The 53,356-nt window shown below is 58.1% G+C and carries 69 protein-coding genes (1 of these 69 cut by a window edge); 40 read left to right on the plus strand and 29 right to left on the minus strand.

All coding sequences use genetic code 11. The annotated features are described in order from the left end of the window. Positions 1 to 312 precede the first annotated feature (312 nt). From FW800_RS16510 to FW800_RS16580, 15 genes are all read right to left on the minus strand, one after another. Entirely contained in the window at positions 313 to 696 is a 384-nt protein-coding gene (locus FW800_RS16510) for a Mor transcription activator family protein (protein WP_005789438.1), read from the minus strand. Next, positions 693 to 1,157 (minus strand): gp16 family protein, encoded by a 465-nt coding sequence (locus FW800_RS16515; RefSeq protein WP_005789436.1) that lies wholly within the window; start codon positions 1,155 to 1,157, stop codon positions 693 to 695. Before FW800_RS16515 ends, FW800_RS16510 begins: the two co-directional genes overlap by 4 nt. A 172-nt stretch (positions 1,158 to 1,329) precedes the next feature. Then, entirely contained in the window at positions 1,330 to 1,551 is a 222-nt protein-coding gene (locus FW800_RS16520) for a hypothetical protein (RefSeq protein ID WP_150073116.1), read from the minus strand. Position 1,552: 1 nt separating this feature from the next. After that, complete coding sequence (locus tag FW800_RS16525) at positions 1,553 to 2,242, minus strand: DUF2786 domain-containing protein (protein ID WP_005789431.1); 690 nt, start codon at positions 2,240 to 2,242, stop codon at positions 1,553 to 1,555. A 1-nt stretch (position 2,243) separates the two neighbouring features. Beyond that, positions 2,244 to 2,531, minus strand: a complete 288-nt coding sequence (locus tag FW800_RS16530; RefSeq protein ID WP_446438002.1) for a hypothetical protein — start codon at positions 2,529 to 2,531, stop codon at positions 2,244 to 2,246. Position 2,532: 1 nt separating this feature from the next. Next, positions 2,533 to 2,982: a hypothetical protein gene (locus tag FW800_RS16535; RefSeq protein WP_005789428.1), complete on the minus strand. Its 450-nt coding sequence runs from the start codon at positions 2,980 to 2,982 to the stop codon at positions 2,533 to 2,535. A gap of 1 nt (position 2,983) precedes the next feature. After that, entirely contained in the window at positions 2,984 to 3,601 is a 618-nt protein-coding gene (locus FW800_RS16540) for a DUF3164 family protein (RefSeq protein WP_005789425.1), read from the minus strand. Beyond that, positions 3,594 to 4,073, minus strand: a complete 480-nt coding sequence (locus FW800_RS16545; protein ID WP_446438003.1) for a hypothetical protein — start codon at positions 4,071 to 4,073, stop codon at positions 3,594 to 3,596. Before FW800_RS16545 ends, FW800_RS16540 begins: the two co-directional genes overlap by 8 nt. Then, entirely contained in the window at positions 4,070 to 4,387 is a 318-nt protein-coding gene (locus tag FW800_RS16550; RefSeq protein WP_446438004.1) for a hypothetical protein, read from the minus strand. The genes FW800_RS16545 and FW800_RS16550 overlap by 4 nt, the downstream gene beginning before the upstream one ends. A 1-nt stretch (position 4,388) precedes the next feature. Beyond that, a complete protein-coding gene (locus FW800_RS16555; RefSeq protein WP_446438005.1) occupies positions 4,389 to 5,570 on the minus strand; it encodes an ExeA family protein in 1,182 nt (393 codons plus the stop codon). Then, positions 5,570 to 7,345, minus strand: a complete 1,776-nt coding sequence (locus FW800_RS16560) for a DDE-type integrase/transposase/recombinase (RefSeq protein WP_005789418.1) — start codon at positions 7,343 to 7,345, stop codon at positions 5,570 to 5,572. Before FW800_RS16560 ends, FW800_RS16555 begins: the two co-directional genes overlap by 1 nt. Before the next feature lie 3 nt (positions 7,346 to 7,348). Continuing rightward, positions 7,349 to 8,278, minus strand: coding sequence for a hypothetical protein (locus tag FW800_RS16565; RefSeq protein ID WP_446438006.1), 930 nt, complete (start codon positions 8,276 to 8,278; stop codon positions 7,349 to 7,351). A gap of 10 nt (positions 8,279 to 8,288) precedes the next feature. Further along, on the minus strand, positions 8,289 to 8,591 hold the full coding sequence (locus FW800_RS16570) for a helix-turn-helix domain-containing protein (RefSeq protein ID WP_005789414.1): 303 nt from the start codon (positions 8,589 to 8,591) through the stop codon (positions 8,289 to 8,291). Continuing rightward, entirely contained in the window at positions 8,588 to 9,067 is a 480-nt protein-coding gene (locus tag FW800_RS16575) for a hypothetical protein (protein ID WP_169877813.1), read from the minus strand. The genes FW800_RS16570 and FW800_RS16575 overlap by 4 nt, the downstream gene beginning before the upstream one ends. A gap of 390 nt (positions 9,068 to 9,457) precedes the next feature. Continuing rightward, positions 9,458 to 9,670, minus strand: coding sequence for a DNA-binding protein (locus FW800_RS16580; RefSeq protein WP_005789410.1), 213 nt, complete (start codon positions 9,668 to 9,670; stop codon positions 9,458 to 9,460). A 68-nt stretch (positions 9,671 to 9,738) separates the two neighbouring features. Here FW800_RS16580 and FW800_RS16585 point away from each other — a divergent pair, with 68 nt between their 5' ends. The 22 genes from FW800_RS16585 to FW800_RS16690 all read left to right on the plus strand — a co-directional run bounded on the left by FW800_RS16585 (position 9,739) and on the right by FW800_RS16690 (position 24,949). Beyond that, the gene (locus FW800_RS16585) at positions 9,739 to 10,170 is read left to right on the plus strand and encodes a hypothetical protein (RefSeq protein WP_367243477.1); all 432 of its coding nucleotides are present in this window, start codon (positions 9,739 to 9,741) and stop codon (positions 10,168 to 10,170) included. Positions 10,171 to 10,673: 503 nt separating this feature from the next. Further along, positions 10,674 to 11,231, plus strand: a complete 558-nt coding sequence (locus FW800_RS16590; protein ID WP_446438007.1) for a hypothetical protein — start codon at positions 10,674 to 10,676, stop codon at positions 11,229 to 11,231. A gap of 32 nt (positions 11,232 to 11,263) precedes the next feature. Continuing rightward, positions 11,264 to 11,776, plus strand: coding sequence for a hypothetical protein (locus FW800_RS16595; RefSeq protein ID WP_367243480.1), 513 nt, complete (start codon positions 11,264 to 11,266; stop codon positions 11,774 to 11,776). A 108-nt stretch (positions 11,777 to 11,884) separates the two neighbouring features. Further along, positions 11,885 to 12,394 (plus strand): structural protein, encoded by a 510-nt coding sequence (locus tag FW800_RS16600; RefSeq protein ID WP_446438008.1) that lies wholly within the window; start codon positions 11,885 to 11,887, stop codon positions 12,392 to 12,394. After that, positions 12,391 to 12,618, plus strand: a complete 228-nt coding sequence (locus FW800_RS16605; RefSeq protein WP_446438009.1) for a DUF7940 domain-containing protein — start codon at positions 12,391 to 12,393, stop codon at positions 12,616 to 12,618. Before FW800_RS16600 ends, FW800_RS16605 begins: the two co-directional genes overlap by 4 nt. A gap of 195 nt (positions 12,619 to 12,813) precedes the next feature. Beyond that, positions 12,814 to 13,428 carry a lysis protein gene (locus FW800_RS16610; RefSeq protein WP_446438010.1) on the plus strand — a complete coding sequence of 205 codons (615 nt, stop codon included), beginning with the start codon at positions 12,814 to 12,816 and terminating at the stop codon, positions 13,426 to 13,428. A gap of 6 nt (positions 13,429 to 13,434) precedes the next feature. Further along, entirely contained in the window at positions 13,435 to 13,653 is a 219-nt protein-coding gene (locus FW800_RS16615) for a TraR/DksA C4-type zinc finger protein (RefSeq protein WP_446438011.1), read from the plus strand. After that, positions 13,650 to 13,955: a DUF2730 family protein gene (locus tag FW800_RS16620; protein WP_179446813.1), complete on the plus strand. Its 306-nt coding sequence runs from the start codon at positions 13,650 to 13,652 to the stop codon at positions 13,953 to 13,955. The genes FW800_RS16615 and FW800_RS16620 overlap by 4 nt, the downstream gene beginning before the upstream one ends. Then, positions 13,952 to 14,245, plus strand: coding sequence for a VpaChn25_0724 family phage protein (locus FW800_RS16625; RefSeq protein ID WP_446438012.1), 294 nt, complete (start codon positions 13,952 to 13,954; stop codon positions 14,243 to 14,245). Before FW800_RS16620 ends, FW800_RS16625 begins: the two co-directional genes overlap by 4 nt. Before the next feature lie 2 nt (positions 14,246 to 14,247). Further along, the gene (locus FW800_RS16630; protein WP_160049543.1) at positions 14,248 to 14,799 is read left to right on the plus strand and encodes a phage protein Gp27 family protein; all 552 of its coding nucleotides are present in this window, start codon (positions 14,248 to 14,250) and stop codon (positions 14,797 to 14,799) included. Further along, positions 14,796 to 16,400, plus strand: a complete 1,605-nt coding sequence (locus FW800_RS16635) for a hypothetical protein (RefSeq protein ID WP_446438013.1) — start codon at positions 14,796 to 14,798, stop codon at positions 16,398 to 16,400. The genes FW800_RS16630 and FW800_RS16635 overlap by 4 nt, the downstream gene beginning before the upstream one ends. Then, on the plus strand, positions 16,397 to 17,893 hold the full coding sequence (locus tag FW800_RS16640; RefSeq protein WP_446438014.1) for a DUF935 domain-containing protein: 1,497 nt from the start codon (positions 16,397 to 16,399) through the stop codon (positions 17,891 to 17,893). The genes FW800_RS16635 and FW800_RS16640 overlap by 4 nt, the downstream gene beginning before the upstream one ends. Position 17,894: 1 nt before the next feature. Beyond that, on the plus strand, positions 17,895 to 18,722 hold the full coding sequence (locus FW800_RS16645; protein WP_446438015.1) for a phage head morphogenesis protein: 828 nt from the start codon (positions 17,895 to 17,897) through the stop codon (positions 18,720 to 18,722). A 10-nt stretch (positions 18,723 to 18,732) separates the two neighbouring features. Then, positions 18,733 to 19,209: a phage virion morphogenesis protein gene (locus FW800_RS16650; protein WP_446438016.1), complete on the plus strand. Its 477-nt coding sequence runs from the start codon at positions 18,733 to 18,735 to the stop codon at positions 19,207 to 19,209. A 236-nt stretch (positions 19,210 to 19,445) separates the two neighbouring features. Next, positions 19,446 to 20,465, plus strand: a complete 1,020-nt coding sequence (locus FW800_RS16655) for a peptidase (protein WP_446438017.1) — start codon at positions 19,446 to 19,448, stop codon at positions 20,463 to 20,465. A gap of 8 nt (positions 20,466 to 20,473) precedes the next feature. Further along, a complete protein-coding gene (locus tag FW800_RS16660; RefSeq protein WP_446438018.1) occupies positions 20,474 to 20,842 on the plus strand; it encodes a head decoration protein in 369 nt (122 codons plus the stop codon). Between the two features lie 13 nt (positions 20,843 to 20,855). Further along, positions 20,856 to 21,836 carry a major capsid protein gene (locus FW800_RS16665; RefSeq protein ID WP_446438019.1) on the plus strand — a complete coding sequence of 327 codons (981 nt, stop codon included), beginning with the start codon at positions 20,856 to 20,858 and terminating at the stop codon, positions 21,834 to 21,836. A gap of 3 nt (positions 21,837 to 21,839) precedes the next feature. After that, positions 21,840 to 22,271 (plus strand): gp436 family protein, encoded by a 432-nt coding sequence (locus FW800_RS16670; protein ID WP_446438020.1) that lies wholly within the window; start codon positions 21,840 to 21,842, stop codon positions 22,269 to 22,271. Next, complete coding sequence (locus FW800_RS16675) at positions 22,271 to 22,759, plus strand: Gp37 family protein (RefSeq protein WP_446438021.1); 489 nt, start codon at positions 22,271 to 22,273, stop codon at positions 22,757 to 22,759. The genes FW800_RS16670 and FW800_RS16675 overlap by 1 nt, the downstream gene beginning before the upstream one ends. Continuing rightward, on the plus strand, positions 22,756 to 23,010 hold the full coding sequence (locus FW800_RS16680; protein ID WP_005789373.1) for a hypothetical protein: 255 nt from the start codon (positions 22,756 to 22,758) through the stop codon (positions 23,008 to 23,010). The genes FW800_RS16675 and FW800_RS16680 overlap by 4 nt, the downstream gene beginning before the upstream one ends. Further along, positions 23,000 to 24,424: a phage tail sheath subtilisin-like domain-containing protein gene (locus tag FW800_RS16685; RefSeq protein ID WP_446438022.1), complete on the plus strand. Its 1,425-nt coding sequence runs from the start codon at positions 23,000 to 23,002 to the stop codon at positions 24,422 to 24,424. The genes FW800_RS16680 and FW800_RS16685 overlap by 11 nt, the downstream gene beginning before the upstream one ends. Further along, a complete protein-coding gene (locus tag FW800_RS16690) occupies positions 24,425 to 24,949 on the plus strand; it encodes a phage major tail tube protein (protein WP_446438023.1) in 525 nt (174 codons plus the stop codon). 1 nt (position 24,950) lies between these two features. Here FW800_RS16690 and FW800_RS16695 read toward each other — a convergent pair whose 3' ends face one another. Continuing rightward, the gene (locus tag FW800_RS16695; protein ID WP_446438024.1) at positions 24,951 to 25,430 is read right to left on the minus strand and encodes a hypothetical protein; all 480 of its coding nucleotides are present in this window, start codon (positions 25,428 to 25,430) and stop codon (positions 24,951 to 24,953) included. Between the two features lie 333 nt (positions 25,431 to 25,763). Here FW800_RS16695 and FW800_RS16700 point away from each other — a divergent pair, with 333 nt between their 5' ends. Continuing rightward, positions 25,764 to 26,078 carry a phage tail assembly protein gene (locus FW800_RS16700; protein ID WP_446438025.1) on the plus strand — a complete coding sequence of 105 codons (315 nt, stop codon included), beginning with the start codon at positions 25,764 to 25,766 and terminating at the stop codon, positions 26,076 to 26,078. 59 nt (positions 26,079 to 26,137) lie between these two features. Here FW800_RS16700 and FW800_RS16705 read toward each other — a convergent pair whose 3' ends face one another. After that, entirely contained in the window at positions 26,138 to 26,398 is a 261-nt protein-coding gene (locus tag FW800_RS16705) for a hypothetical protein (RefSeq protein WP_446438026.1), read from the minus strand. A 19-nt stretch (positions 26,399 to 26,417) separates the two neighbouring features. Here FW800_RS16705 and FW800_RS16710 point away from each other — a divergent pair, with 19 nt between their 5' ends. Genes FW800_RS16710 through FW800_RS16730 form a run of 5 tightly spaced genes read left to right on the plus strand, consistent with a single transcriptional unit; the run spans position 26,418 to position 31,726 of the window. Beyond that, positions 26,418 to 29,009 carry a phage tail tape measure protein gene (locus FW800_RS16710; protein WP_446438027.1) on the plus strand — a complete coding sequence of 864 codons (2,592 nt, stop codon included), beginning with the start codon at positions 26,418 to 26,420 and terminating at the stop codon, positions 29,007 to 29,009. Continuing rightward, entirely contained in the window at positions 29,009 to 29,890 is an 882-nt protein-coding gene (locus tag FW800_RS16715) for a phage tail protein (protein WP_446438028.1), read from the plus strand. Before FW800_RS16710 ends, FW800_RS16715 begins: the two co-directional genes overlap by 1 nt. Further along, complete coding sequence (locus FW800_RS16720) at positions 29,890 to 30,096, plus strand: tail protein X (RefSeq protein ID WP_150073106.1); 207 nt, start codon at positions 29,890 to 29,892, stop codon at positions 30,094 to 30,096. Before FW800_RS16715 ends, FW800_RS16720 begins: the two co-directional genes overlap by 1 nt. After that, positions 30,084 to 31,193, plus strand: a complete 1,110-nt coding sequence (locus tag FW800_RS16725) for a phage late control D family protein (protein WP_446438029.1) — start codon at positions 30,084 to 30,086, stop codon at positions 31,191 to 31,193. Before FW800_RS16720 ends, FW800_RS16725 begins: the two co-directional genes overlap by 13 nt. Further along, positions 31,193 to 31,726 carry a phage baseplate assembly protein V gene (locus FW800_RS16730; protein ID WP_005789355.1) on the plus strand — a complete coding sequence of 178 codons (534 nt, stop codon included), beginning with the start codon at positions 31,193 to 31,195 and terminating at the stop codon, positions 31,724 to 31,726. Before FW800_RS16725 ends, FW800_RS16730 begins: the two co-directional genes overlap by 1 nt. Position 31,727: 1 nt before the next feature. On the opposite strand, the gene FW800_RS16735 is transcribed toward FW800_RS16730, so the two are convergent. After that, positions 31,728 to 32,489, minus strand: a complete 762-nt coding sequence (locus FW800_RS16735) for an HNH endonuclease (protein ID WP_446438030.1) — start codon at positions 32,487 to 32,489, stop codon at positions 31,728 to 31,730. Positions 32,490 to 32,570: 81 nt separating this feature from the next. Here FW800_RS16735 and FW800_RS16740 point away from each other — a divergent pair, with 81 nt between their 5' ends. The 7 genes from FW800_RS16740 (at position 32,571) to FW800_RS16770 (ending at position 37,835) form a co-directional block, all read left to right on the plus strand. After that, complete coding sequence (locus FW800_RS16740; RefSeq protein ID WP_446438031.1) at positions 32,571 to 32,948, plus strand: GPW/gp25 family protein; 378 nt, start codon at positions 32,571 to 32,573, stop codon at positions 32,946 to 32,948. Next, positions 32,932 to 34,053, plus strand: coding sequence for a baseplate assembly protein (locus tag FW800_RS16745; RefSeq protein WP_446438032.1), 1,122 nt, complete (start codon positions 32,932 to 32,934; stop codon positions 34,051 to 34,053). Before FW800_RS16740 ends, FW800_RS16745 begins: the two co-directional genes overlap by 17 nt. Further along, a complete protein-coding gene (locus tag FW800_RS16750) occupies positions 34,046 to 34,630 on the plus strand; it encodes a phage tail protein (protein WP_446438033.1) in 585 nt (194 codons plus the stop codon). The genes FW800_RS16745 and FW800_RS16750 overlap by 8 nt, the downstream gene beginning before the upstream one ends. Continuing rightward, positions 34,630 to 36,291, plus strand: coding sequence for a gp53-like domain-containing protein (locus FW800_RS16755; RefSeq protein ID WP_446438034.1), 1,662 nt, complete (start codon positions 34,630 to 34,632; stop codon positions 36,289 to 36,291). Before FW800_RS16750 ends, FW800_RS16755 begins: the two co-directional genes overlap by 1 nt. A gap of 12 nt (positions 36,292 to 36,303) precedes the next feature. Then, positions 36,304 to 36,741, plus strand: a complete 438-nt coding sequence (locus FW800_RS16760; protein ID WP_446438035.1) for a tail fiber assembly protein — start codon at positions 36,304 to 36,306, stop codon at positions 36,739 to 36,741. A 138-nt stretch (positions 36,742 to 36,879) separates the two neighbouring features. Then, complete coding sequence (locus FW800_RS16765; RefSeq protein ID WP_087945288.1) at positions 36,880 to 37,071, plus strand: Com family DNA-binding transcriptional regulator; 192 nt, start codon at positions 36,880 to 36,882, stop codon at positions 37,069 to 37,071. After that, positions 37,041 to 37,835: a DNA adenine methylase gene (locus FW800_RS16770; protein WP_446438036.1), complete on the plus strand. Its 795-nt coding sequence runs from the start codon at positions 37,041 to 37,043 to the stop codon at positions 37,833 to 37,835. Before FW800_RS16765 ends, FW800_RS16770 begins: the two co-directional genes overlap by 31 nt. Before the next feature lie 174 nt (positions 37,836 to 38,009). On the opposite strand, the gene FW800_RS16775 is transcribed toward FW800_RS16770, so the two are convergent. Then, positions 38,010 to 38,225, minus strand: a complete 216-nt coding sequence (locus FW800_RS16775; RefSeq protein ID WP_032880871.1) for a DUF6434 domain-containing protein — start codon at positions 38,223 to 38,225, stop codon at positions 38,010 to 38,012. Between the two features lie 152 nt (positions 38,226 to 38,377). Here FW800_RS16775 and FW800_RS16780 point away from each other — a divergent pair, with 152 nt between their 5' ends. Continuing rightward, positions 38,378 to 38,803: a nuclear transport factor 2 family protein gene (locus FW800_RS16780; protein ID WP_446438037.1), complete on the plus strand. Its 426-nt coding sequence runs from the start codon at positions 38,378 to 38,380 to the stop codon at positions 38,801 to 38,803. Positions 38,804 to 38,810: 7 nt separating this feature from the next. Here the strand turns inward: FW800_RS16780 and FW800_RS16785 are convergent, their stop codons facing one another. Then, positions 38,811 to 40,136 (minus strand): aminotransferase-like domain-containing protein, encoded by a 1,326-nt coding sequence (locus tag FW800_RS16785; protein WP_446438038.1) that lies wholly within the window; start codon positions 40,134 to 40,136, stop codon positions 38,811 to 38,813. Positions 40,137 to 40,223: 87 nt separating this feature from the next. Between FW800_RS16785 and FW800_RS16790 the strand changes: the two genes are divergently transcribed. From FW800_RS16790 to yghX, 3 genes are read left to right on the plus strand one after another with little or no spacing between them, the layout of a single operon-like run. Further along, entirely contained in the window at positions 40,224 to 41,114 is an 891-nt protein-coding gene (locus FW800_RS16790; protein WP_446438039.1) for a DMT family transporter, read from the plus strand. A gap of 51 nt (positions 41,115 to 41,165) precedes the next feature. Further along, positions 41,166 to 41,660, plus strand: a complete 495-nt coding sequence (locus tag FW800_RS16795; protein ID WP_122732266.1) for a PaaI family thioesterase — start codon at positions 41,166 to 41,168, stop codon at positions 41,658 to 41,660. 44 nt (positions 41,661 to 41,704) lie between these two features. After that, on the plus strand, positions 41,705 to 42,592 hold the full coding sequence (yghX, locus tag FW800_RS16800; RefSeq protein WP_446438040.1) for a YghX family hydrolase: 888 nt from the start codon (positions 41,705 to 41,707) through the stop codon (positions 42,590 to 42,592). Between the two features lie 17 nt (positions 42,593 to 42,609). On the opposite strand, the gene FW800_RS16805 is transcribed toward yghX, so the two are convergent. Beyond that, a complete protein-coding gene (locus FW800_RS16805; RefSeq protein ID WP_032880863.1) occupies positions 42,610 to 43,482 on the minus strand; it encodes a LysR family transcriptional regulator in 873 nt (290 codons plus the stop codon). 131 nt (positions 43,483 to 43,613) lie between these two features. Here FW800_RS16805 and ampC point away from each other — a divergent pair, with 131 nt between their 5' ends. Beyond that, positions 43,614 to 44,753, plus strand: a complete 1,140-nt coding sequence (gene ampC / locus FW800_RS16810; protein ID WP_446438041.1) for a class C beta-lactamase — start codon at positions 43,614 to 43,616, stop codon at positions 44,751 to 44,753. Positions 44,754 to 44,798: 45 nt separating this feature from the next. Here the strand turns inward: ampC and dctM are convergent, their stop codons facing one another. The 8 genes from dctM to FW800_RS16850 form a co-directional block, all read right to left on the minus strand. Continuing rightward, positions 44,799 to 46,079 carry a C4-dicarboxylate TRAP transporter large permease protein DctM gene (gene dctM / locus FW800_RS16815; RefSeq protein WP_032880861.1) on the minus strand — a complete coding sequence of 427 codons (1,281 nt, stop codon included), beginning with the start codon at positions 46,077 to 46,079 and terminating at the stop codon, positions 44,799 to 44,801. After that, on the minus strand, positions 46,079 to 46,711 hold the full coding sequence (locus tag FW800_RS16820) for a TRAP transporter small permease (RefSeq protein ID WP_032880859.1): 633 nt from the start codon (positions 46,709 to 46,711) through the stop codon (positions 46,079 to 46,081). Before FW800_RS16820 ends, dctM begins: the two co-directional genes overlap by 1 nt. 162 nt (positions 46,712 to 46,873) lie before the next feature. Next, entirely contained in the window at positions 46,874 to 47,857 is a 984-nt protein-coding gene (locus FW800_RS16825; RefSeq protein WP_122732261.1) for a TRAP transporter substrate-binding protein, read from the minus strand. Between the two features lie 146 nt (positions 47,858 to 48,003). Further along, on the minus strand, positions 48,004 to 48,819 hold the full coding sequence (locus FW800_RS16830) for an HpcH/HpaI aldolase/citrate lyase family protein (protein ID WP_446438042.1): 816 nt from the start codon (positions 48,817 to 48,819) through the stop codon (positions 48,004 to 48,006). 14 nt (positions 48,820 to 48,833) lie between these two features. Next, positions 48,834 to 50,027 carry a CaiB/BaiF CoA transferase family protein gene (locus FW800_RS16835; protein ID WP_446438043.1) on the minus strand — a complete coding sequence of 398 codons (1,194 nt, stop codon included), beginning with the start codon at positions 50,025 to 50,027 and terminating at the stop codon, positions 48,834 to 48,836. 10 nt (positions 50,028 to 50,037) lie between these two features. Then, a complete protein-coding gene (locus FW800_RS16840; RefSeq protein WP_446438044.1) occupies positions 50,038 to 51,387 on the minus strand; it encodes an MmgE/PrpD family protein in 1,350 nt (449 codons plus the stop codon). Positions 51,388 to 51,397: 10 nt separating this feature from the next. Then, positions 51,398 to 52,561, minus strand: a complete 1,164-nt coding sequence (locus tag FW800_RS16845; protein WP_446438045.1) for an acyl-CoA dehydrogenase family protein — start codon at positions 52,559 to 52,561, stop codon at positions 51,398 to 51,400. Between the two features lie 28 nt (positions 52,562 to 52,589). Further along, positions 52,590 to 53,356: the 3' portion of an FAS1-like dehydratase domain-containing protein gene (locus tag FW800_RS16850; RefSeq protein ID WP_446438046.1), read on the minus strand. Its footprint extends 52 nt past the window's final position; the window shows 767 of its 819 coding nt (coding positions 53-819); its start codon lies beyond the right edge, outside the window — the gene reads right to left on this strand; the stop codon is at positions 52,590 to 52,592.

The raw sequence follows: 53,356 nt of genomic DNA on the forward strand, positions 1-53,356 counted from the left end.
CGCCATGGATGGCGCGTGGCGGCGGCCCCCCAAATCACTGGCGGATTACGGGCACACCGAGCCTGAGCGAGGTGCCGAGTGGTGGGGCAAGAGCGTTTTGCTTACTTTTGCGCTGTTCAAAAGTGAGCCGCCGTAAGGGCGGAACCCATAGCGGCCGTTACCCCAATAACGGATATGTACTCAGTTGTATGGGAGTGAGATAAGTACAGGGGGGTGTGCGAGGTAATCCTGGGATACTCCGGGAGAAACCGGTCTACTCTGAACGAACTATGAAATAACCTTGCACACGCTGCAAATGAAATCAGCCACTGTTCAGCCATCGGGGGGCGAGGTACGGCCCTCCATATCATCAGCGAACAGATCCTTCTGTCGGCGGGCCAGCTCTTCCTTGCGCACCGCCTTCACGATCTTGTAAATCCACTGTAACGAAGCGCCGTATTTGGCTACCAGCTCTCGGTGATTGGAGCCGTTGAAGTCATCGTAGATCTGACGATCTCGGCGACTCAGCTTGATTGACTGGCCGATGGGAAAGTAGATGTTCTGCCCGCCCCAGTGCGCGGACATACGATCAGTAATTTCCCCGGCGACCTGCTGAGCGGTTCCGCTCTCCATCGAGGCCAGCTCTACGAGAGCTATTGCAATGTGGTCTGTAAGGTCAACCAGCAGCTCGGGGCCCTTGCTTCGGAAGTCGGTCATACGTCACTCCTGCCGCTATCCGCGCTTTCAACGCGCAGTAGCCACTGTTTCAGATTTTCAATTACCCGGCTGGCCTGAGCAGTGGTGAGCCACTGCAACGCAGCGACGCGGGTCATGCCCAGCACAAACTTGGCCAATGCAGCCTCAGAAGGATCACGGACGGCGCCCAGTTCATGCAGCGTCAGCCACAGAGAGCGGATCTTCTTCGACTGGACGTCGTCGGCTAAAGGCCGCTTAGGTTGATTGCTTGGACGAACCTTAAAGCCCCGCAGCTTGAGCTGTTCCAAAACCCTTAGCAGGTTTGGAACGCTCAAATCAGCGGTGGACGTAGCGCCATCCAATCCCGTCATGCCAGCCAACAGGAGGCGATAGGTATCGTCATCCATGCGCAACTCGCGTCGAGCAACGTGGATCAGCTTGATCAGACGCAGGCGGTTCGGGTTGGACGGCGCGGTTTTCACTAGTCACCTCCTTTCATCGAGCGTGTGTTGCCGTTCTGCTGGTTACGAGCGGCATGAATCCGTTGCCGGATCTTGCTGCATTTGGCGTGATTACCAGTGTTACGGGGGCGCTGGCATTGATCGCAGATCGCCAGGAACTCCAGTACACCGGCTGAGAGTTTCCCCGTGCTGTTCATGCCCATTTTTGTCGCCTCATCAGCTCAATAGCGGCCTGCTGCGGATCTTCAATGTCGCCATAAGACAATTCGCGGATGAAGTCCTCCATTTCGAGTTTGTCGTCCAGTGCATGACCCGAAGACCACGCGGCCACTCGCCCTTCGCCGATTGCCCGAGGCACTTCATTACCCAAGCCTTCAACTACTAGGGTGTCGTACTTCTTTTCTGCAGCGCTCATGTCAAACCCCCATGGTCAAGCGTGCGCGAGGCTGATGGTTCACCGCCTGGTGCAGTTGGGCGGACTTGCCCGCTTCATAGCCCGCGTCACCGGCGCCCTCATTGCGCGCTTTGACCTTGCGCCGCTTGAGTTCAACGCTTTTTACGTCTGGATGATGTTTTTTCATGAAGGCGTCAATCGCTTCGGCGATGTTGTCTTCTACGCCCGCAAACGCTTGGATTTTGCTGTGAACTGCATCCAGCCAGCCATTGGCGAAGGCATCCCCTCGGGCGGCCTTCGTAGAGCGCTTGCAACGCTTCTGTGTGTCCAAAAAGTCACGACGGGCCTTTTGTAGCTGACGAGCCAGCACTTGGTATGCGTAGCCGGACAGTTCCGGTGCGGCTGAGCAGCCAATAAAGATGAAGCGAGCAGCACTCCACTGAGGGTTGGAAATAAGGATCATGGTGCCGAACGCATCTGCACAGACTTGCGCAAGACGCACACGCCAGACAGGAGGCGAACCCTCCGAGCCCGCAAGGATCGTGTGTTCGCTCGCCATGCTGGCAAGCACGTCACCCACCTCCAGGTTGTACATCTCCATCAGTTTGTGCGCTTGGCGTAGCGCGGTTTCAGCTTCGTGCGGATTGCTGGTTTTGGACTTGGCCATCTCCAGGCACTTCTTGATTTTTTCCAGAGTGCGGTTGTTGTCCATGTCACTTTTCCTCCGAATCTGTGTCGCGGCTGACGTTCTTCGTCACCGTCAGTGGGAACTTGCAAAACAGATCAAGGGCTGTGGCGCAACCCGCCTTGAAGCCTTTGCGTTCGTCGCCCACAAGCAGGACTTGCTGTCCATTTGCGCCGCGTAATACCAACTCGGTATCGGCTGGCGCCTGCACAATCATCTGCAGTTTCTGGACATGATTGGAATGCCACTGCTGAAGCCATTTGAGGATCTCTACGACCTCTGGGTCGCGGGTGGTTACAGTCACTTGATCGGCCATGTCACATACCCTCCAGAGGGGTGATACGCCACTTGCTATGTAGGCGCCCAACAGGTGTGCATGGCAGGCGTTCAACGCCAGCGGACACGCCTGGAAAGAGCTTTTCAGCCAGGCGCTTCACTGGGTATTCATAGTCATGGGTGCAAGACACACGCTTGCCCCGCACAGTGCCGGTAACGTAACCATCACCGTCCTGTCGTACCGAAACCTCCACCGGTACCAGCGGTTGTATTGAGCGCACCGGGTATTTAATGCATTGGTCACGAGTATCCCCAGCGCGGAGAAACTCCACCAAACTGCCCACCTTAAGGCTTGCCAGGTTTACGACTCTTACTCCAGTCCATAGGCTGGAGTGGTAAGGCCAGCTTCCGGTGACGATGCCAGCCTCATCGACGGTCCACACCAGGAAGTCCTGGTGGTGGTCCTGAAATTCAATCAGTGTCTTGGTCATGTCACACCACCGCCAGGTCTAGAGGGATTGCCTTATAGTTGTCGGAGTCGCCGATCCGCTCATACACGCGGATGTAAACGGCACTGCCCGAGACCATGATGGAGTCCTTCACGGCCTTCATAGCGGCCTTCCAGTTATCGTCATCAATCTCTAGCCGCAACAAATCCAACACATCGGAGGTTTTGATCTGCCCATTACGGTTGGGGCTGAACACCCGGTCGACGATAGCCATCAAATGAGTGTCTGCCCCCTTGCTCCAAGCACGGATGCAGTCGTAGACCAGTACCTTTGCCACTTCCATTTCCTCGGTGAACGTCAGCCGGTCGGCATATGAACGCTGCACCTTGTACTGGCCGTCATACGTGGCGATGGTCACGTTGCCCTTCTTGCCACCCATCTGAACGCCGTAACGCTCACCGGCAATGCTGATCAAGTCGGCCACATCGCCGAGGGATTTTTTCTTGAAGTTTTTCAGCGCAAGGCTCAGAGCCTTGGCAGCATCTGCTAATTCGCGGGTCACCTGATCGCGCAGCTTGTCTTGGTCTCGCACCTGATCTTCAGGGACCAGGTGGCCCATGGCGTTACGCATATAGCCCTGAGGAATATTGCTATCAGACATGGTCGCTCTCCTTTGTGAGGGCCTGCAGATGCAAGGTGGCCCATTGGCACGTTTCATCGGCGTTCACGCCTTGGGCCTGGACAACAACCCGCTCAATCCCGCCAGTTTTGTCGTAAACGGTGACCATCCAATCAACGACTCGGTTGAAGCCGATCTCCAGCCATAGGTGAGGCCGCAGGCTCAGCGCGGCGTCAAAGGCTGTTACCAAACCGGCCAATTGGGTGACGTGTTCGCTGCACTCGGCGTGCAGGTGGCTGATGACCTGGTATAGATGTTGGATAGCGTCCGAGAAGCGATCTTCAGCAATGGCCGCATGAGCCGCCTCTAACGCCCGAGATGGATCGGGCACCCGCTCGGCATGATCCAGGAGCACCGCCACATGCTTCATGGTGTCCTGCCAAAACAACGTAGGGGTTTCGGAGGCAACAGCTGCTCTCAAGGCTTTAATCGAAACATTGAGGGCCTGGTTCATTGGTCCTGCTCCTTCACCAAGCTGTACCAAGCCACATCAACACCCCGTACCGTCACGGTGTTGCGCGTAAACCGACCTGCAGGCGAGTAACGCATCCCGCGCAATTCATGCCCAAACCGCCGTAGGAACAGCTCAATATCGCTGTGGTCGATAAAGATCTTGTTGTCCAGCAGCACCAGGTGCTTGATTCTGATACCCGCATCGCGGATATCGCGGGTCAGTTCGTTGTACGTCGACAGCTTCGTAGTGAAATCTTCAGCCAGAACGCTGGCCCGTTCCTCCACTTGCACACCTACTAGGTACAAAGCGGCCATCTCACACCCCCTTCACGATGTCCGCGGTTACGAGTGGCGCGCCCAAGTTCGCGGCCAGGTTCATCGCGGCGATGAGCAGATTGCCGATTGCCAGCGGGTACAACAGCGAGACCGCCGTATCTCGACTCCCATTACGACCAGGTAGCGAAAGGCGGGCTGCAATGGCCTGGATGCCCCCAGCGTCGATCACCTCGGCCAGCGCCTTGCCTGCGCGTTCAAAGCGGAATTTCAGAAACTCCTCCAGCAGTGCGCCTTCGATTGGCGGCAGCATGATCCGCTCGCACCGCTGCACCACTTCACGTACATCCGCGTTGCGCTCGCTCAGTTTCACGCTCAGCTCCGGCTGGCCGATCATGATGATGCTGACCAGCTTGGTGAAACCGGACTCCAGCTCCAGGATGCGCTTGAGGTGTTTGAGCGTTGGGATCGGCAGGCTATGGGCCTCCTCGATCACCAGGCAGTGGCGATAGCCTGCGGCGTGGGACTCTTTCAACACTTTGTGCAGCTGGGCAAAGCGTGCCTCGGGGCTGTTCTTGGGTTTGGTCAGGGGCGAGACCCTCGCCATCATTGCCTCGGCAATGTGAGTGCTTTTCAGCGATTTGCCTTTGGTGTCGTTATCTTCGGAAGCCAGTACATAGGGCTCAATGATCAACACCGGGTCATTGTTCTCAACGACTCGGTTCACCAGGTCGCGGCGCAAAGTGCTTTTGCCCGCACCTGATTCCCCCTGAACTGCCAGGAAGCCACCGTGCTTTGCGGTCTGGTACATAACCTCGCGAACGTAGCGGATATCCGGGCTGATCCACATGTCCTTGGCGCAGGAAAGTTCATCAAAGGGGTCGCGGAACAGACTGAATGCCTTACGAGTAGTTGGCAGCAGGGTTTGTTTTGGCAGTAACATAGGTTCGTCCTCCCCGGACGGCTCTTCTTTAAGGGCCGGATCTGTCGTGTTGGCGCACGGCAGGTCCACTTCTTCAAAGGCGTTAGCGATATCGGCATCGTTGGCGCCGGACTCGGTCAAGAACACACGAATGCGCCCCTGCAGGTCGGCGCTGTCCAGGCTGCGCGGCCATTGGCCGTGGTTCAGCAACTGAGCAATAGAGGCCTCGCTGAGCTTCAGCGATTCGGCCAAGGCCGATTGAGATCGGCCCACCCCCTGTAAAACGTGTTTAAGTTTCAACATCACTCACCTCCAACCGCCGCCCGAACCAGGCTGAGCGGGTTGCGCATGACCTCTACAGGCCGTTTCAGCTCAGCCTCAATGGCATCAAGCTGGTCTTGGGCAATGCCCTCCGGGTAGTGCTGCTGCAGCCAGCTGAAGCATTCGGCTGACCAAAGGTTTGCCATTCGTGGGCGCAGCAATTTCGCGGCCTCGACGTGCGACAGCAGCGCATGCTCGACAATCGGGGCGTTGACGTTCAGGGATGTACCACGGCGTGGCAGGTACGCCGGTAGCACGGTGTCGGTGACATGTTTGTGCGGGTCGATCAGCCCACCGAACGGCAGCGTTTTCGCCTTGCGGGCGGCTTCGGCATCGGCTTTGTTGGTGGTGCCGGTGGCGATCTGTTCCAGCAGATTGCGCGAGACTTGCGCCGGGGTTTCTGCGTGGCGCTTGTACTGCTCGCCGATGGTGGCCGAGGTCTGCGCGAAGCCGAACTGGTCCATGCCGATCCGCTCGACTACGTGGTAATGCTCGCGGCCATCGGCACCGGTCATAACGACAACCGCAGAATCTTTGTCGCGCCAGCAATTGCGGGTGATCAGCAGCTTTTCGCCAACCATAACTTCCGGTACCGAGCTGACGTCGAACTGGTCCCCGCGAAACGAAACGCGTAGCAGGTTGCTGACCTTGCGTTCCTCTGGCGTGCTGACCGCCAGTTCGCGGCAAACCTCAATGCCTGGAGCCAGGCGCAACTCGTCCTGCTTGATCAGTTGCCACACGCCGTAGCGGCTGCGGCGTGTCCTGGTATGAATGGAGGTTGCGTTGAAATAGCGCATCCACTCACCGGCCCAGCTATTGATCTGCTCAAGGCTGGTTGCTGCCTGGAACTTCAAGGCGCTTTCAAATTCGCGCTCAACGATGTTGTGGGCCTGCTCCACCTGCCCCTTGGCCCGTGCGTTGCCGACCTGGTTAATGATCAGTTCGATGGACATGGCGCGGCACAGGTTGCGGAAGATACCGCTGGTCATGGCCGCGCCAGGGTCGGTCATCAGCATCCAGGGCACGCCGTGGAATGGGTCAGATTCGTGGCGCTTCTGCATGGCGTTGATCAATACGGTGCAGAGGTTCTCAGCCGACTCCGCGCCCAGTACATACTCGACATACAGCGTGCCGCTGGTGTGGTCGGTGATCACGTAACGCCATAGGCGCTGGCGCTCAATTTTCTTGAGGTTGCCCGGCTTGCCATCGTAGAACTCGGCCTGCCTCATCACCCGAGCGCCATCGTCTGCCAAATAGAACTGTGTCGAGATAGAGGCGTCGACCTGCCAAACGTGGTTGGGGTGCTTGCTGGCAAGCGATACGGCGGGTGCGTCGTGCAGCAGCTGCTCAGGGTGTAGTTTGTAGGCACGCAGAGCGCGGCTGATGGCGCTGTTAGTCAGTGGACGAAACTCACCTGAGGCTTCATCTATGCGGCCAGCCAGAATCAGGTTGTTGCTTCGCAGGCGCTCAACAGCGCGCTCAATGGTAGACAGCTGCTTGTTGTTGGCCCGGATGGACTCCAGCAATACCGCCGAGATCATCCGCGCTTCATCCAAAGGTAAGGTGCTGTTACCGGCATCGCTGCGACGTTTACGAGGTTTGCTCACCGCTACCTCCTTCAGCTTACGCTGCAGGGTTTGAAGGGAAACACCCAGCTCGGCTGCACCGGCCTTGTAAATGGCGGTGCGTTGACCGTGCGGGGCATTGGCTGCCCGTTGGGCGATTTGCGCCAGTTGCTGGGTCTGTACGGGGTTCATCGGTTACGCCTCGGCCTGGGTCTGCCATACCGGCGTGTCGTCCTGGTGTTCGGGCAAGTGAAATTCGCTGCGAACAGTTGCCAGCGTGATTTCAAGCTGGTTGATCAAATCAGCCTGGTAGGCGCGGTGGTCCTGGCCGTGTTCGGCAGCGTGCTCAGCCATCTTGGCGAAGCCTTCGCGAAGCTCACCCAGGATCTTGGCTTCCACTTCAAAATGAAGAGCGACCACCTCGGTGCGCAGCTCTTTGATGACATCGTCTGGCGTTGCCGTCTGGATGCGCTTCTGAAGTTTTTTCAGCTCTTGCTTGGTGCTATCAAGCTCTTTGGCCTTGTTCGCCATGACTTCGCCTTGGGCTTCATAGTCGGCGTTGACTTCGTCCAAGCGCTGGGTCAGTTCGGTTTTTTCTTTGGAGTGTTTGGCGATGATCTCTTCGGCGAGGTCGACGAAAGCCTCTTTATCACCGGCCTTGGCGACTTCGATTAGAGCGGCTTGTGCGTCTTCAGGCAGTCGGCGGTATTGGCGCATTTCGCGGTAGCCGATGCCCATACGGGACATGGATTCCAGTGCGTCTTCACCGAATTGGCGTAGGTTGTTTATGTCTTCGTTCACCTTCGGGGCCGAAGTACCGAGCAGGCTGCAAAACTCCTCCCAAGTTCCGCTCAAAACGCGACCGTCGCGGTCATGCATTCCCGCTAATCCCCGGTACAACTTGTTTTCTTTCACATAAGCCATCTTGGAAACCGCGACCGTCGCGGTGAACTTGCCTATGGAGTCCGCCATTTGGGCTTGACCAAGCATCTGATTGACGATGTCCCGCTCTTCGCTATGCGAAGTCATCGCGGTGGCCATCGAATTCTGGGTAGCGGTCAGCATTTCGCCGTCCAGGACAGGCAATTCAATTGGGGCAGTAGGTTGGGCTTTAGTACGTGCCATGGTTTTCTCCTTAGTTGAGCGAGCCAGCGGCAATCCGCTGATTGATTTCTTGCATCCGCTGGGTCAGCCTCGCCATGTGTTCGGCATGGGCCTGGGCGATCTGTAGCATCGCCACCGAGTGAGCAAACCGACCGTTGTCCAGCTTTACTGCCAGCCCCTCTTCAATCAGGGTTTGCATAGCGCGGGTGATGTTGCTCGGGCTGTCCTTGGTTAGCTGGGCCAGCTCGGTGTTACTGAGGCCGGTGACGGTGTGCCCCTTTAAGGCTTTCAGCACGCCCAGCACGCGAGCGGCTCCTGAGGCGGTGCGGCTCATGGCTGCCCCTCCAGTTCCAGTTGTGGGTGTTGGGTCTGGCTGACGTTGCCTCGGTGCCAAGCGAGCCCTTCCATCGCGGCCTGAATTGAGGCCAGGGTCTCTTCGGCTTCACTGTTCTTGGCGTAAAACGCGAGCAGTTTCCCGGCTGCGGTTGTCAGCAGCTCCTGCAGGGCCTGTGTATCCTGGGCAGTGCAATTGCGCCCGGTGGGCATTTCTATAGTCAGGCGGCCTGCACTAGCAGCTATCCAGCGCGTGACGTAATCGCAGTTGCATACCCGCTCGTAAGGGCGGATCAAGTTGGCGGGCATGCGACCAGTTTGTAACCATTTATAAAGCGCCCAGTGATCAGGCAGTCCCATCTCGTCCGCGATGCGCTGCACACTTTTATTGTGAGCATCGATTGCAAAGTCCTTGCACAGCTCTAAAGCGTGGCGCAGCGACGTAGGACGGACGTTCTTCCAGCGGCGGCGATTCATTGGAAACCCTCCTGCAGACGGCCTTCCAAACAAATGGATTTTTTGCAGCTAGCCAAACGGGTTGCGCCAGCTGCAAAGTTTTGCGGTACATTCGCAAACTGAGACATGGCTATGACCGACCGTATTGAGGCACTTGAAGCGCAAGTGAATGCTTTGGCGCAGGGCTGGTTACGCCTTGCGGCAGTTCTTGAAGTTGAAGGTCTTGTAACGGCTGAATGCCTTGAACAGGCCCTAAGGCCGATTCGTTGGCCGGGCCAAGCAATCGAGGCTGAAGCCACGAAAACGCTGGGCTGGCTGTGCGATCAATTGGCTGAAGCCCGTGTGGCTCGCCAGTCGTCGGCACGACAAGCAGGAAGCCGAAGCGGTCGACGTCCATCTGCACGGCAGCCATTACGCTGCCAACGCCGATGAAGGTTTCAGTCCAAGCTTCACCGCAATATCGTGAGCCTTGCCGTAATGGGCTTTGGCTTGGCCATTGAGTACGCGGTACACCTCGTTACGGGTGTAGCCGTTCTCGGTAGCCCATTCAGTGATGGTTTTGCCAACCCGACGGAAGTTTTCTTTCACCTGGTCGGCGGATAGGGCTTTGGCATGGGTGGCCATGGTGGTGGCTCCTGTGATGCAAAGATGATTAGTGTTTGTGTGGATTATTTTGGTGGGATATATACACCGTGTCAACTGATTTGGTGGAATTAATACACGTTCGCCTGCGCGAAGAAATTGACCGTTGCGGCCTGAGTCTTGCCGCAGCGTCACGCGCAGCTAATGAATCAAGCCCTCAACGTCTGAAAGACGTGGTTGCTGGCCGACAGAAATGCTCGGCAGATTTGGTTGCGAAACTTATGGTCGTTGGCGTTGACGCGCTTTACGTCTTAGGGGGGGAGCGCGCTTCCGCCCATCCGAGCAAACTGGCGCCTGACGAAGAATTGCTGCTTGAGGGATACCGAGCGCTTGAGGTTCCCGAGAGAAAAAGACTGTTGGCTGCTGTCTTGGTTGGTAATGCCCCTGACGACATCGCGATGTCCAGTCAGACTTCGAACACGCAAACCGTTTATGGAACGGGCCACCGAGTAGCAGGGCGAGACTTCAATACAAAGGAGTGAGGTGGGTAAATGCACATAGACGGGCACAACAACAGAGTCGCCGGGCGTGATTACTACGAGAAGGCCACTTTAAAGCTGACACCTGAGCAGCTTGCAGAGTTATCCATAAAGCCTTGTCTAAGATGTGAATCTAGACTTGTGGCCAACGGGAGCGATACCTGTAACCACTGTCGACGTGAGGTTCTGGCGGAAGCGGAAAACACCAAATGGCGCGGCTACGTCATGGCAACGCTTTTTATTTGGGGAATATTGATTACCCACTCTCAGAAAAGCGGTACTCAAGTCGATTTCGAACACCTTCTCGGTCTGGGTATGCTCGCCGCTGTGATAACTGTAGTGTCTTCAGTTATGTGGTTTCTACTGCGCCAATGCTGGGCGGAGCATGGTGACGACATCTTGAAATCCCTGGAAGACTGGGTGGCTCGACGATTCAAATAGTACCCTCGGCTTGAGCTTGGCTCTAATCACGGAGCCCGTTGAACCTCGTAATACGGGATTACATAATGAAAATTTTCTATAGTTTTTTAACGTTGTTTTTGTCTTTTTCAGTGCATGCGGCAGTATTCACAGAAGCCACCTCCGAATCCTTTACTCAAGCTTCTTACCAAATGAGTGCTCTGAATAAAGCCATGAAAGATGGTGCTGACTTGCTAAAAAATGGTGATCTGGCAGCTATTAGCGCTCATAGCCAATACATCTCATCATTAGTTAAAAAGGGAGAAAGTCAGTTCGGTAGTACCGTATTTGAGCCACTTGGTAGCTGTTTCGCGGCAGGTCTTTTTTCTCGTAGCTGGTGGAACGCGCAGCTGGCGGCAACACATAACGGTGGTATAGAGAAACGTCCAGGCTCAATAGCAGACGCGCTGAGCGAATACACGACAAACCGCGACGAGTGTCTTAAAACTGCTGATCCCAAGGCGGCTGCTCAAGCCAAGACTGAAAACGATGCGCAACTGCAGGAGAAGCTAGGGGGCGGACGAGAGTGCTTAACGGTGTTCGATGTTGATCCTGAGAGCAAAGAAGTTTTCGCAAAGCCTAAGCCTGCTCACTGCAAAAGCTGATCATATAACCGGCGATATGGAGTATCGGAAACATGTTTGATGAGTTAATGACTGATAATTGTTTTGTGGTCGACGCGACCGAAAAAAGGTCGGGACCATACAAAACCGCCTTTACGAGCAAGAACCAAATCCATATTTTTGATCCGGCATTCGATGCGGAAATTGGGGATAGGCTTGTCCAGACCTTGCCCAATGGGAAGGAAGTATTTTTCAGTATCACAGATGTCAGTTATCAGTCTGGTTTGGACGATATTCCTGGGTGTTGGTTGGTGGCTTTCTTGAGGGGCGCTGCCAAACCGAAAGAGCCCCACGTTGTCAGTCCCGTTTACAATTTCCATGGTGCTAATAATGTTCAAATTGGTGACAACAACGTTCAAAACATCCGAAGTGCTGTAGAAACGTTGGTCCATGGCATTAATAATGCCCAATCTACCCCACAAGAAAAGGAAGAGGCCAAGGGGCTATTACGGCTATTTCTTGAAAACCCGACAACCTCTTCTGTAATCGGCGCCGCCGTTACCGGGATGATCTCTCTGCTCGGCTAACAATCTCTTTAAACCCGATTAAAAGCCTTCCTGACACACGCCGCCCATCATGGCGGCGTGTGTATTTCTGGCGCCTGAAACCTATGGCGCCATTACAGGAGGCGTCCCGTGCGACCCGAATTCCCTCGCGGCATCCGCAATTTTAACCCCGGCAATATCCGCCACGCCAAAGGTGTGCGCTGGCAAGGTATGGCCGACGCTCAAGGCGATAGTGAGTTCGTCCAATTCACGGCTCCACGTTGGGGCATCCGAGCCATTGCTCGAATCCTAATCACCTATCAAGACAAGCGTTTGGCCCCTGATGGCAGCCGCATCGACACCGTGCGCGAGATCATCGAACGCTGGGCGCCGCCATCCGAAAACAATACCAACGCCTACACCGCCAGCGTTGCCCGCGCCTTGGGGATCGGCCCGGATGTAGGCTTGGATGTCTACGACTTCGATGTCATGCGCACGCTGGTGCTGGCGATCATTCGCCACGAAAACGGCCCAGGCCCGCTGCCAAGTGGTAAATGGTACGGCGAGTCGATCATTGCCGATGGGTTGACGCTTGCAGGCATCGAGCGCGGGGCCAAACACGGCGCCAAGCAGGCCGATACCGACTGGAGGCCAGCATGAAGGGAGTCAAGCCCATCTGCGACTGGCGCTGCTGCTACCGGCTTTACAGCGTGCAGATCACCGTCCTAATCGCGTTCCTTGGCCTCGCTCAGTTGGAGTTGCTGCCGATGTGGCAGGGCCAGCTCTCGCCTCGCGCTTACGCGGCGCTGAACAGTGGTCTAGCAGTGGTTCTATTTTTTGCCCGCTTGATCAAGCAACCGCCTGACCAGGGGACGCAGCTATGAGACTCAACGTCTTCGGTCGGTTGTTTTCCGCGCTGCTGGCCGGGTTTACCTGGGGAAATCGTTGGGCATCTCCTTGTACCGCTGCCGGTACTTGGATCGGAGCAGCAGTGGTGCCTCCTTATCGACATGGCAAAACAGGTATTGCCGCAACGAAGCGTCGCTCACGTAAATCACGTAACCACCAGAGGCATTCCCGTGGGCGCGCTTGAGCAACTGGTCTGGCCGTTGCCTGCACGCCTGGCAGCGGTCGGATTCGCCTGCGCGCTCAGCGCCGCAGCAGGCGGTTCAATCGCTTACGGCTTCGGCTTTCGGTATGCCGAGTCACTGGGCGCAACTGCTCTGGCAGATCTCAAGTCACAGCACTCCGAACAAGCTCGGGTCGCTGAAAGCGCTAACCGCCTACAACTGCTCCAACAGGTCGCTAGGGCCAGCGAAAGCGAGTCTCTGCTGTTCAACCTGATGGACCAGTACGCCAAACAAAAACAGTTGCTCCAGGAGCGCATCCCTAATGTCACGACCCAATACCGGCCTGCGCCTGGCGCAGTTGCTCAGCCTATCCCTCGTTGCGTGTTCACTGCTGGCTGGCTGCGCGACTTCAACACCGCCCTCGGTGTTCCCGCCCCAGGATCAAGCACCACTTCCACCCAACCTGCGCAAGCGCCCTGGGCCGCCCCCGGCACTGACGCCGAACTATTGGAAAGCGGCGTCACTCCCGCAGACATTCTCGCCTACGCCCAGGACTACGGCCTGTGGGTTCGTAACAACCTCGCCCAACTCAACGGCTTGCTGGATCTACAGGAAAAGGACTGATGCCCTATGGATGTAGCCGAACACGCTACAGATCAAGACGACGATGAGTCGGCAGCACGTATCTACAGCCACGGCTTGCAGCGGCGATCAGGTATTTCAGCCTACCGCTGCGAGGCGTGCGGCGATGCGATCCCCGAGGACCGCCGCCAGAACGAACCCGGTACCGAACACTGCAGCGACTGTGAAGGCGCTTTACAACACATGAATAGACGGGGTTTTCGATGAACCTGGAACAACTGAAATTCGGCTTTATCGTCATGCAGTGGGTAGTTCTCACGATGATCGGCATCTACACCTGGCTCGCCAACCGTCAGACGGCCAGCGCTCAGGAGTTGCTGGAGCTGCGCACACGAATTACCGCTCTGGAAGAACACGTCAGGCATCTGCCAGACCAGACAGCCGTCACTGATCTGTTGGGTGACATGAAAGCAGTGCGGGCCGAGCTGTCGGGGGTCAAGGATGCTCTGGCCCCTTTGGCCCGCTCGTTGGACCGAATCAATGACTACCTGCTGAGAGAAAAGACATGACCCCATTTTCCGACTTCATTCGCCAGGACATTCGCTTGGTCATCCTGCGCTTGCTGGCCGAGACCACTGGCTACCGTGCCAACAGCTCTGTGTTGACTATGGCCCTGGACAGCTTTGGTCATACCCTCAGCCGTGACCAGGTTAAAACCGAGATGCAATGGCTGGCCGAGCAAGGCGCCCTGACGCTTTCCGATGTTGGCCCGGTGCTGGTAGCTACTCTCACCGAACGCGGTCAGGACATTGCCGCAGGCCGTGCCCGTGTCCCAGGTATCAAAAGGCCGGGGGCGTAACCATGGCGGGTAAATCATCCGTTAGTCGCCTGCCGCCAGTGGTGAAGGCTTACCTTCAGAAGCTTCTGCGTGAAGACCGCATGACCCTGGATGAGATGATCGCCGATATCCAAGCGCGGTTTCCCAATGAGAAGGTGCCTAGCCGCAGCGCGCTAGGCCGCTTCAAGGTGGGCTTTGAGCAACTGACTGAAAAAACCCGACAACATCGGGAGCAAGCCGAGGCTTTCGTCGGCGCATTTGGCGAAGACTCCAGCGACAAAACCGGGGCATTGCTGGTTGAGGCCATTTCTACCTTGGCCTATCAGGCCGCCATGGGCGCCCATGAAAAGGATGAGGTCACCACCAAAGAGGTGGCCGATCTGGCGCGTGCTGCAAAAAACACCATGCAGGCCCGCACCTTGAGCATGAAAGAACGCCAGGCCGCAGAACAGGCCGGGCGTGACCGCCTGCTGCGCGAGCAGTCCGCTGAACTGGAAAAGGCGGTCAAGTCCAAGGGTTTGTCTGAAGAGTCAGCTCAGTGGTGGCGCCAAAACTTCTTGGGTGTGAAGCAATGAAGGTATCGTCCAGTACCCTCCGAGTCATCGAGTGGGATGAATTGCCACCCAGCGTTCGGCAGATTCCAGAAGGTTGCAACCCGATTGCCGAAGGCATCCTGATGGCTCACCAGGTGGACTGGTTGAAGATTCGGGCGCAAATCAAACTGTGCGAAAAGGGCCGTCGCACCGGCATTACGTTCGCTGAGGCACTGGACTCGGTCATTACCGCTGCATCGCAGAAGTCGGCGGGCGGCATGGACTGCTTTTACATTGGCGACACCAAGGAAAAGGGTCTGGAGTTCATTGGCTACTGTGCCAAGTTCAGCCGGGTGATGGCCGAGGCTCAAGCCTCCGGCGTCAGCGAGATTGAAGAGTTCCTGTTTGAAGACCAGGACGAATCGGGCAACACACGCCAGATCAACGCTTACCGCATCCGATACGCCTCGGGCTTCAAAATCGTCGCACTGTCGAGCAACCCAGCCGGTATTCGTGGCTTGCAAGGCAAGGTCATCATCGACGAAGCCGCGTTTCACCGTGACGTATCCGCCGTGCTCGATGCCGCGACCGCGTTGCTGATCTGGGGCGGTCGGATCGTCATCATCAGCACTCATAATGGCAAAGCCAACCCGTTCAACCAGATGGTCAACGACATCCGGGATGAGCGTTACGGAGACAGCGCCGAGGTCTATACGGCAACGTTTGACGATGCCGTTGCCAATGGCCTGTACGAGCGCGTGTGCTACATGGCGGGTGAGTCACCTACCGCTGAAGGCAAGGAGGCCTGGTACAAGAAAATTCGTAACGCTTATGGCCCGCGCAAGTCGCAGATGCGCGAAGAGCTGGATGCGATCCCCCGCGATGGCAATGGCGTGTCCATTCCTGGTGTGTGGATTGACGAGGCCATGCGTCCTGGTCGCGAAGTACTCCGACTGGCGTTGGACGCAGACTTTGTCCACCAGGCGCTGTACCGCCGCGAGGCTTATGTAAACGACTGGATTGACCGCGAACTGGCGCCAGTAATGTCAGAGCTTGATCCTGAGCTTCGCCACTTCCTGGGTATGGACTACGCGCGGCACCGCGACTTTTCCATCATCTGTCCGATGTCGGTCGACATGTCTCGGCACCGCGATGTGCCGTTCGTGATGGAGATGCACAAGGTTCCGACCCGTCAGCAACAGCAAATTCTATTTTACATCCTGCGTGGCCTGCCGCGCTTTGTCGGCGCCGCACTGGACGCTACCGGCAGCGGCGAAACCCTCGCCGAGGACACTGCCGACGAGTTCGGCCACAACCGTATTCACCAGGTGAAGATCACCCGCGCCTGGTACGGCGCCTGGATGCCCAAGTTCGTGCAGTTGTATGAAGACGGCGCCATCACCATGCCGAAGGACGACAACCTGCACCAGGACGTGCGCGCCATCGAAACCGTGGAGGGCATTCCGATGATCGTCAAAGCCCGTTCACAAGACCTTAAAGACCCGGACCTGTACCGCCACGGTGACTTCGCCGGGGCCGGTGCGCTGGCTAACTTCGCCACGTTGGAAGTCGCATCAGGGCCGGTCGCTGCCAAATCACGCCGCCCTCGCCAGGGCCGACGAATTACCCAGGGGTACGCATGAACAACAAAGGCCTGTGGGTCAGCCCCACCGAGTTCGTCAATTTTGCCGATGCCAAGCGCGACAAGCTGCTCGGTCGGCACATCGCTACCCGTGACCGCTCCAGTGGCGGCGCCTTTGGTAGCGCCAATCTGCCCAACCCTGACCCGATCCTCAAGGCCCAGGGCAAGGACATCACGGTCTACCGTGACTTGCGTAGCTCCGCGCTGGTCGGCGGGAACATCCGCCGCCGCAAGGCGTCGGTGCTGGCCCTGGAGCGCGGTATCAAGCGTGGTAATGCGCCGGTCAAGGTTGAGCGCTTTGTCCGCGACTGGATGCCCGATCTGGACCTGGACCGCATCATTCGCGAGCTGCTCGATGCACCGCTGTTTGGATACCAACCCGTCGAGCTGATGTGGCAACCCGTTGGTGGCTATCTGATGCCGGTTGATCTGCTGGGCAAGCCCGCCGAATGGTTCTTCTATGACAAAGACAACCAACTGCGTTTTCGCTCTCAGGAAGGCGGTCAAGAAGGCGAACTATGTGACCCGCAGCGCTTCATAGTGGCGCGCCAGGACGCAACCTACGCTAACCCCTATGGCTTTCCCGACCTCAGCATGTGCTTCTGGCCAGCCATGTTTATGAAGGGCGGCCTGAAGTTTTGGGTGCAGTTCACTGAAAAATACGGCAGTCCGTGGGTTATTGGTAAACACCCCCGTGGCGCCACTGACGCCGAGACCGATCTGCTGCTCGATAGCCTGGAGGCGATGGTGCAGGACGCTGTCGCCGCGATCCCTGACGACTCCAGTATTGAAATCAAGGAGGCGTCCGGCAAAGCAGGCAGCGCCACGGTTTATCGTGAACTGCTGGAATATTGCCGCAGTGAAATCAACGTGGCCATGCTCGGGCAAAATCAGACCACCGAGAAGGAAAGCAACCGCGCAAGTGCCGAAGCCGGTGCCGAGGTCACCAAAGATATTCGTGACGGTGATGCCGGGATCGTGGCCATGGCGATCAATGCAGTGATCCGCCGTATCGTTGATATCAACTTTGGCGAGAGCGTTGTGGCCCCCGTGTATGAGCTGTGGGAGCAGGAGGAGATTGATAAAATCCTGGCCGAGCGAGACAAAAGCCTCAGTGAGTCGGGAGTCCAGTTCACGCCGCAGTACTTCAAGCGCACCTACAACCTGCAGGACGGTGACATTGTCGAAACCGCACCGGCTGATATCGGCCCTGCTTTTTCGGAGCCTACCTTCAAGCCAATCCTGGACCAGCTGGCGCTCGATCAGGCCATTGATCGCCTGCCCGCCGAATTGCTCCAGGAACAGGGTGAAAGGCTCGTAGCGCCAGTATTGGAAGCCCTGCAACGCGGGCGCTCTGATAGTGAAGCACTCGGCCTGCTGGCCGAAATCTACCCGCACATGGATGACAAGTCGCTGCAGCAGAACCTCGCCCGCTTGTTGTTCATCGCCGACACCTGGGGCCGCTTGAGCGTCAACGCGGATCGGGAGGACTGACATGGCTACCGCCAAAGTACCTAGCCCCGCAGACCTCAAGGCCATTTTTGGACTGGAGCCCGAGCAGGCCGTCGCTTACCTGAAATCCAAGGGCTATGCGATTACCTGGAACTGGCAGGACATGCTTGACCAGGCGCACGACCAGGCGTTTACCGTGGCTAAGGCAATGCGCCTCGATCTGCTGTCTGATATTCGCGGCGCCCTGGAGACGGCGCTGCAGGATGGACAAACCCTCAAACAGTTCGTCACCGCGCTGCAGCCGACCTTGGAATCTCAAGGCTGGTGGGGCAAACAGGTCATCGTCGACAGTCAGGGCGTCGGTGAGCTGGTCCAGTTGGGCAGTCCGCGCCGGTTGAAAACGATCTACCAGACCAACCTGCAAAGCGCTTACATGGCCGGTCGCAAGGCCACGATGGAAGAGACCACCGATACCCATCCGTACTGGATGTATGTGGCTATCCTGGACGGCAAAACACGGCCCAGCCACCGCGCCTTACATGGGCAGGTTTTCCGTCATGATGATCCGATCTGGGCATCGATCTTTCCCCCCAACGGTTTCAACTGCCGTTGCCGCGTCGTTGCGCTGACCGAGGCGGCAGTCAAACGCCGTGGGCTTCGAATCGTTTCGAGCGAAGGCCGCATGTTCACCGAAACGGTTGAAACCGGCGTGGATAAGCGCACGGGCGAGATTCGTACCGCCGAGGTCACCGGCTTGCGCACCACGGATGCGGCGGGCAAGCCTGTCACGTTCCGAACAGATCCGGGCTTCAATCACGCACCAGGTACTGGCCTGGCCGATATGTTGAAACGTAAACAAGCGGCGGCATAGGAGCGTTGAGATGATTACTGTCGAGCTGGACCACGAACGTTTGCAGCAGGCATTGCGCCGAGTCGAATGGGCGGTGGGCGATGTTGCACCGCTGATGCGTAGCATCGCTGCCGAGATGCTCAGTCAGACCGAGGAGAACTTTGCCGAGGAAGGTCGGCCCGATTGGGCGGATCTTTCAGACACCACCACAGAGCGCCGGGCAAAAAAAGGTAACTGGCCGGGCCAGATACTACAGGTCAGTGCTGCTGGGCTTGCGGCATCCATCAGCAGCAGTTCCGATGACAGTAGCGCCCTGGTAGGCAGCAACAAACCTTATGCCCCCATGATGCACTACGGCGGCGACAAGTCGGACTTCCCGCATCTGTGGGGGGACATCCCAGGCCGTCCATTCCTGCCGATGGACACCGAGGGCCAGCTGCAGCCCGAAGCGGAAGAGTCGATCCTGGAATTGGCGATGCATCACATCGAAAAAGCCGCTCGCCTGTAACGCCCTCAGAGGCGCCTGGGCAGCAATGCGGCTGCGGTTCATCGCACTATAGGGGTAAACAACGTTGTAAACGCTTTATAAAGCCGACCCGCCTTACTCTTTGCCAGCGGCGCGGGTGCTGAATGCATAGCCGCCGTTCTGGCCCTCGTCTGAAACTCTTTAAACTCGATTAAAAGCCTTGAGCCGGTCACACGCTCAATCTGTGCGCATCACCTTCAACGGCAGCGTACAGCCCCATGAAACCCATTCACATCTTCAAGTCAGGTCAGCACACCGCAATGGGCGGCGGAAGTTTCGACTTCAGCGAGTCGGACCTCGCCGCCACGGTGAAAGCCTACGACCCGACGCTGCATGAAGCCCCACTGGTTATCGGTCATCCAAAACATGACGCCCCGGCTGGCGGTTGGGTCAAGTCCTTATCTCTCGCAGGTCACGGCTTAGTCGCCGAGCCCCAGCAGGTGGATGCCGATTTTGCCGAGCTAGTTGCCCAGGGCAAATTCAAAAAAATCTCCGCGTCCTTCTACCAGCCCGACGCCGCCAACAATCCAGTTCCTGGCGTGTACTACCTAAGGCATGTCGGTTTTCTCGGCGCTCAGCCGCCAGCCGTTAAAGGTCTGCGCCCCGTCGACCTGGCAGAAGGCGAAGAAGGCGTCCTTGAATTTGGCGATTTGGGCGACAGCGTCTCCGCAGGCATTTTTCGCAAATTGCGCGAGTGGCTGATCAGCCAGTTTGGGCAAGCCGTGGCCGACCAGGTCGTGCCCAACTGGGAAGTTGAAACCCTTCTGGCTGATTCGCTCCGCGAGGACGGGCCAGCCGCATTCAGCGATCCCGCGCCCAAACCAACCATCGAGGCAACCACTGTGACTGAAGACGAAAAAAACGCCATTACCACTGAGAACGCCCAGCTAAAAGCCAGGCTTGCCAAACGCGAAAAGGCAGATATCGAAGCGGCACAAACCGCCTTGCATGCGAAAAACGTCGAGTACGCCGAGCAACTGGTCGCGGCGGGCATGAAGCCCGTTCATGTACCCGCCATCGTCGCCGCACTGGATTACGCCGAAGGCGGTGGAAAACCACTGGAGTTCGGTGAAGACGACGAGCGCGAGCCCTTGGTCGATGGCTTGAAGAAGGTGTTCAACACTCTGACCGGCTCGGTCAGCTTCAGCGAGCAGGCATCCAAGGAGCGGGCTGGCAAGACCACTAAACAATCCGAAAACCCACTGCTGGCTGACGCTGAAGCCCGCACTCAAAAATAGGAGGCCGTATGGCCAGTTTTACTCAGCCCAAGACTTTGGGTGACCTGTTGCTGGTGGAGGTCGCGCCAGGCTGGACCAAAGAGAAAGGCACCCTGTTGGCGGGTACTAAATATCTGCTGGGCCAAGTGGTAGCGAAGGTATCTGGCAAGTACCAGGTGCTTGATTTGGCTGGAACCGGTGCGGCTAAAAAATCCATCGCTGTATTGGGGGAAGCCGTGGACGCCACTGAAGGCGACCGCCCCGGTGTGTTGCTCGCTCGCGGCGCCGTTGTCGACCTGAACGAACTGGTGTGGCCCGCGGGCATCACCGAAGCCCAAAAAGCGACCGCCCTGGACGAACTCAATGCCCTTGGCATTGTTGCCCGTGCGGCCCTCTGATTAGGAGTACTCCATGAATTTGCAAGACATGTTCAGCATTGCCAACCTGACGGCAGCCGTAAACAAGCTCCCGGCGATTCCAGGCAAGGTCGGCGCGATGGGGCTGTTTGACGAAAAAGGTGTCACCAGCACCAGCGTGGTTATCGACGAGCGCGAGGGGCGTCTGGTCCTAGTGCCCAACACATCGCGCAATGACGACCCCGCCCCCATCAAAGGGGGTAAGCGCAAACGTCGCAGCTTTGAGACCTTGCATTTGCCTCTCTCTCGGCCCCTGTTACCGAGCCAGATCCAAGGCATTGCGGCATTTGGTCAGGAAAGCACGGCGGCGCCGGTGGCCACTGTGATCAACGACAACCTGCAAGAGTTGAAAAACAGCATCGAAGCCACTCGCGAATTCCAACGTGTTGGTGCCCTGCGCGGCAAGCTGCTCGACTCTGATGGCTCCATCATGTTCGATCTCTATAAAGAGTTCGAAGTGCAGCAAAAGAAAATCAACGTCGCCTTGGGTAACAAGGAGACCAACGTGCGCAAGGCCTGCCTGGACGCCAAACGTTATTCCGAGTCCAAGCTCGGCGGCGTGATGGTCGCGGGGTTTCGCTCTCTGTGCGGGCCGGATTGGTTTGATGCCTTCATCGATCATGAAAGCGTGAAGAAAGCCTTCGCTAATTATCAAGAGGCACAGGATCGTCTCGGTGGCGACGTGCGTTCTGGCTTTACCTTCGGCGGTATTGAGTTTATCGAATACGACGTAACCGTCAGTGGTCAGCGCTTTATCCCTCTGGATGTTGCCCAGGTCTTCCCAGTCGCCAAGGGCGTGTTCCGTATGTTCAACGCACCGGCTAACTACAACGAGACCGTCAATACCCTGGGCCAACCGTTCTACAGCAAGGCAGAGCCACGCAAGCTGGGCAAGGGCTGGGACTTGGAAGTCCAGGGCAATCCATTAGCCATGTGCTTGTTCCCCGAAGCCCTGGTCGAACTGAAGATAGGTTGACCCATGCGCTACAGCACCCGCGCCGATATCGGCAACGCCATCCCCGAAATAACGTTGATCCAGCTTTCTAATGATGACCCGGCTGCAGAGCAGCCGAACGAAAACGTCATTGGTGACAGCGTGCGTCAGGCTGAGGAGTTGGTGGATGGTTACCTGCGCGGGCGTTACAACCTGCCGCTGGACCCGGTGCCCACCGTGTTGCGCGATGCAGTGGTGTACCTGGCGCGGCACTGGCTCTATCAGCGCCGTCCGGAGGGCTCGATGCCGGACCCGGTCAAGGACAGCCGCAAGGACACCATCAAGTTGCTGGAAAGCATCCGCGATGGTGTGGTCACCCTGGGCATGCCAACCGGCCAGGCGGCACCAGAGCCTGGTGAAATCAAGGTTCGTGCACGCCGCTCGCAATTTTCGGCTGATCAATGGGAGCGCTACTGATGAGCCAACCCAGGCCCAAGACACAAACCGAGCAGTTGCTGGACGCCTTTATAGCTCGGTTAAAAGAGGAATTTGGCCGGGAGCTGGCCGTTGAGCTGTTTCCTGAAAAGCCTTCGATATACCGACTCAACCATGCGGTGGGCGCCATTCTGGTGGCTTACGGCAAGTCAACGTTTGGTGCATCAGAGGCTACTGAGGCGGTATTCCAGGCCCGCAGCATGAGCTTTCAACTGACCTTGGTGTTTCGCCAGCTTCACGGTTCAAACGGCGCGATCAGCTTTCTGGATCGGATTCGGGAGTGCCTGACGGGCTGGAGACCGCCGCATTGCGATATGGCCTGCAGGCCATCTGCCGAATATTACATCGGCGAGGTGCAGGGGCTTTGGCAGTACGGGGTGACCATCTCTACACGCGCCACACAGCTACAACTCATGGGGCCCGAAGACGGCCCGCTATTGAAAGAGATCCGCTTTGAGGAACACCCATGAAACTGACCCGATACCTCTACACCGGCCCGCAGAGTTGCGCCTCGCTACGTGTGGGTGAAGAGCGCGAGCTGCTCGATGTGCAACTTCTGCCTGGAGGTGACGTCGAGCTTCCGGCTGATCACGAATACACCGTGGTGCTGCTGGCATTGAAGCACCTGGTGCTTTTGCCCGAGACGTCCGTAGTTCCCACTCCACCGGCTGAGCCTGTAGCAGTCGTCGAGAAGAAAGGAGCCAAACAAAATGGCAGCTAACTATTTGCATGGCATCGAGACCATCGAAGTCGAACGCGGCCCTCGGGCTATCCGTGTGGTCAAGTCAGCGGTCATTGCGTTGGTCGGTACCGCGCCTATTGGACCGGTCAACGAGCTGACACTGTCGCAAACCGAAGTGGACGACGCCAAGTTCGGCCCAGATCTGGAAGGTTTCAGCATCGCTGAGGCACTGGCTGGCATTCATGCCTTCGGCGCAGGTACCGTGCTGGTGGTCAACGTGCTGGACCCGGCAGTCCACCGCAGCAATATCGTCGGGCAGGCTCGCCAGTTCGGCGACAACGATCTGCTGCAGCTGCAGCACGGTGCTTTGCAAGTCCTTGCGTTGAAGTCGGAGGACGGTACCAACACTTATGTAGCGGACACCGACTATTCAGTGAACCTGCTGACTGGCCGCGTCACACGCAAGCCTTCGGGGTCTATTCCTGCCGCCGCCAAGGTAAAGGCGGACTACACCCATACGGACCCGAGCAAGGTCACTCCCGCCGATATCATCGGTTCTGTTACACAGGCTGGTCGCCGCACGGGTCTGAAGGCGTTCCCGGATAGCTACAACCTGTTTGGGTTCTTTCCCAAGGTCTTCATTGCGCCAGGCTTTAGCACCTTGAACAGCGTGAGTGTCGAACTGATTGCGTCGGCGACCCAGTTGAGCGGCGTTGCTTACATCGACGCCCCCATCGGCGCAACAGTGCAGCAGGTGATTGCTGGCCGGGGCCCACTCGGCACCATCAACTTCAACACCAGCAGTGACCGGGTACGTCTGTGCTACCCACATGTGAAGATCTACGACGCACGCACCAACGGGGAGCGCCTGCAGCCGCTGTCGGTCCGTGCGGCGGGCCTGCGGGCTAAGGTCGATAACGACAGTGGCTACTGGTGGTCCAGCTCCAACCAGGAACTAGTGGGCGTCATCGGCCTGGAGCGGCCATTGACGGCGCGGGTCGATGATCCTAACAGCGAGGTCAACCTGCTCAACGAAAACGGTATCACCACCGTGTTCAATTCGTTCGGCACGGGCTTGCGTCTGTGGGGCAACCGGACAGCCGCCTGGCCGACCGTGACCCACATGCGCAATTTCGAGAACGTACGCCGGACCAAGGACGTGGTGGACGAATCGATCCGTTACAGCTCGCTGCAGTTCGTTGATATGCCAATCACCAACTCGCTGATCGACAGCATCACGGAAAGCGTGAACCAGTTCCTGCGCAAGTTGATTGGCGACCAGGCGCTGCTCGGTGGTGAGTGCTGGTATGACCCCGCGCGCAATCCGCAGACCGAGATCGAGGCGGGCCATTTGCTGTTCAGCTACAAACTGACGGTGCCTCTGCCATTTGAACGTGGCACCTTTGAAACCGAAATCACCGGGGAATACCTGGTCAACCTGGGAGCCGCATAAATGGCCGGTTTTAGCGCACATCGGATCGCCAACGCGTCGGTCTACCTGGACGGCAATAGTTTCTTTGGTCGCTGCGAGGAGATTGATCTTGGCTCTGTGAAAACAGTGATGTCGGATTTCCAAGGGCTGGGCTTGGTAGGTCTTATAGAACTGCCAGATGGCATCGACAAACTGGAAGGCAAGATCGTTTGGAACAGCCTCTATTATGACGCAGCTAAGAAGCTAGCTACTCCGATGAAGAGCGTGCAGTTGCAATGCCGTTCAAGCGTTCAGGTGGTCAACAGCTCGGGCTTGGTCGACGAGATCCCTCTGGTCACCATGATGACGGTGACCTTCAAGGAATACGCCCTGGGCAACTACAAACCGCGTGATCCAAGCAAGTTCGAATCGCCATTTTCTGCCACGTACGTACGGCAGATACTTAATGGCGAAGAGATCATGCTGCTCGACTATCTGTCCAATATCTTCAAGGTTGGCGGTGTAGATCAGTTGTCCAAATACCGTAAAAATATTGGACAAGCTTGAGTTAGCTTCCGGCTAGCTCACTTGCCGTTGTGACAGCGAGTGCAACACCTCGTTTCAGTACACTGGTTGTTAGCTCTCTAATCTGATCAGCAAAGCCGCCTTTAGTGGCTGCAATGAGCTGCTGCCCTAGCGTTTCGGAGTTCTCAAGGATTTTGGGTGTAGCCTTGAGAACCTCCAGTCCTTTCGCGGTAAGGGTTACGTCGATGAACCCAGTAGACCCTGATATAAGAATGTCTATATAACCGGCCTTGGCTAACCATTTTGTGGCATGTACGAAGAAATCCACGGTTTCACGTTCAGTCTCAGTCAAGTCCTGGACACCACCGTACCCTTCCTCAGTTACCGGATCGGATACCCTTTTTCGCATCATGACGCCTGCAATCTCAGGTTCAAGGTGGGTTGGAACTGGAAAGTGCTGATAAAGATGAGCAAAAATCTTCCCGGTTATTTCGTCAAACCGCTCTATATTCGACTCTGACATTTTCGGCCTCGGCTACTTCTTTTTAGAAAGACTAGTGATGTAAGACCGTATATGCGGCCGCGCTGCCGCTATCGGTTCCAGCCCTCGTAGCTCTGTGGTTCGTTGATCCCCATTGGGGAGAAAAACGGTCAGCGTGTCTCCCTCCACTATGAAGGTTGCCGTGCATTCAATGCCGTTATGCTCAAGCGTGATTTCTTCTTCCATTTTGACCTCCCAGTCTGCTCATCAAAAATTTTCTCTTTAAACTCGATTAAAAGCCAGCGCTCCGACCAGACGCGATACTCCAGGCTCTCATAGAGCAACCGATCACTCGATCAACCTGGAGTATCAAACGTGGCCGACCAAGTCAGTTTCACCCTCAAGTTCCCCTTCAAGTCAGGCACAGGTGACCAGCTCAAATCCCTGCCTATCAAACGTCTCAAGCGCAAAGACATCAGCGCAGCCCAGGCAGTAGCCAAGGACGAAGGCGCCATGGAAGACATGCTATGCGCCAAGATGCTCGGCATCACCCTGGAAGACCTGCTGGAATTTGATATTGCTGACTCTAAGTCAGCCACTGAGGTGTTGCGGGAAATGTCCCATGGACGAGACCTTGCTGCATTCCTGGGACGAAGCGCTGCTACTGGTACTGAGGATGCAGCCGTCTGAAATCGACGAGCTGGAGATGGAACGGTACTGGTTTTGGGTTGATGTATGTCAGCGAGAGATTAACCGCCGGATCGAATTTTCCGAGCAGATGAACCGCTGATCAAAGTCACCAAGCCAACTACCACTCCCGCTAGCAATGCGCCGCCTGCTGCGATAGGGGCGGCTACCAGCGCCAGCAACGGCAGGCCCAGGCAGAACGTCAGCACCGCAGCCCACAATGGCAGGTTTGCCAGGCATAGCCAGGCAAGCCAGATCACACCGACGCCGATGACCAGTGCATATAGGGTGTTGGCGGTGAGCAGAGCGGCTTTTTCAAACATGCTTGCAGCGTAGCAAATTATGGCTAATGAAGTCCTGGTCGGATTAAAGATCGGCGCCGTGGTATCCGGTAGCCTGCATGCCGCGTTTGGCTCGGCGAAGTCGACCGTGCAGCAGTTGGGCCGCGCTACCGATGGCTTGACTACCAAGCAGAAGCTGATGGGGACGGAGCTGGCGGCTTCTATTGCCCGAGGCGGTACCGGCGTTGAACGCCTGCGCCGTCAGTACGACCAGGTCGGTCGTACCATTGAACAGCTCAAGACCAAGCAAGAACGCCTCAATATCAGCATTGCCCGTGGTGAAACGCTGAAAAACAAGCGTGGGGATCTGCGTGGGCAAGCGGTGGAAACCATCGGTACTGGTGTGGCCCTGGGCGCGCCAGTGGTGCAGTCGGTGCGCACGGCCATCGAATTCCAGGACCAAACCCGTGACATTGCCATTACGGGCGGCTTCGACGAAGCAGAAGAAAAACGCCTAAGTGACGTTATGCGTGGTGCTGCCCTGAGGTGGAACCAGACTCAAACCGAAGTGGCCAAGGGAACTGGTGTCTTGATTGCAGGGGGGATTTCAAGCGCAAAGGAACTTGCGGCATATGCTCCTGTAATGGCAAAGGCTGCTACCGCCACAAGAGCCAGCATGGACGATCTTGGTTCTGTTGCTATCGCCCTGAACGACAACCTGGGTATCGGGGCTGCTGGCCTGGAACGCTCAATGAACATGCTGGCGTTTGCCGGTAAAAGTGGTCAGTTCGAACTAGCCGACATGGCCAAATGGTTACCACAGTTAACCCCACAGTTTGCTGCATTGGGGGTTACAGGCGAACGGGCAGTTGCTGAAATCGGCGCCTCCCTGCAAATAGCTCGTCGAGGAGCGGGTACCAATGATGAGGCCGCCAACAATTTTAAAAACTTTCTTTCTAAGATTACTGCACCCGACTCGATAAAGGCTTTTGAGAAGGCGGGAATTGACCTTAAAAGCAGCATGAAAAACTTGGTCAACGAAGGTTTTTCACCTGCTGAAGCAATGATCAAGATATTGACTGTACATCTCGGAAAGAAGGCGCCCGCAGCTGCTGCTCAATATGGCAAAGCGCTGGATTTAAATGATGACCAAGAAAAGCAGATTGCGCTTGCTCGATTGGATGAAGCCTACAAATTGGGAGAGCTGTTTGTTGATCAGCAAGTATTGTCGTTTGTTCGTCCCGCACTCGCAAACCAAAAAGACTTAGGCGATATTCAGACTGGTAGTAAAGATGCTGCAGATAAAGGGGTGCTGGACGAGGATTGGAAAAAACGAATGGGCAGCTCTAAGGAGCAGTTGAAGAGTTTAAGGATCAATCTTTCAGACATAGGCATTTCAGTAGGTAATGCGTTGTTGCCAGCCTTGGTAGATGTGACCAAAGCCCTGGTGCCATTGATGGCTTCGTTCTCGACATGGGCCAGTGAAAACCCCACCATCATCAAAGGCGTTGTCGGTCTCGTCGGCGGCCTGCTCGCGGGCAAACTTGCCTTCATCGGCCTGGCCTACGGCGCCAACCTGGTTATGTCGCCATTCGTGGCAATGTCCACCACCATCACTACCGTATCGGCCAAATGGACGTTGTTGCGTGGTATGTGGCAGATGGGCAAGTTTGCCCCTCTGGTCAGCGGCCTGTCCCGTGTTGGCAGGGGTTTGCTCACTGTGGCCAGGTACAGCGGGTTGTTCTTGCGCGGGGTCACTATGGCATTGGGCGCGCCGTTGCTGATGGCGGCCCGAGGTGGGTTGTTCCTGGGCAAAATCCTCGGCGGCACTTTGCTGTTCGGGCTCAAGCTTGCCGGACAGGCAGTCCTCTGGCTGGGCAGAGCCTTACTGATGAACCCCATTGGTTTGTTGATCACAGGCATCGCCCTGGGCGCGTATCTGATCTACCGCTACTGGGAACCCATCAAGGGCTTCTTCAGCGGCTTATGGACAGAGGTCAAGGCGGGCTTCAATGGCGGGCTGTCTGGTATCACCGGATTGATCCTTAACTTTTCACCGCTAGGGCTTTTCTACCGCGCCTTTGCTGGAGTGATGAGCTATTTCGGAGTGGAGCTGCCGGGTAAATTCAGTGAGTTCGGCGGGATGTTGGTGACGGGGCTGATTAGCGGCATCAGCAACATGGCCAGCTCGCTGAAAGACAGCGTGGTGGGCATTGGCTCCTCTGTTAAGGGCTGGTTTACGGAGACCTTGGGCATCCAGTCACCGAGCCGGGTTTTCATGGGGTACGGCGCAAACATCAGCGAAGGCGCGGCAATTGGCATCACGGCGCAATCCGATCTGGTGCGCCGAGCAGACCTGGGCATGGCGGGTCAGTCGAAGGTCGACATGCTGCCGCCCAACCCGGCTGACGTGTCCAGGGCAAGCATGATGGGCGGCTTCACAGGCCCAGGACAAGGCGGTGCACCTGGTGCAACAGGACAGCCCACTTACCATTACTCGCCACAGATCACGGTATCCGGTGGCGCGAACATCCGTGACCAGGTGGTGCAAGGATCACAGGCCGGTTACGCGGACTTTGTGAAGTTCATGGAGCGCTACAGCCACGACAAGCGCCGCCGCAGTTATGGCTCACCCGATGAAGGATTTGCCTGATGTTTGCGATCTTGGGCGATATCGAATTCACCGTTGCAGGTGGTATCAGTGGGCTGGAGCAAAGTGGCTCTGCCGACTGGGCTGAGCATTCTCGTATCCAGGGTAAGCCACTGCTGGAGTGGATTGGCGAAGGCTTGGACACTTGCAACCTGACGGTAGAGCTTCACCCGATGCTGGGTGATCCCGATGAGCGCTTGCGGGCTCTGCGCCAAGCCAAGAGCAAGCACGAGCCGCTCGCGTTCGTCATGGGCAGTGGCGAATACCTGGGTGCCTATGTCATTACCGATATCGGCAACACGATCCGTCGAGCCACCGCTGTCGGTCAGGTTACGGCTGCCACAGTGCAGGTGAGCCTGAAGGAATACACCGGGTCGTTTAATCGTAAGGTTCTACGGCCGGGGCTGCTCGATCCCGCCTTGAGCGGAACAGCTGCAGCGGGCATGGGGTCGCCTGGGCTGATATCAAAACTCACGCCACCCGCCAGCCCCACCCAGTTGGCTATTGGTCACGCTAAAACCGTTGGCAATGTATTGCGGGCGGGGAAAAACCTCTACGACTCCGTCAAAAGCGGCAGTCCGTCGATGATTCTGGGCCAGGTACCGCAGTTGCTGAATATCACTGCGCGGGCTATCGAGCCGCTCCAAGGTTTTAAGCTGGCAGCTGAGCTGCTCGATGACGGCTCCGATCTGTCGCGCCTGAGTGACAACGTGCTGGGCAACGTAATGGGGTCTCGGTCGAGCCTTGATCCGGTTGACCTTGGCAACATCGTCGACCGGTTCAACAGCTCACACGACTCCCTCAACCAGGCGGCGTCCACCTTGAACGGTGCGGGCACTCGCCTGGCGGGCCTGGCGGCACAAGTCCTGACCCGGAGAGCCTGATGTTTATCACCCACATAACAACTGAGGGAGAGCGCTGGGATCAGCTTGCCTGGCGTTACTACGGTGACGCTCACCGCTATTGGCCTATCGTGGAAGCCAACGCCCACGTGCCCATCACTGCGGCTCTTCCGGCCGGCCTGATGCTCGCTATTCCAATGTTAGAACCGGTGGCGTCAACCGAGGATCTTCCCCCATGGATGCGCTGATTCCCGAACAGGTACCCGAGGCGCGCTTTGTGCTGACCTATCAACAACGCAATATCACCCGCGATATCAGCAAGTACCTGTTGTCATTAAGCTACACCGACTTTTTGACCGGGCAGGCAGACAGCCTGGACATCGAACTGGAGGATACCGAGGGCAAGTGGCGGGACGCCTGGTACCCAGGGCATGGCGACACCTTGCAGCTGTCTATTGGCTGGGAGGGTAAGCCAATGAGGCCCGTAGGTAGCTTTGAAATTGATGAGGTGGAGCTGAACTGTCCGCCCTCAACCATCAACATTCGTGCCCTGGGCGCGGGTATTCAGACTGCCTTGCGGACTACTGAACATAAAGCCTACGAGAACACGACCCTGGACGCGGTAGCGAAGCAGATTGCAACGCGCCAGGGGTTGGAACTGATCGGGCGCATCGAACCGATCACACTCGACCGGTTGACTCAGCAAGATTCGGATTTGACGTTTCTGCGCAACCTCGCGGGTGAATACGACTACGCCTTCAAAGTAACCGGAAAGCGCATGGTGTTTCATGCGATCAGTGAGCTGATCAAAGGCGCGCCCGTAGGCAGCCTGGTCCTGCAGGAACTCACCAGCGTCCGGTTGCGTGACCAGATAACCATGGTGCCAAAGGCAATTGAGGTGAAACATAAAGACCCTGTCAAAAAACAGCTGATTTCTTACACCGTCGTCAACGGCGAAACAGTTGCGGTACCCAGCAGTTCCAGTAAGACCACCACCAGCGCTGACACCAAAAAACAACGAAACCGAAGTGTTTCGGTAGAAGTAGCAAAAGCCAAAGCCAAGGGCGACCTTGCCAGGACGAACCGCGAGCGCACAACGGGCAGTTGGACCTGCATGGGACGCCCTAACCTGGTGAGCGGCAACGTGGTCAACCTGGTCGCGGCGGGGAAACTTGGCGGCAAGTACTTGATCACAGCCTCGCACCACCGTGTGAGCCGTTCCGGCTACACCGTGGATCAAGAGGTCTGCCGCGTCTCGGCGCCGTCGATCAGCTTAATGTCGGCCAACACCCAGCCCGACCTGGCATTGTCGACCTCGGGCATGTCGCACGAAGTGGTGGCGTAATGGGCGTTGAACTGGAATACGGTGAGGTCAGCGCTGTGGATTACCCTGGTTGTCGCATCCGCGTGCGACTGGATGACCGTGACGGCGTAGAAAGTTACTGGCTCAACGTGCCTCAGCGTAATACGCAGGGCACAAAGCGCCGTCCGCTCATGCCCGAACTGGGCGAACAAGTGGCGGTTCTGCTCGATGCCGATGGCGTGGGCGGCGTGTACCTGGGCGGGATTTACTCGACTGCCGAACCGCCGCCTGTCATAGACGAGGATACTGACTATGTGCGCTTTAGCGATGGAACGGTCTCGACTTACAACCGCGTGTCCGGGGTCATGACGCTGGACTGTGTTGGAGCATTGCTTGTGAAGTGCGGCAGAAACATCATGGTTGAGGCCAATGAGCCAGTAACAGTTAAGGCTCCCTCTGCAGTATTGGACGTCCCGCAGGTGACCCTCAATGGAAACCTGCAGGTGAATGGAAATATCAATGCGACGGGAAAAATCATCGATGCTGCCGGAAACTCAAGTAACCATAGTCATTGATCTAAAGTAGGACAGCGATTTTTGCACCTTTAATAAACTCACCACGGATTGTGTTCCCGTATACCGTCAACTCCTTTGGTCCAATATCGACCCCAGTGCTCTTCAGTCGATAGGTCACCTCCACAGCTGTGATGGGGGTCGAGATCTCAAACAAAGCATCAGGCGCCTCTGGATATTGCTTAAGTAGTGCCTCCTCGCTCTTAAGCTCCAAGAATTTCACGGAGACCGCGTCGCCATTGGGATACTTAACTGAGACAGCTTTGCCGGATGGTGGACATTCAACATCCTCTTGGTTGCCATGAACGGTCCAGAAGTTTTCTTCCATCGAGAACCTTGGTTCACCATTAATGGTCGCCTCTGCGACATTTAGAAGAAGATATCCATCATCATCACGACTAAGCCAAATTACGGGACCATGCTTATGGCTTACAGCCACGTAGGTTTCCAGGAGGAAGCTTCCACCTATGACCATTAACAACTCATTTCTCATCCAGTTAAAACGTCCTTTGACTTGTTCAGCTTCATCCTTCGCTTGCTTCATTTGCCTAAGCTGTTCAATGGTAAAAGCACCTGCGTCTGCTTGTGCGTGGTGCTGAACACACAGAGCTATCATTCCCTCCGGGTTGTGGTGATTCTCTACGTGCCAAGGCGGGTCAAAATGATGCCACTCAAGGTAAGGGCTACCGCAGCCCTTTACAGGGCAGCCGAAACCAACCTCCTTTCTTAACTGCCTGAGTACCGCTACTTTTGGTTTTCTATTCATTTCAGCTCCTAATTGCCTAAGCACGGTCTTCTTTAAACTAGGTTAAAAGCCAAGCGTAGATGGTTTCTCCATCATTGGCACATGACGACTCCCCTTGCTTATACCAGCATCACCGCCGCCCACTGGCAGCCCGCCCTCGGTACACCCGGAGGGGTGGTTGAGGGCCTAAGGGACATTGACCAGGCTATTCGAATTATCCTGACCACGCCCAAGGGCAGCGATGCCCACAGGCCCGACTTCGGCAGCGACCTACATCTGTATATCGACTGGCCCACCAACCGGGTCACCCCGCACTTGGTGCGCGAATCGGTTGACGCCATTCGTCGCTGGGAAACCCGCGTTTCCGTTGTCCAGGTGCAAGTCAGTATCGACGACGAACACGTCATTGTGCGCGTGCAATGGCGTGTAGCCGATGGCGTCCCTCAACTGACCGAGGTGCCGTATGCGCGAGCTGCCTAAGCCTGAATTCGTCAAGATCGATCCTGCGGCCACGGAGGCCGAGATTATTGCCAGCTACGAGAAAGAGTCCGGCAAGTCGTTGTACCCCGCGCAGATCGAGCGTTTATTCCTCAACCAGGTAGCTTATTCAGAAACACGAATCAAGGCTGCGATCCAGAACGCTGGTGAGAAGCTCCTGGTGCGATACAGCAGCGGGCCGATCCTTGACTACCTGGGCGACCTAGTTGGTACGCCACGCTTGTTATCCGTTGGTGCGGTTTGCACCGTCCAGTTCGATATCGTCGGTGGGCAACCGCAGGACCGTTTGATTCCCGCCAATACACGCGTAACCACTCAAAATGGCGCCGTGGCGTTTCTTACCCGTCAGGAGGCGGTCTTGAAGGCGGGAGCGCTTACTGTGCAGGTGCGGGCTGTCTGCGAGACCCCCGGTGTTATCGGCAACGGTTGGGCTATCGGTCAAATCAATACATTGGTCGGTGAGGGGTTTGCTGGGTTGTCGGCCAGTAATATCACCGTACCTGTCGACGGCGCAGAAGACGAGGTCGATCCTCATTATATAGAACGGATCATTCTTGCCCCCGAGGCTTACACCACAGCAGGCAGTGAGGGCGCCTACCGGTATCACGCGCTATCGGTCCACCAGTCCATCATTGACGTGGCCGTGCGCGGTCCCGAGGACGGATTGCCAGATGGCGAGGTGGCTATTCATCCGCTCACTGAAACAGGTATGCCTACGGCGAACCTCCTGGAGCAGATCGAGCGTTACCTGACCGGCCAGAAACTACGCCCTCTGTGTGACACAGTGCGAGCGCAGATGCCGGAGCATATCGACTGGCGTATCAAGTCGCACATCACCCTGTACGCCTGGGCCGAAAGAGAGCCCACCCTGGCTGCAGTACGCAAGGCCGCCGAGAACTATGCCCAGGAACTGCGCGCCAAGCTCGGCCTCGATATCGTGCCCGAGCAGCTCAACGCCCGACTGCAGGTCTCGGGCGTGTACCGCTCAGTCCTGGAGCTACCGGCTGTACCCCTAGCACTAGAGCGACACAGCTGGGCTGATTGCTCTGACATCGACATCCTCTATGCGGGGGTGGCTGATGGCTGAGTTGACCCTGCCGCCAGCGCTGGCGGGTGACGAACGCTTTGCACGCCTGTGCAAGTTGCTTGAAGAACGGCATGCCGGCATTGATTTGACGCCGATGCTGGTCTATCTCCTCGACCTGGTGAAAGCGCCTCTGCTGCCCGTGCTGGCCGATCAGTTCAGCCTGCTCGATGAGGCCGCTTGGTTGTTGGCCGAGTCCGAAGACGCCCGCAGGAACCTACTCAAAAACGCAGTAGAACTGCACAGGTACAAGGGCACGCCCTGGGCGATCCGGGAAATTATTCGTCTGTTGGGCTTCGGCGAAGTCCAACTGCAGGAGGGCCTCGGCGGTCGCACCTATGACGGCAGCATCAACTTCAACGGGCTTTACGTATACGGCGCTCCCCGCGCCTGGGCGGCGTATCGCGTGACCTTCGCCGAGCCCCTTACCAACGACCAGGCGGCGCTGATCCGCCGCATGTTGTCCACCATCGCGCCTAAGCGGTGCCGCCTTGCCTCACTTGAGTATCAAGCCGTGGCAATCCGATACAACGGCACCGCTCGCTATGACGGGCTGTATAACCATGGGAGCAGTATTTGATGGCCACCTTGCCTGAAACAGAAGATTACGCAGCCGGGACTTACCAAATTGAAACGTCCGATAGGGTGCTCGGTGGCCCTGGTGGCATTGCTAACAAACAAGCTGAGCAGCTAGGTAATCGAACTGCGTGGCTGAAAGCAGCTATCGCAAAAATCGTCAACGGGAAAACTGCCGTCGGTATGGCTACCCAGCTAGTGACAGCTCGCGTGTTGAGGTTTAAGGGAGCGGCCAGTGGCAGCGGTAACTTCGATGGAAGCGCGGATACGGAAATAGCGTTAACCCTAGCTGACTCAGGCGTCTCGGCGGGTAGCTACACAAAAATCACATTGAACGCGAAAGGTGTAGCTACCGCAGGTGAAAACCCTCGAACCTTAGAAGGCTACGGAATCACCAACGCTATCGCGGTAGGCCAGCATGGATTAGGCGCATACACCGTTCCTCAATCAGCCATAGATCGTAAGGATCTCCCCGGTGGTTTTTACGCAACACAATCGCAATGGTCATCATTGGGACAGTATTTAAGCGTGCTGAACCTGCCATCGTGGGCGGAGGGCTATCAGGCGCAGCTAGGAATCCAACAGGGAGGGGCAAATGTACGTGCCTTTTTGAGGTCGGTCACAAATGATGGTCAATGGACACCCTCGGCAGAACTGTGGACCAGTGCAAACTTTGATCCTGCGCTCAAAGCCAACAAGTCTGACACCATCGCTGGGTACGGAATCAAAGACGCATACACTATTGCTCAGGTCAATGCATCACTGGCGCAACGAGCGCCTCTGAATAGCCCCACATTTACTGGACAAGTGAAAGTACCAACTCCAGCCATTGAAGACAGATCTGCGTTGGCTGCGAACACAGAATTCGTTGTCGCTTCAATTTCAAAAGCGATCGCTGGCTTGCTCGACTCTGCACCAGGTGCGCTCGATACTCTCAAAGAGTTGGCCACTGCTCTGGGTAACGACCCGAACTTTGCGGCAACTGTCACCAATGAGTTAGCAAAAAAAGCTCCTAAAGCGACGTCGCTGGACGGGTACGGCATTACCGACGCTATTGCGAAAGGTCAATACGGATTGGGCGCTACGCTGATCCCGGCAGGCGCTATTGACTATAAAGATCTGCCGGGGGGGTTCTACTCGATTGAGAATCAGTGGTCATCGTTCGGTAGCTTCCTGAGTGTTCTGAATCTCCCCTCATGGGCTAAGGGGTTCCCCGCACAGTTGGGCATCCAGGTAGGGGGCGCCCAGGCCAAGGTTTTTGTCAGAGCTGCCGGAAATGATGGTCAATGGACGCAACCCTCTGAGCTATGGACCAGTGCTAATTTCAACCCAGGAACGAAGCTAGATAACGCAGGGATCGTTATGAGCTTGGGTACGAATGGCTTCCTTGCTTTTCCATTCTCACTTGGACGGTTGATCATTCAATGGGGGACCGTGGCTGCGCAGTCGCAAACAGCGCATTCAGTCACCTTTCCTCAAGCATATAACAGTGCCTGCTTTGGTGTGATTACCTCCGTGAACAACAGCGCAGGCTCCAACAATGGAGATTCGGGCTATCAGGTCATATCCAAAACTAATCAGAACTTTACTGCGTTCAGGCAGGACTACAACACCATAAGTCCAGGTGGTGATAGCGGCTATACATGGTTTTCATTCGGCGTATAGAAGGGGCAGGCAATGAGCAAACTATTCAGCAAGTCAACCATGGGCCTCTACGATTCAGAGCTTACAACTTCGCTACCGAATGATGCCGTTGAGATATCCAGCGAGCTATTTCTTCGTCTCATTGAAGGGCCGAGTCAAGGGCTACAGCTTTCCGTCGACACCGATGGACTGCCCTGCCTGGTAGAGGTCAAGCCCAGTCATGAGGAAGTATCGGTTCTTGAACGTAAGTGGCGTGACGCGGCAATGGATCAGACTGATTGGTTAGTCGCACGTCACCGTGATGAGCGGGATATCGGTGGCATGACAACTTTGGAAGATCAACAGTTTTCGCAACTGCTCGCATATCGACAGGAGTTGAGGCTATGGCCTGATACGGCTGATTTCCCAGACATACAAAAAAGGCCGAAAAGCCCTTTATGGCTCGTCGACCTTAATCCCATTCAGCAGTAGAAAAGAGGGCTGTCAGCTCAGATGTAAGCGCATCCAAGCTGACCGCCAACCAGCAGACCTATCCTGCAAGCCAGCCAAGGCCCTCCCGCTCACGTGAGCGATTGGGAGCCTACCAGAAGCGCAAAAGGTTTGCAGATGATGCAAGAAATACGTTGCGGCCACTGTGGCCGAAAGCTAGCCGCTGTATGTGGTTTCACTGAATTACAGATCAAGTGCCCGCGCTGCCGGACGCTTAATCATTTGAAGGCCGAGAGCCTCCTGACATCGCCAACGAGCGCCCCAAGCCTTCAGGAGGCAATATGTCCGCGCAACCGATCATCCCCTGGATAGGCGGCAAACGCCGTCTCGCCGACCGTATCTTCACGCTGTTCCCGGCTCACAGCTGTTACGTGGAGCCTTTTGCCGGAGGCGCCGCCCTGTTCTTTTTAAGACCGGTACCGGCAGAGGTGGAGGTATTGAATGACGTCAATGGCGATTTGATCAACTTGTATCGGGTGGTACAGAATCATTTGGAAGAGTTCGTCAGGCAGTTCAAATGGGCTTTGTCGAGTCGCCAAGTGTTCAAATGGTTGCAGATGACAAGGCCAGAGACGCTCACCGACATCCAGCGGGCCGCCAGGTTTTACTACCTGCAGCAATCCGCCTTCGGCGGACGCGTTGATGGGCAAACGTATGGAACCGCTACCACCACACCCCCAGGACTAAACCTACTGCGCTTGGAAGAGACGCTATCAGCAGCGCACCTCCGGCTGAGCAGCACCTATATAGAGCACTTGGGGTGGCAAGAGGTAATGACGAAGTACGACCGTGAACACACACTGTTTTACTGTGACCCGCCGTACTGGGAGACTGAAGGCTACGGAGTTCCGTTTGGGCTAGAGCAGTACGAAGCGATGGCCACACTCTTAAGCAAAATTAAGGGCAAGGCTATCGTTAGCCTGAATGACCACCCGGACATCCGTAGGATATTCGCTGGATTTCACATAGAAACCACTGACATCAAATACACCGTCGGCGGTGGTAAAGGGAGTGATGCAAAGGAGGTGTTGATCTTCAGTTGGGACATTCAGGCCGAACCTGCCGGTCTGTTTTGATATTCTGTTGCAACAGCTGCAAAAGAATCTGAAGCCATTTATCTCAGATTAGAGCGCGAGTTTTTCGCGCTCGGCATCACTCAGTCTGATCCAACATCCTGGTCGGCCCTGAGGCCGCCATCGGGAGCAAGCCCCCTCCCACATTTTGCTGTATTTGCAATCAAGCACCGTGGCTTAGGGCAGCGTCACCTCGCGACGCTGCCACTCGTCCACCACATCACCCATAGTCTTGGGGACGCCATTGAGAATCCACGCCATAAAGGGGCGGTTGAACTTGAACGTCGGCCCGCACTGTTCACGCATGAAACGGCGCACGTTCTGAGTGTTTTTATAGCCCGGGGTCACCGGTGTCCCACGGGTGAGAGGGTCGCTGTGCCAGTCAAAAGCCATTTTTACCTCGGCTATGGGGTGCTGGTTACCACTCTAACCTCGCATCATCTCAGCCCATTTCAAAATTTCACTTTCCTTCCCTGCCGAAATTATTGCATGGTTGTACGACGACATACCTCGTCGTATCCACCCAACAAAAACAAGGAACACCCATGCCCAACCTCAAAGTGCTGATCGGCTTCCTGTGCCTGTTTTCCGGCTACGTCGCCGCCGCCCCTGCTGAAAAGGAAGTGGCCCAGGCAGTCGACCAACTGACCCAAGCCATGTTGCACCTGGACGTCAAGCAACTGCACGCGCTGACATCCGACACGCTCACCTACGGCCACTCCAGCGGCAAAGTGCAGAACAAGGCGCAATTTATCGCCGACCTGCAAACCCACACCAGCGCCTTCAAGACTCTGGAAATGCAGAACCAGGCCATCACCCTTAATGGCGATACCGCCCTGGTGCGCAACCACTTCCATGCCTTGGCGGTGAACAGTGGTGTGGACACGCCAACCGATATCGACAACTTCCAGGTCTGGCAGAAGCAACACGGCAAGTGGTTGCTGATCGGGCGCCAGGCTTACAAATACTGAGCACAGCTCACCACGCCACCACTTTGCGTATCGTCTCCAGGGCCCTACGCAACTGCGCCACCGGCACCGACCCCAAGGCCACGCGCAGTGCGTGGGGCACCTGGGCAGAGACTGCGAACGGTTCGGCGGTGGACACGCAAATGCCTTCGCGCTGCAAGGTCATGGCGACTTGATCGGCGCGAGCCTCTTCTGCCAAAGGCAGCCACAGAAAATACGATGACGGATGGCTGACATACCGCACGCCCGTCAGCACTTGGGCTGCCAGTGCCTGGCGGGCTTGGGCATCCGCGCGTTTTTGCGCCTCCAGTTGCGCCACCGTACCGTCTTCGAGCCAGGCCACTGCAATCGCACTCATCACGCCTGGCACGCTCCAAGTGGTGGCCATGATCGTACGTTCCAACCTGCTCACCCAAGCTGAAGGCGCCGCGATAAACCCTATGCGCAAACCGGCGGCGACATTCTTGGACAGCCCACCCACATACACCGTGCGCTCCGGGGCCAGTGCCGCCAACGGCGCAGGTGCATCTTCGGCGAGAAACGCATAGGCGCCATCCTCGACGATCATCAGGTTGTACTGCCGGGCAATCGCCACCAAACGCTCGCGCTGCTCCAGGCTCAGTACCCAGCCCAGCGGGTTATGCAGGGTTGGCATGCTGTATACCGCACGTACCGGGCGCTGGCGACACAGGCTATGCAGATGGTCCAGGTCCGGGCCGGCCGTAGTCACCGGGATGGCGACGATTTCCAGGTGCAGGGTTTCGGCCAGCGCCTTGAAGCCCGGATAAGTCAGCGCATCCACCGCGATCACATCCCCAGGCTTGAGCAACGTCATCAGGGTCACCGCCAAGCCGTGCTGGGCGCCGCTGACCACCAGTACCTGCTCGGCGGCCACCGTGAGCCCTCGATTCAACAAGTGCCGGGCCATGGCGGCGCGCTCATGCACGCGCCCTGCATGGGGCTGGTAACGCAGCAGTGCCTCCAGATCGCCCGACAACGCCAACTGGCGCAACGCCGTGCGCAACAGCTCGGCCTGCCCAGGCAAGGACGGGTAGTTGAAATTCAAGTCGAGCAGGCCCGGCGCCACCGTCATCTGCCCGCTGCCCTGCCCCGGCGGCAAGGTGATTTCGCGCACGAAGGTACCGCGACCGGTCTCGCCACTGACCAGGCCCATGGCTTCCAACTCGCTGTACACCCGGCTCGCCGTGACCAGTGCCAAGCCATGCTCAGCGGCCAACTGGCGATGAGTAGGCAAGCGCGTGCCGGCAGGCATTCGTCCACTGCGAATGGCCTCGGCGAAGGTATCGACCAGCGATTTGTAGCGCGCACGGGGCATAGAGATGTATCCATGACAATTTTTTGATTGTCCTAATCTTCGACCCTAGGATGAGCCGCACGCAACCCCACTTTCGGACATACCGTCATGGAACGCATCGCCCGCTTCGGCACCCTGGATGTCAGCACTCAGGGTTGGATCAACGGTTTTATCGGCGTGGTGATTTTCAGCGGATCGCTGCCGGCCACGCGCCTGGCGGTCATGGAGTTCGACCCGGTGTTCCTGACCATGATCCGCGCCACCCTCGCCGCCCTGCTGGGGGGCTGCCTGTTGTGGCTATTCAAGCAAAAACGCCCCACCCGTCAGCAATGGGCGCCCTTGGTGATCGTCGCTCTGGGCGTGGTGATCGGCTTCCCACTGCTCACCGCCTTGGCCCTGCAATACGTGACCTCGGCCCACTCCATCGTCTTCATCGGCCTGCTGCCCCTGGCCACGGCGGTATTTGGCGTGCTGCGTGGCGGCGAGCGCCCCAGGCCAGTGTTCTGGTTGTTTTCCATCCTGGGCAGCCTGTTGGTGATGGGTTACGCCTTTGCCCAAGGCTTGAGCGCCGCCCCTGCAGGCGACTTGTTGATGCTGTTGGCGGTGCTGGTCTGCGGCCTGGGTTATGCCGAAGGCGCCAAGCTGTCGCGCAGCCTGGGTGGCTGGCAGGTGATTTGTTGGGCGCTGGTGGTGTCGCTGCCGCTGGTGGCACCGTTGAGCCTGCTGCTGGCGCCTTCGACCCTCAGCGGCATTAGCCTGCCGGCGTGGCTGAGCCTGGGGTACGTGGCGCTGTTCAGCATGTTGATCGGCTTTGTGTTCTGGTACCGCGGCCTGGCCCAGGGCGGCATTGCCGCAGTCGGCCAGTTGCAGCTGCTGCAACCTTTCTTCGGCCTGGCGCTGGCCGCGGGCCTGCTGCATGAGCAGGTCAGCCTGGGCATGATGCTGGTGACGGTCGCGGTGATCGGCTGCGTGGCCGGGGCGAAGAAGTTTGCCCGCTGACGCGTGGCCTGCTAAACAGGGAAGTCGCCTGAACAATAACAAGGACTTTGCATGACCACCGCTTCTCTCCAAGACATCACCGCGCCAGAAGGCATCTGCTACGGCTGCGGCAGCAGCAACCCCCATGGCCTGCATATCAAGAGCCGCTGGGCCGAAGATGGCGTACACGTGGTCGCCGAGCATCAACCCGAAGCCAAATATAGCGGCTGGCCAGACCTGGTCTACGGCGGCCTGATCGCCATGCTGGTGGATTGCCATTCCAACTGGACCGCCATGGCCTACCACTACCGCGCCGAACAGCGCGAACCCGGCAGCCTGCCGCGCATCGACTGCGTCACCGGCAACCTGGGGATCAAATTCATCAAGCCCACACCGATGGGCGTGCCACTGACCCTGCGCGCACGGGTCGAAGGCGACATCGGGCGCAAAAGCCGCGTGGTCTGTGAGGTGTACGCCGGTGACGTGCTCACGGCCATCGGCGATTCAGTTTTCGTACGCGTCGACACCGGGCAATTGGCGGCGGCTGCCCATGGTCGCGAGGTGTGATCCTGGTCTACAGTGATTGCAACCGCTGATCGAGGACTGCACCAATGCCCCGTCTTACCGCCAAGGACTTTGCTCCCGAACTGCTGGAACTCTACGACGGCTACGCCCACGGCAAGATCAACCGCCGCGAGTTTCTCGACCGTGCCGCGCTGTTCACCTTGGGCGGCCTCACCGCCTCGGCGCTGCTGGCAGCCCTGAGCCCCAACTACGCCCTGGCCGAACAGGTCAAATTCACCGATCCGGATATCGTCGCCGACTACATCACCTACCCTTCGCCCAAGGGCAACGGCACGGTGCGCGGCTACCTGGTGCGCCCGTCCAAGGCTGCGGCAAAACTGCCCGCCGTGGTGGTGGTGCATGAAAACCGTGGCCTGAACCCCTATATCGAAGACGTGGCCCGGCGCCTGGCCAAAGCCGGCTTCATTGCCCTGGCACCCGATGGCCTGACGTCCGTGGGCGGCTACCCCGGCAACGATGAAAAAGGCGTGGCGCTGCAACAGACTGTCGACCCGACCAAACTGATGAACGACTTCTTCGCCGCCATCGAATGGCTGATGCACCACGACAGCCGTACCGGCAAAGTCGGCATCACCGGCTTCTGTTACGGCGGCGGCGTGACCAACGCGGCGGCGGTGGCCTACCCGGAACTGGGCGCTGCGGTGTCGTTCTACGGGCGCCAACCCGAGGCCAAAGACGTGCCGCGCATCAAGGCACCGATCATGTTGCATTTCGGGGAACTGGATACGCGGATCAATGAGGGTTGGCCGGCGTATGAGCAGGCGTTGAAAGCTGCGGGCACGACGTATGAGGCTTACATCTACCAAGGCGCCAACCACGGTTTTCACAATGACTCAACGCCGCGGTATGACGAGCCAGCAGCCAACCTGGCCTGGGAGCGCACCCTGGGCTGGTTCCGCAAATACCTCGCCTAGCCGCCCCTCCCACATTCTTATTCAATACACGTCTGCAACCACCCCTTGAACGCAGACATCGCGGGTGTCTCATTGCGTGACTGCAAACGGGTCAACCAATAACTGCCGGTCGTGATCCCCACATCGAACGGCTGGCGGATCACATCGCTTTCCAACTGGCGTGAAAACATCAACGCTGGCGCCAGGGCCACACCGCTGCCTTGCAGGGCGGCCTCCATCATCGCCAGCGACGAGTCGAACACGATACTGCGCGGCACCAGGGTGTCTGCCGGCAACCCGGCAGCCTGCAACCAAAGGCTCCACTCATCGGCACGGTATGAGCGCAGCAAGGTGTGCTTCAACACGTCGGCCGGGCTGTGCAATTGCTCGGCAATCTGCGGCACACACAACACCGTCAGCGGGGCTTCCAGCAAAGGGCAGGCCTCGGTGCCATGCCAGGCGCCTGCGCCAAACCGAATGGCGTAATCCAAGCCCTCGGCAGCGACATCAACGCGGTTGTTGTGGGTGGACAGGCGCAAATCAATAAACGGATAGCGGCTGTGGAAATCCGCCAAACGAGGCAATAGCCAGCCCACGGCAAAGGTGCCGACCGCACCCACTGTCAGCACCTCGCGGTAGTGACCGCCCTCGAACTGGCCCAGGGTGTGGGCAATGCGGTCGAAGGCTTCACGCAACACCGGCAGCAGGGTTTCGCCTTCGCGAGTGAGCATCAGGCCGCGTGGCAGGCGCTTGAACAGCGTGACATTGAGCTGCGCTTCGAGGCTTTTGACTTGATGGCTGACTGCGGCTTGGGTCACGCATAGCTCGATAGCCGCGCGGGTAAAGCTCAAATGGCGCGCCGAGGCTTCAAAAGCGCGCAGGGCATTGAGGGGCAGATGGGAACGCAGCAAGGCTTACCCCAATTTTTCTAATGGCTGGTGCGAGATATCATCGTTTGCTCCGGGTATAAAATCCACCTAGATTTGCCACGCCTGCGCAGGCTCCGATCATCATTGCCACCTTTACATGGAAGCGAATCACCATGAAATATCAGCCAAAGTACCTGGTTTCAGCTTTGCTGCTCGTATCCGGCGGCTGTATGGCCGCCACCGATATACGCCAGGTCGTGGACAGCAACGTCAAACCCTTGATGCAACAGCAAGGCATCCCCGGCCTTGCAGTCGCGGTGGTGAACCAGGGCAAGGTGCAATACTTTAATTACGGCGTAGCCGCCAAGGACACCCAGGCCGCGGTCACTCAAAACACGCTGTTCGAAATCGGCTCGGTGAGTAAAACCTTCACCGCTACCCTTGGTGGTTATGCCCAGGCCATCGGCAAGCTCAAGCTGTCGGACGCAGCCAGCCAGTACTTGCCGTCCCTGGCCGGCAGCGCGTTCGATCGCATCAGCCTGCTGCAACTGGCGACCTATACCCCTGGCGGCCTGCCGCTGCAATTTCCGGATGCAGCCGACAGTGCATCGACCATGCTGGGCTACTTCCAGCATTGGAAGCCCACTTACGCTGCGGGTGAACAACGCTTGTACTCCAACCCCAGCATCGGCCTGTTCGGCTACCTGACCGCGCAAAGCCTGGGCCAGCCGTTCAACGTTGCCATGGAGAAGACACTGCTGCCCAAGCTAGGGTTGACCAACACCTATGTCAGCGTGCGCACGGACAAAGCCAGCCAATATGCCCAAGGCTATGACAAGCAGCAAAAACCTGTGCGCGTCAGCCCCGGCGCGCTGGACAGTGAAGCCTACGGGCTCAAGACCACCAGCCAGGACCTCGCCCGCTATGTCATTGCGAACATGCACCCGCAAACCCTGGAACAGCCCGTGCAACAGGCCATCGCCGCCACCCACGCGGGCTACTACACCGTGAACGGCATGACCCAGGGCCTGGGCTGGGAGCGCTACCCCTACCCCATCACCCTGCAAGCGTTGATCGACGGTAACTCAACACCGATGGCAATGGAGCCGCACAAGGTCACCTGGCTCAACCCGGCCCAGGCGCAGCCGGCCAACGTGTTGTACAACAAGACCGGCTCTACCGGTGGCTTTGGTGCGTATGTGGCGTATGTGCCGAGCAAGGATATGGGCGTGGTGATTCTGGCCAACAAGAACTACCCGAATGCCGAGCGGGTAAAAGTGGCCCATGCGATCTTGAGTGCGATGGATCAGTAAGGCCGAAACAATCAACAAATGTGGGAGGGGGCAATCCCTCCCACCTTACATCCCCAGCCAATGAGGCAGCGCAAGGGAAATGAATGGCAAGTAAGTCACCATGATCAGGAACACCAGCAAAATCATCAGCCACGGCATCGCCGCGCGGATGGTCTGCCCCAGCGTCAACCCGGTCACCGCCGAGGTCACGAACAGGTTCAACCCCACCGGCGGGTGCACCAGGCCGATTTCCATATTCACCACCATCACGATGCCCAGGTGAATCGGGTCAATCCCGAGTTTCATCGCAATCGGGAAGAAGATCGGCGCCAGGATCAGCACGATGGCCGACGGTTCCATGAAGCTGCCGGCAATCAGCAGCACTACGTTGACCATGATCAGGAAACCAATCGGCGTCAGCCCTTCGGAAATCACCCACGCAGTGATTTCCTGGGGGATCTGCTCAGTGGTCAGCACATGGGCAAACAGCATGGCGTTGGCGATGATGAACATCAGCATGATCGACAAGCGCCCCGACTCCAGCAGCACCTTGGGGCAGTCGCGCAGCGTCATGTCCTTGTAGATGAACAGCGCGACAAACGCCGAGTACACCGCCGCCACCGCTGCGGCTTCAGTCGGGGTGAACATGCCGCTGTAGATACCGCCGAGGATGATCACCAACAGCAACAGGCCCCAGAACGCCCGGCGTGCGCAACTGAGCCACTCGCGGAACGTCGCCCGTGGTTGCGCGGGTAGCTTCTTGATACGCGCGACGATGTAGATCGCGATCATCAACATCAGGCCCAGCAACAGTCCCGGGATCACCCCAGCCATGAACAGCTTGCCCACTGAGGTTTCGGTCGCCGCCGAATACACCACCATCACGATCGAAGGCGGAATCAGGATACCCAAGGTCCCGGCGTTGCAGATGATCCCCGCACCAAACTCCTTCGGATAACCGGAACGCACCATGCCTGCCACGGCAATCGAGCCCACCGCTGCCACCGTGGCCGGTGACGAGCCGGACAGCGCGGCAAACAACATGCAGGCCAGCACCGCCGCAATCGCCAGACCGCCACGGATATGACCGACACAGGCATTGGCAAAGTCGATCAGCCGCTGAGCCACGCCACCAGTGGTCATAAAGGCACCGGACAGCAGGAAGAACGGGATCGCCAGGAAGGTGTAGGCATCGCTGGTTTCAAACAGCTTGATCGCCAGGGAGCTCACCGAGTCCTGGCTGAACATCAGGATCGACACCGCGCCGGACAGCCCGAGGGAAATCGCAATCGGCACGCCAAGGAACATGAACACGAACAACAGCAGAAACAGACAGAGCACGGCCATCAGTGACGCTCCTCATGGCTGCCGGCCAACTTGCTGGCCTCCCCGGCCTCATCGGCCAATCCCAACCCGACCTGGCGGTGGGTAAAAATGCGGTAGAAAATTTCCAGGTAGCGAATCAATACCAAGGCAAAACCGATAGGCACGATCACCACGATGTCACCGACGTCGATACCGAACTGGTCAAGGTCCTCGGCACCGATATGTGCGGTCATTACCGCACTCACCCACTTGTAGCTGGCGACCATGAACAGGCCGGCGTAGGCCAGGCAGCACAGGCAGGCGAGCATCCCGAGCAAGCGTTGTACCGGGCGTTTGGTCAACCTGACCAGCGCGTCCACGCCCAGGTGGCCGGCGGTGCGTACTCCGTAGGAAATGCCGAAGAAAATCAACCAGCCGAACATGGCCTTGGTCAGCGCCACGCTCCAGGTCATGTCCTGGGCCCAAGTCATGGTGGCGTCGCCTACCGCGTTGAAGAAGTCGCTGCTCAAGGCCCACTTGTCGGCCAGGGAAAAGAACAGGGTGTAGATGTTATTGAGCATGACGTAGACGAATGTCACCAGAGTCATGGCGGCCAGCAGGAAGGCAATAAAGCCTTCCTCCAAGTGCTCCCAGACGCGCCTTAGCGTTTGCATGGCAAAACCTCGCGAGGCAAATGAAATACCAGGGTGGAACTTGCCCGAAATGTTGGAGGGGGCTTGCTCCCGATAGCAGTGTGTCAGCTTGCAGATCTGTCTCTGATCCACCGCTATCGGGAGCAAGCCCCCTCCCACATTGGATCTCAGTACACCCTGGGATTATTGGTTGGAAGCGTCCGCTGCCTTGATCAGCTCAGCCCCGATCTGGCCTTCGAACTTCTGCCACACCGGGCGCATGGCTTCGCGCCAGAGCGTGCGTTGCTCGGGGGTCAGTTCGATGATCTCGCTGGTCTTGGCATCGATGATCTTCTGCCTGGCCGACTGGTTCAGCGCTTCGGCCTGCTTGTTCACCTCGACAGTGACTTCGGCCATGATCTGCTCCAGCGTGCTGCGCACATCCGGCGCCAGGCCGTTCCAGAACCTGGCGTTGGTGATCACCATGTAGTCGATCAGGCCATGGTTGGACTCGGTGAAATACTTCTGCACCTCGTTGACCTTCTGGCTTTCATAGTTCGACCAGGTGTTCTCGGTGCCATTCACGGTGCCGGTCTGCAAGCCCTGGTAAACCTCGGCGAAACTCATCTTGCGCGGGTTGGCGCGGATCGCCTTGAACTGCTCTTCAAGCACGCTGGAGGCTTGCACGCGAAACTTCAGACCACGGGCGTCCTTGGGTTCGTGCAGGGCCTTGTTGGCGGAGAGTTGCTTGAGGCCGTTGTGCCAATAGGCCAGGCCGAGAATGTTCTTGTCCTGCATCGCTGTCAGCAGTTGCTTGCCCTGGGCGGCCTGGAAACGATCGACGGCAGCCAGGTCGTTGAACAGGAACGGCAGGTCGTAGATCTGCACCTGCTTGGTGTACTGCTCGAACTTGGCCAGGGACGGCGCCAGCATCTGCACGTCACCCAACAGCAACGCTTCCATTTCCTTGCCATCGCCGAACAGCGACGAGTTGGGGTACACCTCGACCTTGACCTTGCCGGGCAGGCGTTCTTCGGCGAGCTTCTTGAACAGCAGCGCGCCCTGGCCTTTGGGCGTGTTCTCGGCCACCACGTGGGCGAACTTGATCACAATCGGGTCAGCCGCCTGGGCCAGGCCCGCGGCGAACAAGGTGGCGGCGCACAGCAGCGCCCGAGAGAGCTTGAGCATGGGAAATCACCTTCTTATTGTTGTGTTGTAAGGCAAAGTGCCTGATGTGCTGCATATTGAGAATTTCGAATTTTAGATACCTGCGTTCGGCCTGGCCGAACACCAACCTCAAGGAACATGTCGATCCTGTGGGAAGGCTTATCCAGTCAGGGTTGGGCAGCCAGCAGTCTTTGTGCCCGCAGCAACACCGGCGCATCCACCATCTGCCCATCAATCTGATAGGCCCCTTCCCCATGGGCACCGGCCTCTACCACGCGCGTGGCCCAGGCCAGTTCTTCAGCGCTGGGCGCCAGCGCCTGGTGAATCACCGGAACCTGCCTGGGATGGATACACAACGCCCCGGCAAAGCCCATTTCATAGGCGTGCCGGATCGAACTGCGCAGGCCCTCAGGGTCGTCGATGGCCGGATGTACGCCGTCCAGCGGTGCCACCAGGTCGGCGGCGCGGGAATGCACGATCAGTGACAGGCGCGCCTGGTCGAGGGCAAACTCAGCAGCGCGGGAATGACTGCTCAGGTTCAGATCCAGCGCCAGGTCCAAGCCACCGAACGACAGCCGCTCCACCAGCGGAGCATGGGCAATCTCGGCCACCGCCAACAAGCCGCGAGCGCTTTCGATGATCGGCCAGATGGGTTTGCCGGTGGCCGCCACTACGGCGACCTGGGCTGCGCTCTCGACCTTGGGTAGCAGCACACCCGCGACATTTGCATGAGCCTTGCAGAACGCCACATCCTCAAAATGCTCGACGTGTTCCGGCGCATTGATGCGCACCCACACCCGGGCTTCGGGGTGGGCCTGCAGGAACATCCCCAGGTTGTCCCGGGCCTGGCGCTTGAGCGGCTCTTCCACGGCGTCTTCAAAATCCACAATCACTGCGTCGGCGCCGCTGGCCAAGGCTTTGGCGAACCGCTCCGGGCGGCTGCCCGGCACAAACAACGCTGAACGTACTAAGGGCTTTGGCATCGCACACTTCCTGATCAGATAACGCCGCGCGCACGCAGGCTGTCGATGGCTTCACCGGTATAACCCAGCTGGTCGAGAATGCCCTGGCTGTGTTGCCCCAGCGCCGGCACGCCATCCATGCGTGGAGTAAACGCAGCGTTACGCGCCGGTGGCAGCAGCGAGGGCAACGGCCCGGCCGGGCTGTCGACTTCACGCCAGCTGTCGCGGGCCTTGAGTTGAGGGTGGGCCCATACGCCTTGCATATCGTTGACCCGCGCGCTGGCGATCTGCGCATCCTCCAGACGCTGAATCACCGCCTCGGCGTCCAACCGGGCAAAACTGTCCACGATAATCTGACGCAGCGCCTCGCGGTTGGCCGAACGCTTGAAGTTGGCGCTGAAACGTTCGTCCGTCGCCAGCGCGGGGGTGAGCAATACCTTGTCGCAGAACGCCGCCCACTCACGCTCGTTCTGCAACCCGAGCATCACCGTACCGCCGTCACCGGTGGGAAACGGCCCATACGGGTAAATCGTCGAATGCGCCGCGCCGGCACGAGGTGGCGGTGGCGCGCCGTCGAAGGCGTAGTACATCGGGTAGCCCATCCACTCCACCAGGCTTTCGAGCATGCTCACGTCGATGCGGCTGCCCTTGCCGGTCTTGCCACGCAGCAGCAGCGCCGAAAGGATGCCGCTGTAGGCGTACATGCCAGCGGAGATATCGGCGATGGAGCAACCGGCCTTGGCCATTTGCTCGTCACCCGGGCCACCAGTCACCGAGAGAAAGCCGCCTTCACTCTGGATCAGCAGGTCGTAGGCTTTCTTTTTCTCGTAGGGCCCGCCTTCGCCGTAGCCGGAAATATCACAGACGATCAGCCGCGGGAAACGCTCATGCAACGCCTCGAACGACAAGCCCATGCGCGCCGCCGCGCCGGGAGCCAGGTTCTGCACCAGCACATCGGCATCGGCGAGCAGCGCCTCGAGAATGGCGCCCGCCTCGTCCTGCTTGAGGTCCAGGGTCAGGCTCTCTTTGGAACGGTTGGTCCAGACGAAATGCGACGCCAGGCCGCGCACGCGTTCGTCATAGCCCCGGGCAAAGTCACCGGCACCGGGACGCTCGACCTTGATCACCCGGGCCCCCAGATCGGCCAGTTGGCGGGTGCAGAATGGCGCGGCAATCGCGTGCTCCAGGCTGACGACGGTGATGCCGTCCAGCGGTCGTTGGTTACTCATGACAAATCCCTCAAAGCCAATGGGCCATGGACGCGGTTTGGCGCAGGTTCCACACCTGCTCGATCAACCCTCTGGCCTGGGTCGGGGTGCGGGCGCTGCTGAATTGGGTCAGGCGCTGGAATTTGTCCGCCAGCTCCGCGCGACTCAGGGTGTTGCCCGGGTCGCCCTTGGGCTCGTCGATGGCGCCGTGCAGCGTGCGGCCGTCGGTGGTGGTGACGGTGACGCGGCCCAGCCAGCGTTGTGGGTAGGCAGCATCGACCTCGGGGTCGAGGGTCATGCTGACCTTGTCGCGAAAGGCCGCGACGGCGGGGTCGCTCAACGCCAGTTCATGGAATTCAGGCAGCCCAGCCTTGCCATGCACGGCGATCAGGCCGAGCACGGTGCCCATGGAGAATTTGGCCTGGTGCACCGTGGTCGGCACCGTCACTCGACCGAGCACATCGATGGCGCCTTGATGCACGCGGGTCTGTACCCGAGCAATCTGTGCGGCGCTCAAGCCCTCGCGCTGCATCACCGCCAGCAGCGCATCGGCGGCTGGATGGGTGTGGCGACAGGAAGCGTGGAATTTGAACGAGGTTTCCACCAGCGCCCAACGGCTGCCCAGGCCGGCGGATAATTTGCCTGGTTCGGCATCAGTGGACATGCCCGCCGCCAGCCCCTGGTCGCCTTCCAGAATATTGCGTGCGCCGGTCAAGCCATCGGCGGTGAGATAGGCCGCCAGCAAGCCGTCCGCCGCCGCCTTGGCCGTATGCAGTTGCTTGGAGTCGGCGGCATCGCGCAAGAACTCCCACAGCCCGGCCGCCTGGGTGCCGGCGCTGCCGAGCAGGTTGATGAACTGTTCCTGGTTGAAATCGAGCAACTTGCCCACCGCGACCGCCGCCGCCAGGGTGCCGACAGTGGCCGTGGTGTGGAAGATGCGATAGTGGGAGCGACCCATGAATTCACCGATGCGAATCCCAGCCTCATAACCGGCCACCGAGGCCAACAACAACTCGCGGCCAGACTTATTGAGGTCCTGGGCAGCGGCCAAAGCGGCAGGAAACACCACCGTAGCCGGGTGCAGCACCGAGCTGTTGTGCAGGTCATCCTGCTCCACCAGATGGGATGAGGCCGCGTTGACCAGCGCGGCAAAATACGCGCTGGTGCCGGTGCCGTTGACGATCACCTGGGCCGGGCCGCTGCTCGGCCCCATCTTCTGCGCATAACGTTCGAACAGTGGAATCGGATGGGCGCCCTGGCTGGCCAGTGCCGAAGCGAGCCAATCCAGATACAGCTCTTCGATGCGCACCAGTACCGGCTCGGGCACCTGTTGATACGTCAGATCAGCGAGGAAACGGCACAGGGCCTGGGTATCACGCATGCTCAGGCCCTCAGAAGCTACGTGGCAGTTCGAGCAAATGCTCGGCCACGTAGGACAGGATCAGGTTGGTGGAGATAGGCGCCACCTGGTACAGGCGGGTCTCGCGGAATTTACGCTCCACGTCGTATTCGCAGGCAAAGCCAAAACCGCCGTGGGTTTGCAGGCAAGCGTTGGCTGCTTCCCACGACGCCTTGGCCGCCAGGTACTTGGCCATGTTGGCGCTGGCCCCGGCGTGCTTGCCGCTGTCGTATTCCTCACAGGCGCGCCAGCGCATCAGGTCGGCCGCTTCGATCTCGATATGGGCCTCTGCAATCGGGAATTGCACGCCCTGGTTCTGCCCGATGGGCCGGCCAAACACCACGCGGTCGCGGGCGTAGGCGCTGGCCTTCTCAATAAACCAGCGACCGTCACCGATGCATTCGGCGGCGATCAGGGTGCGCTCGGCATTCAGGCCATCGAGGATGTACTTGAAGCCCTTGCCCTCCTCGCCAATCAGGCTGTCAGCGGGCAACTCGAGGTTGTCGAAGAACAGCTCGTTGGTCTCGTGGTTGACCATATTGGCGATGGGTTGCACGGTCAGACCGTTACCGATGGCGTCGCGCAGGTCAACCAGGAAGATCGACATGCCTTCGGACTTTTTCTTCACCTCGGCCAAGGGCGTGGTGCGCGCCAGCAGGATCATCAGGTCGGAATGCTGCACCCGCGAGATCCAGACTTTCTGACCGTTGATTACGTATTTGTCGCCACGCTTGATCGCGGTGGTCTTGATCCTGGTGGTGTCGGTGCCGGTGGTGGGCTCGGTGACGCCCATCGATTGCAGACGCAGCTCACCGCTGGCCAGCTTGGGCAGGTAGAAGCGTTTCTGCGCCTCACTGCCGTGACGCAACAGCGTGAACATGTTGTACATCTGGCCGTGCACGGTGCCGGAGTTGCCGCCGCAGCGGTTGACTTCCTCGAGGATCACCGAGGCTTCGGCCAGCCCCAGGCCGGAGCCGCCGTACTCCTCGGGAATCATCGCCGACAGCCAACCGGCGTCGGTCAGCGCCTTGACGAAGGCTTCGGGGAAGCCCTTTTGTTCATCGATGCTGCGCCAATAGGCGGCATCGAACTGCGCGCACAAGGCACGCACGCCTTCGCGGATGGCAGTGAGTTCTTCGTTGTCATTGGGGTTCATTAACGGCTCTCCGCCTATTGTTCTTGGATTATTCGAAATACACCTGGGCGGTCTGCGCCAGGCCTTCGGCATTGCCGGCCCAGAGTTCTGCGACCCCGGTTGCGGTGAGGCGCCCGCCCACCTCAAATGGCTGCGGCGCAATCAACGGGCGTATGCCGCGATAGCTGAAACGACGCAGCGTCGCGTCCGGATGCGCGCGGCAGAACGCCCGCAGGTTCAAGGTGGCGATCAGCGGGCCATGCACCACCAGGCCGGCATAACCTTCGGTACCGGTGACATAGGGGTAGTCGTAGTGGATGCGGTGGCCGTTGAAGGTCACGGCGCTGTAGCGGAACAACAGGGTTGGTGTCGGTTCGACCGCTTCTGTCCATTCGCCCCGGACCAGGGCATCGCCGCTGCCGGGTTTGGGCGGCGTGGGCTCGCGGTAGACGATGTCCTGTTCCTCGCGGATCGCCAGGCGACCGGCCTGGGAATAGTCGTGGCGCACCGTGACAAACAACAGCGAACCGGTGCGACCGGTCTTTTCTTCGACCTGAGTGATGGTCGACACGCGGGTCGCCGCCTCGCCGGCTCGCAGCGGGTGCACAAACTCGATACGCCCACCGGCCCACATGCGATTACGGTTATCGGCCGGTGGCAAGAACCCGCCGCGAGCCGGGTGGCCATCGCTGCCCAGGGCCGACTCCGGCAGCGGGTCCTGGAAAAAGCACCATTGCCACAATGCGGGTACGGCTGCACCGTCGGCAGGCACCCCTTCACCGAACGTGGCGGCGATGCGCTTGAGCAGGTTATGGC

Source organism: Pseudomonas sp. 910_23, assembly GCF_052850795.1.

What these genes read in the sequence shown, in the direction of transcription:
- FW800_RS16545 (WP_446438003.1), bottom strand. Translation starts at nt 4,073, where the DNA reads ATGAACCAGGCCCTCAATGTTTCGATTAAAGCCTTGAGAGCAGCTGTT.
- FW800_RS16550 (WP_446438004.1), bottom strand. Translation starts at nt 4,387, where the DNA reads ATGGCCGCTTTGTACCTAGTAGGTGTGCAAGTGGAGGAACGGGCCAGC.
- FW800_RS16640 (WP_446438014.1), top strand. Translation starts at nt 16,397, where the DNA reads ATGAACAACAAAGGCCTGTGGGTCAGCCCCACCGAGTTCGTCAATTTT.
- FW800_RS16740 (WP_446438031.1), top strand. Translation starts at nt 32,571, where the DNA reads ATGACGACTCCCCTTGCTTATACCAGCATCACCGCCGCCCACTGGCAG.
- FW800_RS16745 (WP_446438032.1), top strand. Translation starts at nt 32,932, where the DNA reads ATGCGCGAGCTGCCTAAGCCTGAATTCGTCAAGATCGATCCTGCGGCC.
- FW800_RS16770 (WP_446438036.1), top strand. Translation starts at nt 37,041, where the DNA reads ATGTCCGCGCAACCGATCATCCCCTGGATAGGCGGCAAACGCCGTCTC.
- FW800_RS16525 (WP_005789431.1), bottom strand. Translation starts at nt 2,242, where the DNA reads ATGGACAACAACCGCACTCTGGAAAAAATCAAGAAGTGCCTGGAGATG.
- FW800_RS16760 (WP_446438035.1), top strand. Translation starts at nt 36,304, where the DNA reads ATGAGCAAACTATTCAGCAAGTCAACCATGGGCCTCTACGATTCAGAG.
- FW800_RS16535 (WP_005789428.1), bottom strand. Translation starts at nt 2,982, where the DNA reads ATGACCAAGACACTGATTGAATTTCAGGACCACCACCAGGACTTCCTG.
- FW800_RS16675 (WP_446438021.1), top strand. Translation starts at nt 22,271, where the DNA reads ATGAGCCAACCCAGGCCCAAGACACAAACCGAGCAGTTGCTGGACGCC.
- FW800_RS16695 (WP_446438024.1), bottom strand. Translation starts at nt 25,430, where the DNA reads ATGTCAGAGTCGAATATAGAGCGGTTTGACGAAATAACCGGGAAGATT.
- yghX (WP_446438040.1), top strand. Translation starts at nt 41,705, where the DNA reads ATGCCCCGTCTTACCGCCAAGGACTTTGCTCCCGAACTGCTGGAACTC.
- FW800_RS16825 (WP_122732261.1), bottom strand. Translation starts at nt 47,857, where the DNA reads ATGCTCAAGCTCTCTCGGGCGCTGCTGTGCGCCGCCACCTTGTTCGCC.
- FW800_RS16725 (WP_446438029.1), top strand. Translation starts at nt 30,084, where the DNA reads ATGGATGCGCTGATTCCCGAACAGGTACCCGAGGCGCGCTTTGTGCTG.
- FW800_RS16790 (WP_446438039.1), top strand. Translation starts at nt 40,224, where the DNA reads ATGGAACGCATCGCCCGCTTCGGCACCCTGGATGTCAGCACTCAGGGT.
- FW800_RS16715 (WP_446438028.1), top strand. Translation starts at nt 29,009, where the DNA reads ATGTTTGCGATCTTGGGCGATATCGAATTCACCGTTGCAGGTGGTATC.
- dctM (WP_032880861.1), bottom strand. Translation starts at nt 46,079, where the DNA reads ATGGCCGTGCTCTGTCTGTTTCTGCTGTTGTTCGTGTTCATGTTCCTT.
- FW800_RS16620 (WP_179446813.1), top strand. Translation starts at nt 13,650, where the DNA reads ATGAACCTGGAACAACTGAAATTCGGCTTTATCGTCATGCAGTGGGTA.
- FW800_RS16735 (WP_446438030.1), bottom strand. Translation starts at nt 32,489, where the DNA reads ATGAATAGAAAACCAAAAGTAGCGGTACTCAGGCAGTTAAGAAAGGAG.
- FW800_RS16645 (WP_446438015.1), top strand. Translation starts at nt 17,895, where the DNA reads ATGGCTACCGCCAAAGTACCTAGCCCCGCAGACCTCAAGGCCATTTTT.
- FW800_RS16685 (WP_446438022.1), top strand. Translation starts at nt 23,000, where the DNA reads ATGGCAGCTAACTATTTGCATGGCATCGAGACCATCGAAGTCGAACGC.
- FW800_RS16690 (WP_446438023.1), top strand. Translation starts at nt 24,425, where the DNA reads ATGGCCGGTTTTAGCGCACATCGGATCGCCAACGCGTCGGTCTACCTG.
- FW800_RS16830 (WP_446438042.1), bottom strand. Translation starts at nt 48,819, where the DNA reads ATGCCAAAGCCCTTAGTACGTTCAGCGTTGTTTGTGCCGGGCAGCCGC.
- FW800_RS16835 (WP_446438043.1), bottom strand. Translation starts at nt 50,027, where the DNA reads ATGAGTAACCAACGACCGCTGGACGGCATCACCGTCGTCAGCCTGGAG.
- FW800_RS16670 (WP_446438020.1), top strand. Translation starts at nt 21,840, where the DNA reads ATGCGCTACAGCACCCGCGCCGATATCGGCAACGCCATCCCCGAAATA.
- FW800_RS16630 (WP_160049543.1), top strand. Translation starts at nt 14,248, where the DNA reads ATGGCGGGTAAATCATCCGTTAGTCGCCTGCCGCCAGTGGTGAAGGCT.
- FW800_RS16590 (WP_446438007.1), top strand. Translation starts at nt 10,674, where the DNA reads ATGAAAATTTTCTATAGTTTTTTAACGTTGTTTTTGTCTTTTTCAGTG.
- FW800_RS16755 (WP_446438034.1), top strand. Translation starts at nt 34,630, where the DNA reads ATGGCCACCTTGCCTGAAACAGAAGATTACGCAGCCGGGACTTACCAA.
- FW800_RS16820 (WP_032880859.1), bottom strand. Translation starts at nt 46,711, where the DNA reads ATGCAAACGCTAAGGCGCGTCTGGGAGCACTTGGAGGAAGGCTTTATT.
- FW800_RS16765 (WP_087945288.1), top strand. Translation starts at nt 36,880, where the DNA reads ATGCAAGAAATACGTTGCGGCCACTGTGGCCGAAAGCTAGCCGCTGTA.
- FW800_RS16750 (WP_446438033.1), top strand. Translation starts at nt 34,046, where the DNA reads ATGGCTGAGTTGACCCTGCCGCCAGCGCTGGCGGGTGACGAACGCTTT.
- FW800_RS16720 (WP_150073106.1), top strand. Translation starts at nt 29,890, where the DNA reads ATGTTTATCACCCACATAACAACTGAGGGAGAGCGCTGGGATCAGCTT.
- FW800_RS16775 (WP_032880871.1), bottom strand. Translation starts at nt 38,225, where the DNA reads ATGGCTTTTGACTGGCACAGCGACCCTCTCACCCGTGGGACACCGGTG.
- FW800_RS16655 (WP_446438017.1), top strand. Translation starts at nt 19,446, where the DNA reads ATGAAACCCATTCACATCTTCAAGTCAGGTCAGCACACCGCAATGGGC.
- ampC (WP_446438041.1), top strand. Translation starts at nt 43,614, where the DNA reads ATGAAATATCAGCCAAAGTACCTGGTTTCAGCTTTGCTGCTCGTATCC.
- FW800_RS16840 (WP_446438044.1), bottom strand. Translation starts at nt 51,387, where the DNA reads ATGCGTGATACCCAGGCCCTGTGCCGTTTCCTCGCTGATCTGACGTAT.
- FW800_RS16785 (WP_446438038.1), bottom strand. Translation starts at nt 40,136, where the DNA reads ATGCCCCGTGCGCGCTACAAATCGCTGGTCGATACCTTCGCCGAGGCC.
- FW800_RS16510 (WP_005789438.1), bottom strand. Translation starts at nt 696, where the DNA reads ATGACCGACTTCCGAAGCAAGGGCCCCGAGCTGCTGGTTGACCTTACA.
- FW800_RS16660 (WP_446438018.1), top strand. Translation starts at nt 20,474, where the DNA reads ATGGCCAGTTTTACTCAGCCCAAGACTTTGGGTGACCTGTTGCTGGTG.
- FW800_RS16635 (WP_446438013.1), top strand. Translation starts at nt 14,796, where the DNA reads ATGAAGGTATCGTCCAGTACCCTCCGAGTCATCGAGTGGGATGAATTG.
- FW800_RS16615 (WP_446438011.1), top strand. Translation starts at nt 13,435, where the DNA reads ATGGATGTAGCCGAACACGCTACAGATCAAGACGACGATGAGTCGGCA.
- FW800_RS16580 (WP_005789410.1), bottom strand. Translation starts at nt 9,670, where the DNA reads ATGGCCACCCATGCCAAAGCCCTATCCGCCGACCAGGTGAAAGAAAAC.
- FW800_RS16575 (WP_169877813.1), bottom strand. Translation starts at nt 9,067, where the DNA reads ATGAATCGCCGCCGCTGGAAGAACGTCCGTCCTACGTCGCTGCGCCAC.
- FW800_RS16530 (WP_446438002.1), bottom strand. Translation starts at nt 2,531, where the DNA reads ATGGCCGATCAAGTGACTGTAACCACCCGCGACCCAGAGGTCGTAGAG.
- FW800_RS16565 (WP_446438006.1), bottom strand. Translation starts at nt 8,278, where the DNA reads ATGGCACGTACTAAAGCCCAACCTACTGCCCCAATTGAATTGCCTGTC.
- FW800_RS16705 (WP_446438026.1), bottom strand. Translation starts at nt 26,398, where the DNA reads ATGTTTGAAAAAGCCGCTCTGCTCACCGCCAACACCCTATATGCACTG.
- FW800_RS16710 (WP_446438027.1), top strand. Translation starts at nt 26,418, where the DNA reads ATGGCTAATGAAGTCCTGGTCGGATTAAAGATCGGCGCCGTGGTATCC.
- FW800_RS16520 (WP_150073116.1), bottom strand. Translation starts at nt 1,551, where the DNA reads ATGAGCGCTGCAGAAAAGAAGTACGACACCCTAGTAGTTGAAGGCTTG.
- FW800_RS16665 (WP_446438019.1), top strand. Translation starts at nt 20,856, where the DNA reads ATGAATTTGCAAGACATGTTCAGCATTGCCAACCTGACGGCAGCCGTA.
- FW800_RS16625 (WP_446438012.1), top strand. Translation starts at nt 13,952, where the DNA reads ATGACCCCATTTTCCGACTTCATTCGCCAGGACATTCGCTTGGTCATC.
- FW800_RS16595 (WP_367243480.1), top strand. Translation starts at nt 11,264, where the DNA reads ATGTTTGATGAGTTAATGACTGATAATTGTTTTGTGGTCGACGCGACC.
- FW800_RS16570 (WP_005789414.1), bottom strand. Translation starts at nt 8,591, where the DNA reads ATGAGCCGCACCGCCTCAGGAGCCGCTCGCGTGCTGGGCGTGCTGAAA.
- FW800_RS16680 (WP_005789373.1), top strand. Translation starts at nt 22,756, where the DNA reads ATGAAACTGACCCGATACCTCTACACCGGCCCGCAGAGTTGCGCCTCG.
- FW800_RS16845 (WP_446438045.1), bottom strand. Translation starts at nt 52,561, where the DNA reads ATGAACCCCAATGACAACGAAGAACTCACTGCCATCCGCGAAGGCGTG.
- FW800_RS16780 (WP_446438037.1), top strand. Translation starts at nt 38,378, where the DNA reads ATGCCCAACCTCAAAGTGCTGATCGGCTTCCTGTGCCTGTTTTCCGGC.
- FW800_RS16795 (WP_122732266.1), top strand. Translation starts at nt 41,166, where the DNA reads ATGACCACCGCTTCTCTCCAAGACATCACCGCGCCAGAAGGCATCTGC.
- FW800_RS16540 (WP_005789425.1), bottom strand. Translation starts at nt 3,601, where the DNA reads ATGTCTGATAGCAATATTCCTCAGGGCTATATGCGTAACGCCATGGGC.
- FW800_RS16555 (WP_446438005.1), bottom strand. Translation starts at nt 5,570, where the DNA reads ATGTTGAAACTTAAACACGTTTTACAGGGGGTGGGCCGATCTCAATCG.
- FW800_RS16560 (WP_005789418.1), bottom strand. Translation starts at nt 7,345, where the DNA reads ATGAACCCCGTACAGACCCAGCAACTGGCGCAAATCGCCCAACGGGCA.
- FW800_RS16605 (WP_446438009.1), top strand. Translation starts at nt 12,391, where the DNA reads ATGAAGGGAGTCAAGCCCATCTGCGACTGGCGCTGCTGCTACCGGCTT.
- FW800_RS16650 (WP_446438016.1), top strand. Translation starts at nt 18,733, where the DNA reads ATGATTACTGTCGAGCTGGACCACGAACGTTTGCAGCAGGCATTGCGC.
- FW800_RS16730 (WP_005789355.1), top strand. Translation starts at nt 31,193, where the DNA reads ATGGGCGTTGAACTGGAATACGGTGAGGTCAGCGCTGTGGATTACCCT.